At 61.7% G+C, this 57,671-nt stretch carries 42 protein-coding genes, 2 tRNA genes and 3 rRNA genes (1 of these 47 running past the window's edge); 17 read left to right on the forward strand and 30 right to left on the reverse strand.

The features are described 5' to 3' along the window. Positions 1-363 precede the first annotated feature (363 nt). Positions 364-1,848, forward strand: coding sequence for a cryptochrome/photolyase family protein (locus GXH28_RS09005; RefSeq protein WP_169238699.1), 1,485 nt, complete (start codon positions 364-366; stop codon positions 1,846-1,848). 100 nt (positions 1,849-1,948) lie between these two features. Here GXH28_RS09005 and pckA read toward each other — a convergent pair whose 3' ends face one another. The 3 genes from pckA to gyrB are packed head-to-tail and all read right to left on the reverse strand — an operon-like array spanning position 1,949 to position 6,280. After that, on the reverse strand, positions 1,949-3,559 hold the full coding sequence (gene pckA, locus GXH28_RS09010) for a phosphoenolpyruvate carboxykinase (ATP) (protein ID WP_169238700.1): 1,611 nt from the start codon (positions 3,557-3,559) through the stop codon (positions 1,949-1,951). A gap of 19 nt (positions 3,560-3,578) precedes the next feature. After that, positions 3,579-4,250 carry a Uma2 family endonuclease gene (locus GXH28_RS09015; protein WP_169238701.1) on the reverse strand — a complete coding sequence of 224 codons (672 nt, stop codon included), beginning with the start codon at positions 4,248-4,250 and terminating at the stop codon, positions 3,579-3,581. Between the two features lie 53 nt (positions 4,251-4,303). Next, positions 4,304-6,280 carry a DNA topoisomerase (ATP-hydrolyzing) subunit B gene (gyrB, locus tag GXH28_RS09020; protein WP_169238702.1) on the reverse strand — a complete coding sequence of 659 codons (1,977 nt, stop codon included), beginning with the start codon at positions 6,278-6,280 and terminating at the stop codon, positions 4,304-4,306. A 446-nt stretch (positions 6,281-6,726) separates the two neighbouring features. Between gyrB and GXH28_RS09025 the strand changes: the two genes are divergently transcribed. Together GXH28_RS09025 and GXH28_RS09030 are read left to right on the forward strand one after the other, a co-directional pair. Then, the gene (locus tag GXH28_RS09025; RefSeq protein WP_169238703.1) at positions 6,727-9,375 is read left to right on the forward strand and encodes a GH116 family glycosyl-hydrolase; all 2,649 of its coding nucleotides are present in this window, start codon (positions 6,727-6,729) and stop codon (positions 9,373-9,375) included. Positions 9,376-9,404: 29 nt separating this feature from the next. After that, positions 9,405-9,776 carry a DUF2237 family protein gene (locus GXH28_RS09030; RefSeq protein ID WP_169238704.1) on the forward strand — a complete coding sequence of 124 codons (372 nt, stop codon included), beginning with the start codon at positions 9,405-9,407 and terminating at the stop codon, positions 9,774-9,776. 9 nt (positions 9,777-9,785) lie between these two features. Here GXH28_RS09030 and GXH28_RS09035 read toward each other — a convergent pair whose 3' ends face one another. Then, positions 9,786-10,691, reverse strand: a complete 906-nt coding sequence (locus tag GXH28_RS09035; protein ID WP_240550299.1) for a sulfurtransferase — start codon at positions 10,689-10,691, stop codon at positions 9,786-9,788. On the opposite strand from GXH28_RS09035, the gene npdG reads away from it, so the two are divergent. Genes npdG through GXH28_RS09055 form a run of 4 tightly spaced genes read left to right on the forward strand, consistent with a single transcriptional unit; the run spans position 10,690 to position 13,337 of the window. Beyond that, the gene (gene npdG, locus GXH28_RS09040; RefSeq protein ID WP_169238705.1) at positions 10,690-11,337 is read left to right on the forward strand and encodes an NADPH-dependent F420 reductase; all 648 of its coding nucleotides are present in this window, start codon (positions 10,690-10,692) and stop codon (positions 11,335-11,337) included. The genes GXH28_RS09035 and npdG overlap by 2 nt on opposite strands. Positions 11,338-11,370: 33 nt before the next feature. After that, the gene (cofE, locus tag GXH28_RS09045; RefSeq protein WP_169238706.1) at positions 11,371-12,129 is read left to right on the forward strand and encodes a coenzyme F420-0:L-glutamate ligase; all 759 of its coding nucleotides are present in this window, start codon (positions 11,371-11,373) and stop codon (positions 12,127-12,129) included. Positions 12,130-12,136: 7 nt separating this feature from the next. Then, positions 12,137-12,730 (forward strand): nitroreductase family protein, encoded by a 594-nt coding sequence (locus tag GXH28_RS09050; protein WP_169238707.1) that lies wholly within the window; start codon positions 12,137-12,139, stop codon positions 12,728-12,730. A gap of 16 nt (positions 12,731-12,746) precedes the next feature. Then, on the forward strand, positions 12,747-13,337 hold the full coding sequence (locus GXH28_RS09055; protein ID WP_169238708.1) for a thioredoxin family protein: 591 nt from the start codon (positions 12,747-12,749) through the stop codon (positions 13,335-13,337). Positions 13,338-13,424: 87 nt separating this feature from the next. On the opposite strand, the gene GXH28_RS09060 is transcribed toward GXH28_RS09055, so the two are convergent. Further along, on the reverse strand, positions 13,425-14,588 hold the full coding sequence (locus GXH28_RS09060; protein WP_169238709.1) for a glycosyltransferase family 2 protein: 1,164 nt from the start codon (positions 14,586-14,588) through the stop codon (positions 13,425-13,427). A gap of 110 nt (positions 14,589-14,698) precedes the next feature. Between GXH28_RS09060 and GXH28_RS09065 the strand changes: the two genes are divergently transcribed. After that, positions 14,699-15,280, forward strand: coding sequence for an ANTAR domain-containing response regulator (locus GXH28_RS09065; protein WP_169238710.1), 582 nt, complete (start codon positions 14,699-14,701; stop codon positions 15,278-15,280). Here the strand turns inward: GXH28_RS09065 and GXH28_RS09070 are convergent. From GXH28_RS09070 to GXH28_RS09090, 5 genes are all read right to left on the reverse strand, one after another. Further along, positions 15,252-16,205, reverse strand: coding sequence for an RluA family pseudouridine synthase (locus GXH28_RS09070; protein ID WP_169238711.1), 954 nt, complete (start codon positions 16,203-16,205; stop codon positions 15,252-15,254). The genes GXH28_RS09065 and GXH28_RS09070 overlap by 29 nt on opposite strands. A gap of 171 nt (positions 16,206-16,376) precedes the next feature. Further along, positions 16,377-16,724, reverse strand: coding sequence for a 50S ribosomal protein L20 (rplT, locus tag GXH28_RS09075; protein WP_169238712.1), 348 nt, complete (start codon positions 16,722-16,724; stop codon positions 16,377-16,379). 39 nt (positions 16,725-16,763) lie between these two features. Continuing rightward, on the reverse strand, positions 16,764-16,973 hold the full coding sequence (locus GXH28_RS09080) for a large ribosomal subunit protein bL35 (protein WP_169238713.1): 210 nt from the start codon (positions 16,971-16,973) through the stop codon (positions 16,764-16,766). Between the two features lie 101 nt (positions 16,974-17,074). Continuing rightward, entirely contained in the window at positions 17,075-17,875 is an 801-nt protein-coding gene (gene infC / locus GXH28_RS09085; protein ID WP_169238714.1) for a translation initiation factor IF-3, read from the reverse strand. A 153-nt stretch (positions 17,876-18,028) separates the two neighbouring features. After that, entirely contained in the window at positions 18,029-19,366 is a 1,338-nt protein-coding gene (locus GXH28_RS09090) for a Glu/Leu/Phe/Val family dehydrogenase (protein WP_169238715.1), read from the reverse strand. 176 nt (positions 19,367-19,542) lie between these two features. Between GXH28_RS09090 and GXH28_RS09095 the strand changes: the two genes are divergently transcribed. Then, positions 19,543-20,775, forward strand: coding sequence for a cytochrome P450 (locus tag GXH28_RS09095; protein ID WP_169238745.1), 1,233 nt, complete (start codon positions 19,543-19,545; stop codon positions 20,773-20,775). Between the two features lie 56 nt (positions 20,776-20,831). On the opposite strand, the gene essC is transcribed toward GXH28_RS09095, so the two are convergent. The 15 genes from essC to GXH28_RS09170 form a co-directional block, all read right to left on the reverse strand. Next, complete coding sequence (gene essC / locus GXH28_RS09100) at positions 20,832-24,917, reverse strand: type VII secretion protein EssC (protein WP_169238716.1); 4,086 nt, start codon at positions 24,915-24,917, stop codon at positions 20,832-20,834. Further along, positions 24,914-26,041, reverse strand: coding sequence for a hypothetical protein (locus GXH28_RS09105; protein WP_169238717.1), 1,128 nt, complete (start codon positions 26,039-26,041; stop codon positions 24,914-24,916). The genes essC and GXH28_RS09105 overlap by 4 nt, the downstream gene beginning before the upstream one ends. Positions 26,042-26,119: 78 nt before the next feature. Next, positions 26,120-27,532, reverse strand: coding sequence for a serine/threonine-protein kinase (locus tag GXH28_RS09110; RefSeq protein WP_169238718.1), 1,413 nt, complete (start codon positions 27,530-27,532; stop codon positions 26,120-26,122). 14 nt (positions 27,533-27,546) lie between these two features. Beyond that, the gene (locus GXH28_RS09115; protein WP_169238719.1) at positions 27,547-29,124 is read right to left on the reverse strand and encodes a serine/threonine protein kinase; all 1,578 of its coding nucleotides are present in this window, start codon (positions 29,122-29,124) and stop codon (positions 27,547-27,549) included. A 36-nt stretch (positions 29,125-29,160) separates the two neighbouring features. Beyond that, positions 29,161-30,549: a PP2C family protein-serine/threonine phosphatase gene (locus GXH28_RS09120; RefSeq protein ID WP_255464558.1), complete on the reverse strand. Its 1,389-nt coding sequence runs from the start codon at positions 30,547-30,549 to the stop codon at positions 29,161-29,163. 44 nt (positions 30,550-30,593) lie between these two features. Further along, a complete protein-coding gene (locus tag GXH28_RS09125; RefSeq protein ID WP_169238721.1) occupies positions 30,594-31,919 on the reverse strand; it encodes a PP2C family protein-serine/threonine phosphatase in 1,326 nt (441 codons plus the stop codon). 47 nt (positions 31,920-31,966) lie between these two features. Then, on the reverse strand, positions 31,967-33,886 hold the full coding sequence (locus GXH28_RS09130) for an FHA domain-containing protein (RefSeq protein ID WP_169238722.1): 1,920 nt from the start codon (positions 33,884-33,886) through the stop codon (positions 31,967-31,969). A gap of 10 nt (positions 33,887-33,896) precedes the next feature. Further along, complete coding sequence (locus GXH28_RS09135; RefSeq protein ID WP_169238723.1) at positions 33,897-35,531, reverse strand: protein kinase domain-containing protein; 1,635 nt, start codon at positions 35,529-35,531, stop codon at positions 33,897-33,899. Between the two features lie 77 nt (positions 35,532-35,608). Beyond that, positions 35,609-35,920 carry a WXG100 family type VII secretion target gene (locus GXH28_RS09140; protein ID WP_169238724.1) on the reverse strand — a complete coding sequence of 104 codons (312 nt, stop codon included), beginning with the start codon at positions 35,918-35,920 and terminating at the stop codon, positions 35,609-35,611. 46 nt (positions 35,921-35,966) lie between these two features. Further along, positions 35,967-36,278 carry a WXG100 family type VII secretion target gene (locus tag GXH28_RS09145; RefSeq protein ID WP_206156779.1) on the reverse strand — a complete coding sequence of 104 codons (312 nt, stop codon included), beginning with the start codon at positions 36,276-36,278 and terminating at the stop codon, positions 35,967-35,969. A gap of 48 nt (positions 36,279-36,326) precedes the next feature. Then, positions 36,327-37,208 carry a hypothetical protein gene (locus tag GXH28_RS09150; RefSeq protein ID WP_169238726.1) on the reverse strand — a complete coding sequence of 294 codons (882 nt, stop codon included), beginning with the start codon at positions 37,206-37,208 and terminating at the stop codon, positions 36,327-36,329. Beyond that, a complete protein-coding gene (locus GXH28_RS09155) occupies positions 37,205-38,371 on the reverse strand; it encodes a WXG100 family type VII secretion target (protein ID WP_169238727.1) in 1,167 nt (388 codons plus the stop codon). Before GXH28_RS09155 ends, GXH28_RS09150 begins: the two co-directional genes overlap by 4 nt. A gap of 134 nt (positions 38,372-38,505) precedes the next feature. Then, positions 38,506-39,237 (reverse strand): FHA domain-containing protein, encoded by a 732-nt coding sequence (locus GXH28_RS09160; protein WP_169238728.1) that lies wholly within the window; start codon positions 39,235-39,237, stop codon positions 38,506-38,508. 192 nt (positions 39,238-39,429) lie between these two features. After that, positions 39,430-39,729: a hypothetical protein gene (locus GXH28_RS09165; protein ID WP_169238729.1), complete on the reverse strand. Its 300-nt coding sequence runs from the start codon at positions 39,727-39,729 to the stop codon at positions 39,430-39,432. 123 nt (positions 39,730-39,852) lie between these two features. Continuing rightward, a complete protein-coding gene (locus GXH28_RS09170) occupies positions 39,853-41,334 on the reverse strand; it encodes an SH3 domain-containing protein (RefSeq protein WP_169238730.1) in 1,482 nt (493 codons plus the stop codon). Positions 41,335-41,381: 47 nt separating this feature from the next. Here GXH28_RS09170 and GXH28_RS09175 point away from each other — a divergent pair, with 47 nt between their 5' ends. Continuing rightward, positions 41,382-41,780 carry a hypothetical protein gene (locus GXH28_RS09175; RefSeq protein ID WP_169238731.1) on the forward strand — a complete coding sequence of 133 codons (399 nt, stop codon included), beginning with the start codon at positions 41,382-41,384 and terminating at the stop codon, positions 41,778-41,780. On the opposite strand, the gene GXH28_RS16665 is transcribed toward GXH28_RS09175, so the two are convergent. Further along, a complete protein-coding gene (locus GXH28_RS16665; RefSeq protein WP_169238732.1) occupies positions 41,773-42,720 on the reverse strand; it encodes a GDSL-type esterase/lipase family protein in 948 nt (315 codons plus the stop codon). The two genes, GXH28_RS09175 and GXH28_RS16665, sit on opposite strands and share 8 nt — an antisense overlap. 45 nt (positions 42,721-42,765) lie before the next feature. Here GXH28_RS16665 and GXH28_RS09185 point away from each other — a divergent pair, with 45 nt between their 5' ends. Beyond that, positions 42,766-43,830, forward strand: a complete 1,065-nt coding sequence (locus tag GXH28_RS09185; protein ID WP_169238733.1) for a M42 family metallopeptidase — start codon at positions 42,766-42,768, stop codon at positions 43,828-43,830. A 13-nt stretch (positions 43,831-43,843) separates the two neighbouring features. Here GXH28_RS09185 and GXH28_RS09190 read toward each other — a convergent pair whose 3' ends face one another. Next, entirely contained in the window at positions 43,844-45,880 is a 2,037-nt protein-coding gene (locus GXH28_RS09190) for an LCP family glycopolymer transferase (RefSeq protein WP_169238734.1), read from the reverse strand. Positions 45,881-46,524: 644 nt separating this feature from the next. On the opposite strand from GXH28_RS09190, the gene GXH28_RS09195 reads away from it, so the two are divergent. From GXH28_RS09195 to GXH28_RS09220, 6 genes are all read left to right on the forward strand, one after another. Continuing rightward, positions 46,525-48,006, forward strand: a 16S ribosomal RNA gene (locus GXH28_RS09195). A 121-nt stretch (positions 48,007-48,127) separates the two neighbouring features. Further along, positions 48,128-48,201: transfer RNA gene (locus GXH28_RS09200), tRNA-Ile, on the forward strand. Between the two features lie 40 nt (positions 48,202-48,241). After that, positions 48,242-48,314 (forward strand) — tRNA-Ala (locus tag GXH28_RS09205). 188 nt (positions 48,315-48,502) lie between these two features. Beyond that, positions 48,503-52,036 (forward strand): 23S ribosomal RNA (locus tag GXH28_RS09210). Positions 52,037-52,141: 105 nt separating this feature from the next. Continuing rightward, positions 52,142-52,258: ribosomal RNA gene (rrf, locus tag GXH28_RS09215) — 5S ribosomal RNA — on the forward strand. Together the 16S, 23S and 5S rRNA genes with 2 tRNA genes alongside form the textbook arrangement of a ribosomal RNA operon. Before the next feature lie 76 nt (positions 52,259-52,334). Continuing rightward, on the forward strand, positions 52,335-53,027 hold the full coding sequence (locus GXH28_RS09220) for a queuosine precursor transporter (protein WP_169238746.1): 693 nt from the start codon (positions 52,335-52,337) through the stop codon (positions 53,025-53,027). A gap of 5 nt (positions 53,028-53,032) precedes the next feature. On the opposite strand, the gene GXH28_RS16360 is transcribed toward GXH28_RS09220, so the two are convergent. The 3 genes from GXH28_RS16360 to GXH28_RS09235 form a co-directional block, all read right to left on the reverse strand. After that, positions 53,033-54,916, reverse strand: a complete 1,884-nt coding sequence (locus GXH28_RS16360; protein ID WP_169238735.1) for a S8 family serine peptidase — start codon at positions 54,914-54,916, stop codon at positions 53,033-53,035. Positions 54,917-55,029: 113 nt separating this feature from the next. Continuing rightward, on the reverse strand, positions 55,030-56,436 hold the full coding sequence (locus GXH28_RS09230) for a DNRLRE domain-containing protein (RefSeq protein ID WP_169238736.1): 1,407 nt from the start codon (positions 56,434-56,436) through the stop codon (positions 55,030-55,032). A 10-nt stretch (positions 56,437-56,446) separates the two neighbouring features. Beyond that, a protein-coding gene (locus tag GXH28_RS09235) for an outer membrane protein assembly factor BamB family protein (RefSeq protein ID WP_206156780.1) crosses the window boundary here: on the reverse strand, positions 56,447-57,671 show its 3' portion. The gene runs 821 nt beyond the window's last position; only the last 1,225 of its 2,046 coding nucleotides appear in the window; the start codon falls outside the window, past its right edge; the stop codon is at positions 56,447-56,449.

Genomic DNA, 57,671 nt, shown 5'->3' on the forward strand with positions numbered 1-57,671 from the left:
CCTTCTCCTGGCGATACAGGGCATACAACTGCTCGACGCTCTCAGCGATCTCAATCGGTTGTCGCGGTCGTCCTGTTCTCATACGCCAAGTTTATTTAGCACACCTTGACTCCGCAAGCGGTATTAGGTGGGCGCGCCGGCGCGCTTGGCGCGGTTGCGCCGGCGCACAATCGAGCCGCTGCGATGCACGCACAAGAGACAACGTGGCTGCCCCCCACATCCCCTGTTTGTCCGCCTCGCGCCCGAACCGGACAACGTGTTGGTGCTGCCGCCGCTCAGCATCGCGCGCCTGACGATGGCCTCAGGCGCTCCGGAAGGCCTGTGAGGGCTTAAGACGGCCAAAGTTGCGGTATCCTCATTCTCATGCCGATTATTCACTGGTTCCGCCGCGATCTGCGGCTGGCCGACAACACCGCGCTGAACGCGGCCGCGCGCGACAGTGAGGGCGCGGTCATCCCCACTTTTGTGCTGGATGACAACCTGTTGAAGGGGCGCGACGTAGCGCCGGTGCGCGTGCAGTTCATGCTGGAGAGTCTGCGCGCGCTGGATGACGGGCTGCGCCAGCGCGGCGCGCGACTGGTTGTGTTGCGCGGCGATCCGGCCACCGAGCTGGTTCGGCTGGCCCAGGTCACCGGTGCCTCGGCCTTGTATTTCAACCGCGATTACACGCCGGCCGCCCGCCGACGCGACAAACGGGTGGTTGCCGCGCTGCAATCGGCCGGCGTGCGCGTCGAATCCTTCAAGGACTTGGTGATCTTCGAGGAGGACGAGCTGCTGACCGCCTCTGGCCAGCCCTACACCGTGTTCACCCCCTACAAGAAAGCCTGGCTCTCGCGCATCACGCCGATCCAGCCGGAGCGCGCAGAATGGCGATTAGCGCCGCTTCCTGACCTTCCCGCCGCTATCTTTCACATTCCCGCCGCTGCCGAACTCGGCTTCACCAACACACAAGATGGCCCCCAAGGGGGCGAGCCGGAAGCCATGCGTCTGCTGATGCAGTTCAAAGACAGCGGCGCGTTGCAGGCGTATTCGACTCGGCGTGACTTCCCTGGCGTAGAGGGCACATCGCGGTTGTCGCCGCATCTGCGCTTCGGGACGATCTCGCCGCGCCAGTGCTATGCCGTCGCCCTCTCGACGCTCAGCTATGCCTTTCCGGCCAAACGCAGCTTCTCGCCGGCGGCCAGCGACGTGAAGAAAGAAGGGGCAGACGCATGGATCAGCGAGTTGATCTGGCGCGAGTTCTACATGCAAATCCTGTATCACTTCCCTCACGCCGAACGCGCTAACTTCAACCGCGCCTACGACGTCGTGCGCTGGGGCAGCGGCGACGCCGCGCTGGATGAGGCGCGCTTCGCGGCATGGTGCGAAGGGCGCACCGGATATCCGATCGTGGACGCAGCGATGCGCCAGCTCAACCGGACCGGCTGGATGCACAACCGCACCCGGATGATCGTCGCGTCTTTCCTGACCAAGGACCTGCTGCTGGACTGGCGCCTGGGTGAGCGCTACTTCATGCGCAAGCTGGTGGATGGCGACCCGGCATCCAACAACGGCGGCTGGCAGTGGGCGGCCAGCACCGGCACCGACGCCCAACCATATTTCCGCATTTTCAATCCTAAACTGCAAAGCGAGCGCTTCGACCCCGACGGCGCTTACATCAAGCGCTGGTTGCCGGAGCTGGCGCGCGTGCCGCTGGAATACATCCACGCGCCGGCGTCCATGCCGCCATTGGTGCAGGCGCAGGCCGGCTGTGTCATCGGCCGGGACTACCCCGCGCCGATCGTAGATCACGCCACGCAGAAGGAAGAGATCCTGCGCCGCTTCAAGGCGGTCAAATCTGGCTCATGATGGGTGCTGTCCCAGCCCGCGCTGCCGCATCCGTCCGATCATCCGCTTAGCACGACGATTCGTCTCCAGGGGCGGCGCCGGGGCAGCGCAGCACTTTACATCATGCGCCCCCTCTCACGCGCGGACCGGCTTCGGCGACAGTGGGGCTGACCTGAGCCTCGAATTGTGCGAAATTCTCGACGAACTTCGCAGCCAGCTCGCGCGCCTTGACATCGTAGGCCGCCTTGTCCGTCCAGGTGTTGCGCGGTTGCAACACGTCGCTGGGCACGCCGGGACAATGCTCCGGGACGTGGATACCGAACACCGGGTCGGGGCGGGTCGGCACTGCGGCCAGCGTGCCGTCCAGCGCGGCGGTCACCATCGCGCGTGTGTAGGCGATTTTTATGCGGTGGCCCACGCCATACGGCCCGCCGCTCCAGCCGGTGTTCACCAGCCACACCGTGCACTTGTGCCGATTGAGCCGTTCGGCCAACATCTCGGCGTAGAGGGTCGGGAAGTGAACCATGAACGGCGCGCCGAAGCAAGTGCTGAACGTGGCCTGCGGCTCGGTCACGCCGCGCTCGGTGCCGGCCAGTTTGGCGGTGTAACCGGAGAGGAAGAAATACACTGCCTGTTCGAGTGTCAACTTGCTGATGGGCGGCAGCACGCCGAACGCATCGGCAGTTAGGAACAGGATGTTGCGCGGATGGCCGGCTGTGCCGGTCGCCACAAAATTGGGGATGAAGTGGATCGGATACGCCGCGCGCGTGTTCTCGGTGATCTCCTCACTGTCTAAGTCAAGCTGGTGCGTGTCCGGATCCATGACCACGTTCTCCAGCACCGTGCCGAACTGACTGAGCGTAGCGTAGATCTCCGGCTCGGCCTCCTTGGACAAGCGAATCACTTTCGCATAACAACCGCCCTCGAAGTTGAACACGCCGGCGTCGCTCCAGCCGTGCTCATCGTCGCCGATGAGGGAACGATTGTGGTCGGCGGAAAGGGTCGTCTTGCCCGTGCCGCTCAGCCCGAAGAACAGCGCCGTATCGCCGGCCGGGCCGACGTTCGCCGCACAGTGCATCGGGAAGACGCCCTGCAACGGCAGCAGATAGTTCATCGCCGTGAAGATGCTCTTCTTGATCTCACCGGCGTAGCGCGTGCCGGCGATGATCACCAGGCGCTGCGCGAAGTTCAGGGCGATGACCGCCGTCGGGCCGCCGGCAGGTTTGCGCGTGCCGTGCCGCTGCGGATCGGGATGAAACTCCGGCGCGTGCAAGATGGTGAAACTCGGCTCGAAGTCGGCCAGGTCAGCCGGATACGGTCGGATGAACTGGTTGTATGCGAACAAGGTATGCCAGGCGCTCTCCGAGATCAAGCGCACGTTGAGTCGGTAGGCAGGATCGGCGCCGGCATACACGTCGCGGATGAACAGCTCCTTCGTGTTCAGGTAAGCCTTCACATCCTGCGCGAGCACTTCAAATTTGTCGGGATCGAGGGGTTGATTCACCTTGCCCCACCAGATCTTGTCCGCGCTGGACGGCTCGCGAACGACGAACTTGTCCTGGGGCGAACGGCCGGTGAAGGGGCTGGTGACCGCGAGGAAGGCGCCGCCGGCCGTCAACTGTCCTTCCCCGCGACAGATTGCGATTTCGATCGTGCGCGCCGGCGAGGGATTCCATGTCTGCCGGATGCCGGTCAGGCCGATCGCATGGATGCCGTTTTTGCTGTGGATCATGGCTGCAAGTTCTGCACATTCAGGAGAGGATGCTCCTGAGCGCCTTGAGATTCTCTGCTTTGTCGAAGATCGCCCGCACGGGGATCTCGAAGCCGGGGATCGCGATGCTGGCCAGCGTCCCCGTGCGCGATTTCATCGCCAGTTCATAGCGGCCCTGCGAAAGCACATACTGCTCCACCGTCTCGGTCTCCGGCTCGACCAGCCAGTATTCGGTCACGCCGTGCGCGGCGTAGTCCTCGAACTTGATCGTCCGGTCTATTTGCTCGGTGCTGGGCGACAGCACCTCGACGATCAGATCAGGCGCCGGGAAGCGCGTTTGGTCGCCGGTGAACAGTCGCGCCTTGGCCTCGGCAAAGTAGCAGATGTCGGGTTCGTAGTCGTTGCGCGAGAGCGAGATCATCATCTTCTCTGTGCCAGTTATGCCCATCCCACGCGCCTCGACAAACGCTGATAGCAGACGAATCAGATGCGTCACTGTTCGCGTATGGTGAAACTGAGCTGGCGAGTGCACGATGACTTCTCCGTTGATGAACTCGGCCTTTTGATCCTCGCGCACGGTCTCGTAGAACTGCTCGCGCCGGACCTGCTCCTCCTCCAGCGTCGCGGCGATCCGGTCGCGCAACTGGACGAGGCGCGGTGAACGCAGCACCGCATACAGCAGATCATCGGATGATCGCTCGGTAGCCGTCATCGCCTTTCAAAAGCACGGGCGAGCGTATCCTCGCTCGCCCATGCGCGTTGAGTTTAGATGTCCAGGTTTTGCACCTCGCGCGCGTGACGGGTGATGAACGCGCGGCGCGGCGGCACGGCGTTGCCCATCAGCATGTCGAAGGTGCGATCCGCCTCGGCAGCATCTTCGACCGTCACCCGGAGCATGGTGCGCCGCTGCGGATCCATGGTCGTCTCCCACAATTGCTCTGGATTCATCTCGCCCAACCCCTTGTAGCGCTGGGTGACGACCTCGGTCGGCTTGCTCACGTCGAGGCCGCGTTGCCTCAGCTCAGCATAGACCTTGTCGCGCTCTTCGACGCTGTAGACGTAGCGCACTTCCTTGTTGCCCTTCTTCACCTCGATGCGGAACAGCGGCGGTTGGGCGATATAGACATGGCCATGCTCGACCAGCGGCTGCATGTAGCGGAAGAAGAAGGTCAGCAGCAACGTGCGAATGTGGCTGCCGTCCACATCCGCGTCGGTCATCAACACGATGCGGTCGTAGCGCCGGTTGTCCAGGTTGAACTGGTCGCCCACGCCGGTGCCGATGGCGCTGATCAACGCTTTGATCGCGTCCGACTGCAGGATTTTGTCCAGGCGGGCGCGCTCGGTGTTCATGATCTTGCCGAATAGCGGCAGGATTGCCTGGAAGTGCCGGTCGCGGCCTTGCTTGGCCGAACCGCCAGCGCTGTCGCCCTCAACCACGAACAGCTCGCACTTGGCCGGGTCGCGCTCGGAGCAATCGGCCAGCTTGCCGGGCAGCGTGCCGCTCTCCAGCGCGCTCTTGCGCTTGACCAGCTCGGCGGCAGCTTTGGCCGCTTCGCGCGCGCGCTGCGAGATCAGACATTTCTCAATGATGGCTTTCGCTTCGCGCGGGTTCTGCTCCAGAAACTCCGTCAGCGCCTCGCGCACGACTTGCTCGACGGCCGTCTTGGCGTCGGTGTTCATCAGTTTGACTTTGGTTTGGCTCTCGAACTGCGGTTCGGGATGCTTGATGCTGACGATGGCCGTCAGGCCCTCGAGCGTGTCGCGGCTGTCGAGGTTGGGGTCTTTCTCCTTCAGGATGTTGGCCTTGCGCGCATAGTCGTTCAGGCTGCGGGTCAACGCGCTGCGGAAGCCGGTCTGGTGCGTCCCGCCGTCTGGCGTGTTGATGGTGTTGGCGAAGTAGAACTCGCTCTGGGCTGTAGCGTCGGTATATTGCATCGCAAACTCGACGCCGATGTTGCCCACTTTCTTCTCTCCGGCGATGACCGGATGCAGCGGCTCTTTGTTGCGGTTGAGGTAACGGACGAACGCGCTGATGCCGTCCTCGAAGTAGAAGGTCATCTCGCGATCCTCACGTTCGTCGCGGAACACGATCGTCACCCCGCGAGTGATAAACGCCATCTCGCGGAAGCGCTGCGCCAGCACATCGAACTTGTAGCTGTTGTCCTCGGTGAAGATCGTGTCGTCGCGCAGAAAGGTGACTTTCGTGCCGGTGTCCTTCTCCCTCGTCTTGCCGACTACCTCAACCGGGCTAGTAGGTCGCCCTTCCTTATACGACTGGCGATAGACCTTGCCGTCGCGTTTGACCTCGGCAATCAGCCACTTCGACAGCGCGTTCACCGCCTTCACGCCGACGCCGTGCAGGCCGCCGGACACCGTGTAGGCGCCCGTGCCAAACTTGCCGCCGGCGTGCAGGTTGGTCATCACCACTTCCAGCGTGCTCACCCGCTCGCCGGCCTTGTTGCGAAAGGTGGGATGAATGTCGGTTGGGATGCCGCGGCCGTTGTCCTCCACGGTCACGCTTTCGTCTTTGTGGATGGTGATCTCGATGCGGTCGCAATAGCCGGCCAGCACTTCGTCCACGCTGTTGTCCACCACCTCGTAGACCAGGTGGTGCATGGCCTTGCTGTCGGTACCGCCGACATACATGCCGGGCCGCTTGCGGATCGCTTCGAGGCCTTCGAGGACCTGAATCTGACCGGCGCCGTATTCCTGCTTGGTTGCAACCGGAGTTGTGTCTGTCATAGAGATATGCTTCGATTCGGTGAGGTGTGCGATAGAGCGCAGCGTTTATAGAGCTTCCCCAGAACATATATTCTAGCATGTGGTTTCCTCTGTACGTGGCTGAATTTCACAATCAAGGAACGCGGACTACCCAGGCGTTTACGCCGGGGCAGGTCTGTTCCATCTGCCCCGTTGGCGAATGTCCCCTGGCTATTTCGCGGCGGCGTCTAGCCCCGGCGGCAGCCCTGTTCACATCATCAGCCGCCGTGGAATGTCTATGACGCCGGCTTGAAGGCGCAACGGCAGCGCTCATTGCGCCAGACCCACCTCATCGCGAATGATCGTTTATCGCTTCGCGAAAGGACGGGCACGAAGCGCGCTCGCGCCGTCTTCCTACGCCCCATCGGTCGGAGGCACACAACGCCCAACTTGCGCCCAGGGCAGACCGTGCCAACATCCAGAGCACTATGCAGCAGTTGAACTGGCCCGTCCTCACCCGCTACGATCAGGATCATCTCACCCGCATCGCCCTGCCCATCGGCGGCATCGGCACCGGCACGGTCGCCCTGGGCGGTCGCGGCGACCTACGCGACTGGGAAGTGGTCAACCGCCCCGCCAAGGGCTTCAACCCCAAGCACACTTTCTTCGCGCTCTACGCGCGCGCCACAGGCAAACCGGGCGTCGCGCGCTGCCTGGAGGGCGCGATTGACCCGCGCGACTATGAAGGCGCGTTCGGCTGCCCGATCCCTAACCACGGCCTGCCGCGCTTCCGACGCTGCGCGTTCGAGGCCGCATACCCGCTCGGTCAGGTCGTGTTGTCCGACCCTGATGTGCCGGTGAAGGTGCGCCTGCAAGCGTTCAACCCGTTCATCCCGTGTGACGCCGAGCGCAGCGGCATCCCTGTTGCCATCCTCCGTTTTGTGCTGACGAATCGCACCGACCGGCGCGTCGTGGCAGCGGTGTGCGGCAACCTGGAGAATTTCATCGGCCAGGATGGCAGCGTCGTCGCCGATCACCGCATCAACGCAGGCGACCGAGGCGGCGCGCGCAACGTCAACGAAATGCGCACGCTTAAGCGCGCCACCGGCTGCGGACTGTTTATGCACTCGCAGGGGGTTGAACCCTCGGCCGAGCAATGGGGCACGCTGGCGCTGGTCGCGCTGACGATGCGTGGCATTACCCATCGTACGACGTGGGCCGATCTGAGCTGGGGCGATTCCCTGCTCGATTACTGGGAGGATTTCTCTGCTGATGGCGCGCTGGAGGAATGCCAAGCGGAGGTCAACCATCCTATCGGTTCGCTGTGTGTTACGCTGAGCCTCAAGCCGGGCGAGACGCGTGCGATCACGTTCCTGCTGGCATGGCACTTTCCTCACCGGCGTGGCTGGGGCTTGCGCAACGAGCCGTCGCTGACCTATGGCGCCGGCACGCGCGATCAACCCGACCGCGTGGGCAACTACTACGCCACACGATACGCCGATGCGTGGGACGTGGTCGAGCGCACGGCCGCCCAGCTCGCCGAGCTCGAAAATGACACGTTGACCTTCGTCAACGCCTTCGTCCAAAGCGACCTGCCGGCGCCGATCAAGGAAGCCGCGCTCTACAACCTCAGCACACTTCGCTCGCAGACCGCGTTCCGCATCGAGAGCGGCCACTTGATGGGCTGGGAAGGCTGCGGCGACAAAGCCGGCTGCTGCTTCGGCAGTTGTACGCACGTATGGAATTACGAGCAGGCAACCGCTTTCCTCTTCGGCGATCTGGCCAAGACGATGCGCGAGGTGGAGTTCAAGCGTGCCACGCGCAGCGATGGGCTGATGTGCTTCCGCGCCGATCTGCCGCTCGACCGCGCGACGACGTGGATTCATGCCGCTGCCGATGGGCAAATGGGTTGCCTGATGAAGCTGTACCGCGAATGGCAACTGAGCGGCGATGACGACTTCTTACGCGCGCTGTGGCCGCAAGCGCGACGCGCGCTGGAGTTCTGCTGGCGGCCGGGCGGCTGGGACGCCGACGAAGACGGCGTGATGGAAGGCTGCCAACACAACACGATGGACGTGGAGTACTACGGCCCGAATCCGCAGATGGGCACGTGGTATCTCGGCGCGTTGCGGGCGATGGAAGCGATGGCGCGCTATCTGGCCGAACATCCAACTCACGATTCACCACTTCCCTCTGGCGAAGTGAGTCGCGAGCCGGAAGTCGGGAGCGATGCGATGCGCGACACGCCCGAAGGCCTGATCGCCTTCGCCGACAAATGCCGCCGGCTGTTCGAGCAGGGCCGGGCATGGATGGACGCACATTTGTTTAACGGTGAGTACTACGAGCATGAGATCCGGCCGCCGCAGCCGGGCGACCTGATCCTCGAGGGACTGCGCGCCGGTATGGGCGCGGCAACGCCGCAGGAGCCAGAACTCCAACTCGGCGCCGGCTGCTTGGTGGATCAACTGGTCGGCCAATACTTCGCCCACGTCTGCGGCCTCGGTTATTTGCTCGATCCCCGCCACGTGCGCAAGGCGCTGCGCGCGATCATGAAGTACAACTTCCGACGTAGCTTCCACGATCACTTCAATCACCTGCGCAGCTTCGTGCTGGGCGACGAATCGGCGCTGCTGATGGCGACTTATCCGAAGGGACGCCGGCCGAAACGCCCCTTCCCCTACTTCAACGAAGTGATGACCGGCTTCGAGTACACGGCGGCCGTCGGCATGCTCTACGAAAGGCAGATCGAGAACGGCCTGAAAGTGATCGCCGCCATCCGCGCCCGCTATGACGGCGCGAAGCGCAACCCCTTCGACGAAGCCGAATGCGGGCATCACTACGCGCGGGCGATGGCGAGCTGGGCCGCCGTCCTGGCCTGGACCGGCTTCCACTACTCCGCCGTTGACGGCGTGATGACGTTCGACCCGATCGAGGGCACGCACTTCTGGTCCACCGGCCACGCCTGGGGCACATGCACCATCCGGCTGGCGAAGCACCGCGCCGAGGCCAACGTGACCCTGGAGATCCTCGGCGGCAACGTCAAACTTCATCGGTTCGTGCTGCGCGGCTTCGGCGAAGCCGCGTTCGACCATCATGAAGCAACACCCATCGCCGTCTCATCAACCACCAACCTGTAACTTGTAACCTACAGCCCGACGAGGTGAACATGATCCGAGCAAGAAACGTGCTAGGAGGCGAACTGAAGCCATGTAGCACCGCGCCGATGACCGGCTGGTATCGCGATGGTTGCTGCAACACCGGCCCGGGCGATGTCGGCCTGCACCTGGTATGCGCGCAAATGACGCGCGAGTTCTTGGAGTTCTCGCGCGCCATGGGCAACGACCTGATCACGCCGCGGCCCGAGTTCGCATTCCCCGGCCTGAAACCGGGCGACCGCTGGTGCGTGTGCGTATCGCGCTGGATCGAGGCCTATGAAGCCGGCTGCGCGCCGCTGGTGGACCTGGAAGCCACCCACATTTCCGCGCTGGAGTTTGTGGACCTGGACGTGCTGAAGGAGTACGCCCTGGACCGCGCGTGAGCGACGGGCTTACGCGATCGGCCGGCGATCATCGTTGCCCCAATCCTTCCAAGAACCATCATAGACGGCGCTATTGGCGAAGCCGGCGACGCGCAGCGCTAGCAAGCCCAGCGACGCGCTCACGCCGGCGTTGCAATATGTCACGATCTCTGGCGTGCGCCCATCTATGCCAACCTGCGCGAACTTCTCGCGCAGCAACTCCGGCGGCAACAGCGTGCCGTCCGGTGCCACGAGCGAAGCCCTGGGCACATTCACTGCGCCGGGGATATGGCCAAACCGCTTAGCGCGCGACTGCTCGCCACTGAACTCCTGTGAAGAGCGCACGTCCACCAGTTTGACCGGCGCACCGAGCGCCGCCATCACCTGATCGCCGGTGCGAATCCAAGCCGGCTGCGGGCGCGGTGTAAAGTCGGCTGGCGCGACCTCCGGGATCATCGCCGAGATCGGGCGTCCCTCTGCGATCCATTTGTTCCAACCGCCATCCAGCACGGCCACGTTCGCGTGACCGTAATAGTTCAACGCCCACCACAGCCGCGCGGCGAACATGCCGGCGGCATCATCGTATGCCACCACAAACGTGTCGTCGCCGATGCCGCATCGGCGCATCACTGCGGCGAAGCGCTCCGGCGGCGCGATGCGCGCGTGGCGCGGGTCATCCGGGTCGGTAATCTCATGCACCCAGTCCACAAAGACGGCGCCGGGGATGTGCCCCTTGAGGTAGTCGCCATAGTGGTTGAAGTAATGCGGCGGCGGCTCGTTGGGCGGCAGGACGTGGCCGCGAATGTCCACGATGCGGAGATGATCGTCGCGCAGGTGTGCGTGTAGCCAGTCGGTGGTGACGAGCGGATGTTCGGCCATGGCGGTATTATCTACGCCTGGATATTCGAACCCAAACGTGATAACAAGGAGGATCATGAGGATCGCAGTTTTAGGCGGCACCGGCAAGGAAGGGTCAGGGCTGGCCCTGCGTTGGGCGCACGCCGGACACGAGGTGATCATCGGCTCGCGCGATGCCGAGAAAGCGCGCCGCGTCGCCGAGGAGTTGAACCTGGCGCTCGGCGCCGGGCGCATCCGCGGCGCCGACAACGCCGGCGCCGCGCGCGATGCGGAAATCGTCGTGCTTACCGTGCCGTATGCCGCCCACAAAGACACCCTGGCGAACGTGAAAGACGCCGTTCAGGGCAAGGTGCTGGTGGACGTGACCGTGCCGATCAACCCAGACGACTTCACACGAGTCGCTGTGCCGCCGGGCGGCTCAGCCTCAAAGGAGGCGCAAGCCATCCTCGGCCAGGGCGTCAAGGTAGTGACAGCCTTCCAGAACATCTCGGCGACGCATCTGAAGAAGCTCGATGCCGTGATTGACTGCGACGTACTGGTGTGCGGCGACGATGATGCCGCCAAACGCATCGTCATGCAGTTGGTCGCCGATGCCGGCATGAAGGCCTGGGATGCCGGCCCGCTCGACAACGCCGTCGTCGTCGAGGGCCTGACCCCAATCTTGCTCGGCATCAACAAGCGCCACAAGGTCAAGGGCGCCGGCATCCGCATCACCGGCGCCTAGGCCCCGCGCAGCGCGCCGAGGAAGGCATCTCGCGTGACCCGCCCCACCTTGCAGCTCTTCCCGGTCGCCGGCTTACCGATCGTTCGGCCCGGCGACGACCTGGCCGCGCTGCTCGCAACCGCCATTGCGCCGCTCCGCCCCCAGGCCGGCGATGTGCTGGTGGTCACGTCCAAGGTGGTGGCCAAGGCCGAGGGGCGCTTCGTCAACCTGCGCGAAGTGACGCCCTCGGCGCGCGCCATTGAGCTTGCGACAATCGCTCAGAAAGACCCGCGCCTGGTTGAGGTGATCCTGCGTGAATCGTCGGAGGTGTCGCGCGTGGCGCCCAACGTGCTGGTCACGCGCCACCGGCTTGGCTTCGTCTCGGCCAACGCGGCGATTGACCATTCCAACGTGTCGCCTGACCCCGACGTGGTGCTGCTCATGCCGGATGATCCCGACGCGAGCGCCCGCCGCATCGCCGAGCGGCTTGGCGCAGCTTTTGGGTGCGCAATCCCGGTGGTGATCTGCGACAGCCACGGCCGGCCGCATCGCCTGGGCACCGTTGGCGTTGCCGTCGGTGTGGCCGGCATGCCCGGCGTAGAAGACTGGCGCGGGCGCGAAGACTTATTCGGCTACCGGCTCCAGCACACCGAGATCGGCTTAGCCGATATGGTGGCCAGCGCAGCGACGTTGGTGATGGGCCAGGCGGCCGAAGGCACACCGGCGGTGCTGGTGCGCGGTGTACGCTTTGCGCCGCGAGAGGGCAGCGCCGCCGAGATCATCCGGCCGGCGCATCTCGACCTGTATCACTGAGCACGGCATGAACGCCATCGCCAAGCGCCGCATGATCCGCAGCTACACCGACCGGCCGGTGTCGCGCGAAGCGGTGATTGCGCTGCTGGAGGCGGCCACGCGCGCGCCCTCGCCGCACAACCGCCAGCCCTGGCGATTCGCCGTGCTAGCCGGCGCCGCGCGCGTCCGGCTTGCGACTATGATGGGCGAGCGGCTGCGTGAGGACTTGGCGCGCGACGGCGTCGCGCCGGAGCTGATCGCGCGCGATGTGTCGCGCTCATATCAGCGCATCGCATCGGCGCCGGTCTGCATCCTCGCGTGCATGACGCTGCGCGATATGGATGTGTATCCCGACGACCGACGCAACGCCGCCGAGCGCTGGATGGCCGGACAGGCCGTCGCCGCAGCGCTGCAAAACATCCTGCTCACCGCAACCGATCTGGGCCTCGGGGCGTGCTGGATGTGCGCGCCGCTGTTTTGCCCTCAGGCGGTTGTTCAGACGCTAGGCTTACCAAGCGACTGGGAGCCGCAGGCGTTGATCACGCTCGGCTACCCTGCCGATGCCGGCAAACCGCGCGACCGACGTCGGGTGGAGGAAGTGACAATCTGGTTGGATAATTGATGTTTGGAGGCAAGGCATGGCATTCACACTTCAGTTGGGCGAAAAGGCCCCGGACTTCGAACTCCCCGCGACCGATGGGAAGACTTACCGCCTGTCCGATTTCGACGATGCGCCGGCGCTCGTCATCTTTTTCACCTGCAACCATTGTCCCTACGTCAAAGGCTCGGACGAGGTGACGCGCCAGACGGCGCTGCGCTTCATGCCGCAGGGCGTGCGCTTCGTCGCCATCAATTCGAACAGCGAGAACACCTATGCCGAGGACAGCTTCGAGCACATGGTGAAGCGGATGGAGGAACACAAGTTTCCCTGGGTGTATCTGCGCGACAAATCACAACAGGTGGCGCTGGCCTATGGGGCGCTTCGCACACCGCACTTCTACGTGTTCGACAAAGCGCGCCGACTCATCTACACGGGCCGCGGCGTAGACAACCCGCGTGAGGCCGAAAAGAGCACGGTGAACGACCTGGCCAATGCGCTCGAAGACCATTTAGCTGGCCGTCCCGTGCGCGTGCCCATCACCAACCCAATCGGCTGCAACATCAAGTGGGAAGGCCGCGAGGCGCACTGGATGCCGCCCGAAGCTTGCGACCTCGTGCCCCGTGCATGAGGTCAACCGCACGCCGGAGGCGTCACCGTCGGCCGGTTTCGCTGCGTGGCTGCAATTTGGGGGGCGCCGGCGCCGGGCCCACCGACGCTACGAGTAGACGCGCTCCTTCCAGGTCACCCCGCGCTTGAAGAACACCTGCAACGTCCCGCGCACGACGATCGCTAAGTAGATGAGCCAGCCAACCGGCGCCAGCAACGCCGTCCAAGCCGGCAGCGCATACCAGCGACGATAGCGAACGGCCCAGAAGCCGAGCACGGTCAACCCAGCCCAGGCGGCGACGGCCAGCGCGAGCCAGGCGTACGGCGTCGCTGGTTGCGCGATTGCCTGCGCGAGGCAAACGGCCAACAGCGGCCAAGGGGTCAGCAACGTCAGCGACATGCGCAACACCGCCCAGAACGCGCGCCAACCACTGGCGCGACGGCCTGCGGCGGCATGTTTGCCCAGACCTTGAACCACCTCACCCAGGCCACGATACATGCGCACGCGCAACTGGCCGAACGCCGTCGCCAGCCCAACGCGATAACCGGCTCGCCGCAGCGCTTGCGCAAGTTCGATGTCTTCGAGCACTTTGTCCTTCACCGCCGCGTGCCCACCCACCGACCAATACGCCGACGACCGCACAATCAGGCACTGACCATTGGCGATGACGGCGCCGGCCGGCGCTTCCACCGAAAGGTTCTTCTGCAACGGGAAGGCGGTGAGCGCGAATTGATAGAAGATCGGCAATACTAGTCGTTCGGACCAGGTGACCAACTCGTTGAAGGGGAAGACGCTGGCCACATCGAGCTGGTTGTGTTCGACGAACGCCATCAGCGCGCCGAGCAGCGTGGGTTGCGGCGCAGTGTCGGCATCCAGGAAGAGCAACCACTCGCCGTCCGCGTGCTGCGCCCCGTGCAGACAGGCGTTGCACTTGCCCACCCAGCCCGGCGGCAAAGGGCGCCCGCGAATCACGCGCAGCCGGCCGGCGAAGCGCGCCTCGTACTCGCGCAGGATGCGCGGCGTCGCGTCCGTTGAGCCATCATCCACGACGATCACCTCGCGCGGAGGATAGCGCTGGTCAAGCGCGCCATCCAGACAACGCGCGATGTTGCGCTCCTCGTTGCGCGCCGGGATGATCACGGAGATGCGCGTCGTGACTGGGGACACCACATCGCTGTCCAAGGCCGGCAACCGGCGGATGCGCCAGACATCGCGGGCGATGAGCAGGATGACACAGCCGCCGAGGCAGGCGGCCAGGATGAACGGCCACATTCGGACGCGACGAAAGTATAATCCCCGTCGTCCTCCAGGATGAGAGCCTAGAACAAACTTGGTCATTGCCGCCGCGCGTCCGCCGGTCGTCCGATCTGGAGTTTTCATCAATGAGCAATAATCACCTTCGCGTACTGATTGCAGACGACGAATCCATCATCCGCATGGGGCTGCGCGCCATACTGACGGAGCTGGGTCACACGGTCTACAGCGCCGCCGATGGTGTGGAAGCCGTCACCCTGGCGCACCGCGAACAGCCGGACATCGCGTTGCTCGACGTGCGCATGCCGTTCCGTGACGGCCTGGAGGTGGCTGCAGAGATCCTCAAGCAACGGCCGATCCCCATCATTATCCTCACCGCCTATAACGAAAAGGCACTGCTCGACCGGGCGACGGAACTGCCCGTCCAGGGCTATCTGATCAAGCCGGTCAAGCGCGACGACCTGCTCAGCACTATGCGCGTTGCCATCGCCACCTTCAACGAGCGCCGCAACCTGAGCGCGAAGGTAGATGAGCTGGAAGAGAAACTCACGGCGCGCAAGCTGATCGAACGCGCCAAGGGCATCTTGATGAAGGGCGGCATGGGCGAAGAAGAAGCCTATCACCACATCCAAATGACCGCGCGCTCGCGCCGCACGACGATGAGCAAGGTCGCTCAAGAAATCATTGATCGCGCGATGAAAGAGGGCTGAGTTCCTCCAACACGCGCTGCATGTCCGACGGCAGCGGCGCGCGCAGCCTCACCTCGCGTCCTGAAGCCGGTGAGACGAAAGTGAGTTCGCTCGCGTGCAGCATGTGGCGTGGCTTCAGCCGGCGCGTGAGTGCATCCTTGCGCAGCCCATACAGCGCGTCTCCCACAATGGGATGGCCGATCGAGGCGAAATGCACGCGCAACTGGTGCGTGCGCCCGGTCAGCGGATGCGCGCGCACCAGCGCGTAGCGCAGATCGGTCGTCTCATCCGGCGCGAATACCTCGACCACGCTGTACTCCGTCACGGCTTCGCGACCGCCGGGAACGATCGCCATGCGTCGGCGATGGGCGGGGTCACGCGCAATCGGACGGTGAATCACACCGTGCTCGGGGCGGACGTGACCCACACACAAGGCTAAATACGTCTTCTGGATGGCGCGCGCTTTGAACTGCGACTGCAACGCGTGTAGCGCAGCCTCATGGCGAGCGATCAACAACACGCCGCTGGTTTCTTTGTCGAGCCGATGAACGATGCCGGGGCGACGCGCGTCGCCCACCCGCTGCACTTCGGGCGCGTAGAACAGCACGGCGTTCACCACCGTCCCGCTGAGGTTGCCGGGCGCAGGATGCGCTGCGATGCCGGCCGGCTTGTTGATCGCGATCACGCTTGCGTCCTCGTAGAGAACGTCGAGGGGGATAGGCTCGGCCTGGGGCGCTTCCGGCGGCGGCGCCGGCAAATCCACCGTTATCGTCTGCCCCGGCTGAACCCGATAGTCGGCATCGTGGGCGACGCCGTCCACCTGAACACGCCCCTGCGCGATCAGGCGCTGCGCTGCGCTCCGGCTGAGCTCCGGCAGGAGTGCAGCGATGGCTTTGTCCAGGCGATCCGCTTGCGTCGCAGTCAGCGTGATGAGGCCCACGGTCACATCGCCTATCATACGCGCCGCCGGTCAAACTTTCTGCGCGAACGCGTTCAGGTCATCGGCGACGAGGCCACCGCGCGCCACGGTGAAGGAAGAATGCGCAAAAGCGAAACGCCCGCCGCTCCGCGATGGAAGCGGCGGGCGTTTCGCCCGCGTCGTGGTCTCGGCGCAACCTCAAGCCTGCACCGCTTTGACGACGGCAGCGAACGCATCGGCATCGCGCACCGCCAAATCGGCCAGGATCTTGCGATCGAGCTGCACATCGGCAGCTTTCAAAGCCTGAATAAGCTTGCTGTAGGTCGTGCCGTTTAGGCGAGCGGCTGCGTTAATGCGCGTGATCCACAGGCGGCGCAGCTCGCGACGGCGATTGCGTCGGTCGCGCGTGGCATAGGCCATCGCATGCAGGCGCGCCTCGTTGGCTTTGCGGAAGTGCTTGTGTCGCGCACCGAACTGGCCTTTGGTCGCGGCAAGCACGCGGTTGTGGCGTCGGCGTGTCTTCACGCCGCCCTTTACTCGAGCCATTTCCCTACTCCTCCTTTAAGTCGGCTGTGCTTTGCTGCTTTACTTGTTCTTCAAATATGGGGCGAGCTTGCGAATGCGCTTCTGGATGCCCTTGCCCTCTACTTCGGTCATCTCGACGAAAAGCGCCTTCACCCGCGCCGGCTTCTTGCGCCGAAAGTGGCTCTTGCCTTGGCGGGTGCGCATGAGCTTGCCGCTCCCCGTCACTTTGAAGCGCTTAGACGTGGACTTGTGCGTCTTGATCTTGCCCATGATCTCTCCCTAGCTTACCTTCACGATTTCGCCGCAGCCGAGAGACTGCGGCGAACCATCGCATTGACCTGCCGATGCTGCAACGATTGTGTAGCGTGAACCTATGGTAACTCAAATTGCTCGTTGGCGCGTTTCTGCGCCAGCTTCTCACGATTCTGACGTCGGCGCAGCTCCGCCGCTTGCGTTTTGCTCGGCAACTTGGCATCCTCAATCGCAACCCACTCGGTCGCGCGTTCGTTCAACGCCGCTTCTTCGGACTCGCTGCCCTCGGCGTCCTCGACTTCCTCGACTTCCTCCTCTTCTTCGTTATAACCCGCGGCTCGGTCGGCAGCGCGCTCGGCCTCGATGCGCTGTTGTGTTGACTTCAGATGCGCCGCCGCCAATGTCGCCGGCGTCGGCGCAATGACGGCGACCAGCGCCTTGCCTTCGAGATTCGGCGCGACTTCCACGAATCCGATGTCCGATAGCTCCTGCACAAATCGGTCGATCAGTTTGAGCGCCACATGCTGATGCGCGACCTCACGACCGCGGAAGCGCAGATTGAGCTTGACCTTGTTGCCCGCTTGGAGGAAGCGCCGCGCTGCACGAATTTTGAACGCCAGATGATGTTCGGTCGTCTTGGGGCGCAGTTGCACCCCTTTCACCTCAATCGTCTTTTGGCTTTTTCTTGCTGCGCGCTCCTTCTTCTCCCTTTCGTAGATGAAGCGCCCGTAGTCTATGATTCGACATACCGGTGGGTCGGCGTTCGGCGCAACCTCGATAAGATCCATGCACATGTTTCGCGCTAGTTCTAGCGCGTCGCGCGTGTCCACGATGCCCTTGTTTGTGCCATCCGGCATAATCACGCGCACCTGCGGCGCACGGATTTGGTTGTTGATTCGAAAGGTTTGCTGCGGCGACACTCGATTCGATCTTTGCTGCGCGATATTCTCATTCCTCCCCCGCCAAGCGGGACTTACATCGGTTGGACGCGCATTATAGCCAAGCGCCGGAGTAGTTCAAGACGGTAACCTTTCTAGGCGTCAGACGCATGTCCGCGCCCTGCCGCCAACCCCTTACGGATACAACCCGCGCGTCTGGGTTGCCTCGGCCACTCGGCCGATGCCGAGCACCAGCGCGCTGGTGCGCAGGTCCAGGTTCATGCGGATGGACTGCTCGTACACGTCGTGGAAGCTGCGCACCATGATGCGCTCCAGGCGATGGGTGACATCGTCTTCTTCCCAGAACAGTTGCTGCAGGCTTTGCACCCACTCGAAGTAACTCACGATGACGCCGCCGGCGTTGCACAAGATGTCGGGGATGACGAGCACGTTGTTCGCCATCAGGATTTCGTCGGCTTCGGGCGTGGTCGGGCCGTTTGCGCCTTCGGCCACGACGCGGGCTTTGATCCTGTCCGCGTTTGCGCGCGTGATTTGGTTTTCCGTGGCAGCCGGCACCAGCACATCACAGGGCAGCTCGAGCAATTCGGCGTTGGTGATTCTATCGCCGCCGTCGAACCCCTGCACGGTTGAATGCTCGCGCACATAGCGGCGCAGGCGCGGGATGTCCAGGCCCTTGGGGTTGTAAATGCCTCCCTCGACGTCGCTCACCGCGATCACCCTGCACCCCATTTCGTGCGCCGTCTGCGCCGTGATCGAGCCAACGTTGCCGAAGCCCTGCACGACTACGCTGATGCCGTCGAAGTCCCAACCGAAGGTGCGGTACGCTTCGCGCACGGTGAACATGATGCCCCGGCCGGTCGCCTCAAAACGCCCGGCCGAGCCGCCGATGTTAATCGGCTTGCCGGTGACGATGGCCGGCACGGAGTAGCCACGGTGCATGGAATAGGTGTCCATGATCCAGGCCATGATCTGCGGGTTCGTGCCCATGTCCGGCGCGGGGATATCGCCTTCCGGGCTAATGAACGAGGAGATTTCGGTCGTGTAACGGCGCGTCAACCCTTCCAGCTCGCGCAGCGAAAGCTCTTTGGGGTTGCACACCACGCCGCCTTTCGCGCCGCCATACGGGATGTTCACCACGGCGCATTTCCACGTCATCCACATCGCCAGCGCGCGCACCTCGTCCAGGTCAACGGTCGGCGCGTAGCGGATGCCGCCTTTCGTCGGTCCGCGCGCCGTGTTGTGGTGGACGCGATAGCCCGTAAAGCGGCGGACCTCGCCGTTGTCCATCTTCACAGGAAAGTTGACGGTGAGTTCGCGCTTGCAGGAACGCAGCGTATCGGCCAGCCCGGGATCCAGGTTGAGGATTTGGGCAGCGCGATCGAACTGGGCGAGCGCTGTCGCATACGCCCCCTCTCGCTTTTCGGTTGCCCGGCGCTGCGACGGCGGGGGGAACTCGACGCCGTTGATCTGCAGCAACGCTGAAGACGGGCGCAGCGGGTCTATGATCGTCATGGATCATCCTCCGAATGGCTTAGCATTGCATCTCAATCGCGCAGCGTTTTCTGCGGCGCGTTCGCCCATGCATCTCGGCACGGCACTTTAAGATTGTATTACATCCCGCATCATCGAAGCATCCGTGCGGCCCATCCATTGTCACGGCGCGCTGATCCCGTATACTAATGGGCGTGATGCACCTGGCTGTGCGCGACGGAAGCATCCGGCTCAATCCGCGCGATCCGCACTTCTATAACAATCCCTACCCCTACTACGACACCATGCGGCAACTGCCGCAGCCGTTCCACTGGGAAGACTTCGACCTATGGTGCTTTGCGCGCTGGGAGGATGTGAACGCCCTGCTGCGCGATCGGCGCTTCGGTCGGCAGATCACGCACCTGCGCACGCGCGAGGAGCTGGGCTGGCCGCCCATCCCAGAGGCACTGCGACCGTTCTACGACGTGGACAACGCGACGATGATCCAAATGGAGCCGCCCGAGCACACCCGGTTGCGCGGATTGGTGCAGAAAGCCTTCATGGCGCGACAAATCGAGAGCTTGCGCCCTCGCATTCAGGCGCTGTGCGATCAGCTCGTTGACGCGATGCTTGCTCAGGGAGAGGTGGACCTGCTGCCGGCCTATGCCACGCCGATCCCCGTCGTCACCATCGCCAACATGCTCGGCGTGCCGGTCGAGATGAGCGACCATCTGCTGAACTGGTCGCATGCGATGGTCGCCATGTATGAGCTGGGCCGAACCGCCGAACAGGAACGTCGAGCGGTGCAAGCCACGCAGGAGTTCTATGCCTATCTGAGTGAGCTGGTGCAGGCGCGCCGCCGCAAACCGACCGACGACCTGATCACCCGGCTGATCGAAGCCGAGGATCAGGGGAATCGGCTGACCGAACACGAGCTGATCTCCGGTTGTATGCAACTGCTGAACGCCGGCCACGAAGCCACCGTGAATGTGATCGGCAACGGCGTGTTCGCCCTGCTGACGCATCGCGACCAGTGGGAGAAGCTGGTCGCTGATCCGTCGCTGAGTCGGCTCGCCGCCGAGGAGCTGATGCGCTTCGACACGCCGTTGCATCTGTTCACCCGGTGGGTGCTGGACGACTTGAGCTGGAACGGGCACAGCTTCAAATTCGGCGACACAATCGCGCTTTTGCTCGGCGCCGCCAACCGAGACCCGCGCCGCTTTGCAAACCCCGACACGTTGGACATCACGCGCGCCGACAACCCTCACGTCTCGTTCGGCGGCGGCATCCACTTCTGCGTGGGCGCGCCGCTGGCGCGGCTGGAGCTGGATGTTGCGCTGGGCACGCTGGCGAGGCGCGTCCCGCGCCTGGAACTGCTGGAGCAGCCGGAGTATCGCAACGCCTACCACTTCCACGGGCTAAAGTCGTTGCGCGTGCGGGTGGGGGGCTAATCGAGCGGCGCAGTGCCCAGCCCCTTCATCAAAACAGGAGTAACCCCCAAAGCCGGCTACTGCGCGGGTTTGCAGTTATTTGCGTAACGTTGAGCGATCACCTCTACCCACTGAGGAAGCGCCAGAGAGCCGACGAAGGGATTGGCGAACTTGACCCGGGTCGCCAGGGGAAGATTGGGGGCGCTAAAGTAGCCGAAGCCGGCCGGGGTGGCGCGCTGCGCCTCACCTGGCGGCACGCGCAGGCTCATGGCGCTGCTCTGAGCAGCGCCTACCAAAAATCGGCCTCTCAGCGTGCCAAGCCATGTTTGGTTGTATAGCACGCGCGTAAGCGCATCTTCGCCGATGGAGGCCAAGATGTGAAACTTACAGTCTTTGGATTGCCGCACCAGCGTGGACATCTGTGTGGCGAGCCACGGTGGAGGCGTCGTGTCCTTCAGCTTGGAGAGATTGTCCAACGCCAAAATAATCGTTGGGGCATCTTGCAATTGCCCTTTATGCTCTTGACGTTGTGAGATTTCTTGATCGAGCTCAGTTAGCATCGGCTCGAGGTCCGCGATGCCCTGCGCAAACAATTTGCGGTGGGGCAGCGCGCTGATCATACTCAGCCCCTCTTCTGCGAAGTCGTCTAAATCACACATGAACAAGCGCAGGGCGTCCGGCGGATGCCATTCCGCCATCGCCACCAGCCAACTCAGTAGCAGAGTCGTCTTCCCGCCTCCGGGTGGCCCATAGATCAGGAAATGCAGCCCATCTTTCATCGGCACACGAAGCAGGCTAAGCGTGTCCGTCGTCAGCGCGATGGGAGGCTCACCTTCGCCAGGCGTTTGGCGCCCCTGCTCCAGCAGCTCACACAGGGGCAGCACCTCGGGCAAAGTGCGTATAGGGCCCGGCGTGGCGCCACGCCAGGCCGCCCGCATTCGTCCGCCTAACGCGCGGAGCAGCTCAGTCTGCTCCGCTTCAGACTCCGTGCGCACAGGCAGCGCGGTCTGGAACTCTAAGGGTGGACTGCGGCGCACAAGACCACGACCGGGTAGCGCCGCCGGACGAATCGCCGCGCGTCCAACGATGGAGGCGTAGTCGCCGGGGTCAGTTTGTTGGAAGGTGACCGTCAGCGCCGCATTGCTGCTGATGCGCGGCTTAATGGACGTCGCGCTGCCGCCGACGATCACGAAGTGAATTCCCTGCCCGGCGCACTCACGCATCAACTGCTCGAGTTGCGTCTCCTGCTCAGGATGTGCTTCCGCAAAGGTTGGGTAGCCGTCTATCAGAACTACAACGGCTGGCAGAGCGGGATGCGACGGATCACGCTGGCGAAGCTCTAGATAAGCGCGGAAGTTGGATACGCCGACCTGGTTAAAATGCTGCCGACGGCGCTCTGCCTCTGCCTGCAACCATCTGAAGAGACGAACGACTTTCTCCGTCTCACCGCGAGCGATGACATCTGCGGTATGCGGGAATTCGCGGAGCACACTCAGCGCGCGCGCGCCAAAGTCGAGCGCGTATAGATGAATTTCCTCCGGCGTGTGATCCATGGCTAGGCTAAGCGCCAGGGTCAGCAGGAAAGTGGTTTTGCCGCTGCTCGGCATACCATAGACCAGCAGATGAGTCGGTGGATCGTCGAGAGGAATGTATAAGCGCTCTTGCCGGCGTTCGCGCGGATCATCCATGAGGCCAACCAGCGGGCTGAGCCAGCGCCGAGCAGGCCGCCACTCTTGCTTAGACTCATCCCAGCCCGAGTCCGCGGGATAGAACAGCGGCTTGACCCGTAGCTGATCGTGCGCTTTGTCCAGCAACGCAAGCGGCTCTTCTCTCGGATCTGGCAACGGCGGAATCCAGATCGAGTCCACCTTCCTTAGTTTGAGTTGCTGAGCGGTGTCACAGATGTGACTCACCAACGCGACCAGTTGCGTCTGCTCGGGCGCCTTTGAGCGCACGGCGTCGGGCATATTCAGCCGCCTACGCCGGCCATTGAGCTCAACTTCAAAGACTGGTTCCGGCAAGCCGGCGCCGCCCTCGATGTATGGCGCATTGGCATATGCAGCTTGGAAGCGAAGGAAAAGCTCGCCACTACCCACCTGCAGATAGGCCTGTCCTGAGCGCGTCAGCCGGGCGGCATCAGGACGCTTGAGCATTTCGTTGCTGTCGGATGGGCTTTCGACGCGCAGACAGATGCGAAAGCGCGAGTTGCTCCAGATTTGCTCGTTGACGACGCCGCTCGGCTTCTGGGTGGCAAGAATCAGGTGCACGCCCAGGCTGCGCCCGACCCGAGCCGTGCGTACGAGCTGACGGATGAACTCGGGTTGATTCTGCGCTAGCTCGGCGAACTCATCCACGATGATCACCAGGCGAGGCAACGGCGGCAGGTTCCGATCCTGCGCGCAGTGGCGCTGATAATCGTCTATGTAATTCACCCCGATCGTCTGAAAGCGCTCTTGTCGGCGCTGGATTTCGCTCTGCAGCGCGAGCAGCGCGCGCTGAGACAAGCTCTCGTCGGCGAGATTAGTGATGATCCCCGCGACGTGTGGCATGTCTCTAAAGACATCGGCCGTGCCGCCGCCCTTGTAGTCCACTAGTAAGAACGAGAGCACCTGAGGACTAAAGTGAGCGGCCAGCGACGCGATCAACGACTGGAGTAGCTCGCTCTTGCCCGAGCCGGTTGCGCCGGCAACCAAGCCGTGCGGCCCATGGCTGGGTTGTCCACGAGGATCATCGCGATCGTGCAGATTCAGGTGCACAAGATTGCCGCTCTCATCGCGCCCGATCGGCACTGCTAGCGTCTGCGAGTTGCGCTCGAACGGCCGATTGCGTTGCCAGGCTCTAGCGACGTCAATGTCCCGCACACTATAGATGCGCTGCGACTGACTCTCCCAGAGCTGGAAGAGAGTCACCGTTTCGCCTGGGGATTCAGCGCCTCCTTCCTCCGACTGCTGCTCCCAGAAGCGCATCAGCAACTCGGCAAAAACTTCCATAGGGCCTGGCTCAGGGGCCGAATCTGGACGCAGATCGGTTGCCGCCATAGGCTGAACGCGGCGTAGGATCGCTTTTTGGGGGCTACATTCGACGATCCAATTGCACTCTCGCGGCAGTGAGTCGGATGAGCTGGCCATGGCTATCAAATGGACGTTGGGCCGGCTGGCAACCAGCCGGCGCAGTATTTCATTAGCGCTAGGAACTGCGTCCAGATCAACCAAGATCACGACATGCGGTTGCAAACCGGCTTCTTGCTCGGACGCGCTAGGAGTCGCGAATGCGCGACACAGTTCATCTACGCGCTCCGCTATGTCGCGCGCAGTTGCTGCGAGCAGACAGTGTGAGCGTCCCGGTGTCCAGACGTGGGGCAACCAACGCAACCATCGCCAGTGCCAACCTTGAGTATCGTTGAGAGGCAACGCGCCGGCAACATACACGCTACCCGGCCCGTGCAAGGCAGCGATTTGGGCAATCCAACCAGCAGCCATGGGCTGCACATCGCGCGGCGCTCCGATGAGGCCAACGATGTTGAGCGTAGACACCGGCAGCACCACCGGCGCATTGCTGACAGACCGAGCCTGCGCTTTGACCCTCTGGGCCTCGTTGAAGAGATCATCCTGCGGCTGGTTCGGATCCGGCTCCTGAAGCTTGACCTCGACCGGCGCATGCAACGTGCCCAATCCACAGCGCAAGACCAGGAAATCCCCATGGCGCGTATCCCGCTGCCACAGAGCCGCTTCGCGGCGCATCACAATTTGATAGCACTCGATCGGCGATGGAAATCGCGCAAGGCGCTGCCTGACGTGCGCATCCAGCAGATCTTTCAGCTCGGCCTCGCAGCGGTTGAGGTAGCCTAAATAGCGCTCACGTCGTTCGGTCGCGGTCTGCTCATATTGTTGCTGCTGAAAACGATAGTTCAGCCAGCTTGTGAGCACCGACATGAGCATGAAGCCCACCATAGCGAAGTTCATCAGTAGCTGGGCAGGAGCCACCGCGCTGGTCAGCGCAACTAGCAACATGGCGATCGCAGACAACCCCATGAACACGCCGGGTAACAGCAACAGCATGAGGTTGATCGCCGGCGGCGCAGGCGGCGGCGAAGGTGGCCGAATCTCGAACTCGGTCTTCAGAGTGGACTCGGCAAACGGGGAGTGTTGTGGCGTGGAACTCATGGGCTGTGAAGACTAACTTGGTTGTCCTGATCTACAACGATGAGATACCGATGGTCATGACTGAGCAGCACACTGCGCAGGCCGGATACTGGCTTGCGGCTGTCGCACAACTCAAGCGACCGTCCAACGTCATTCACCTGCCAGGTCTGCACACTGCCATCGGCCAAACCCACCCACGCCTTGTGTGACTTGGCATCGTAGGCCATCGAGACCGGCCGGCTCGCGGGCTGTTCTACCCTCAGGATTGTTGGCTCACGCTTGTTGAGGGCCACCCAGACCCACGTCATCGGTTCGGCAAACAGGATCAGCGCCCCGCTTGTATCTGCTTCCTCGACGGTCGCAGCACCGACGATGTGAGCCGCTGTGTCCAGCTTAGTCTCGAAGACCGGCTTTGTATCGTCGAGATGCCGGATTTCTAACGCCGCGTTGGCATATAGCTGCAAGCAATATTGGTCGTCGAGCCAGTGCAACAAACGTACCGGCTTGCCGATGGACGGTAGCTCTTGCGCTGGCTCAAGGTCGGGCACGCGAAACCAATACACATTGCCCTCTTCTGTGCCCGCTGCGGCTGTCGTCCGATTGAGCGCTAAGCTTGTGATGGCGGACCGCAGGCGACGATTTGCCTGACCATACCAACCCGTATCGTTAAACTCCCAAAGGGCAATTTGCGCATTTTTTAGAGCACAAAGGATGAACGAATCACATGTCGCCAGCTTGAGGATAGGGAGTGTTACAACAGGCGACTCCTGCCAGCTCTGCTTTTCAGCATCCCATAGACGCACCCCCCACTCGCCCGAAACGGCGAGCGCGCGCCCCCCTAGAACCCACGCGGCACCACTGGGCACGCCGATTGGAGCGGCCGGTGCCGGCTGAGGCGACGCCGGTTCACGCTCAAGCTTCAAGTACAACTCCAAGGGCCGACCGGGCTGGATCGAGGCGCATACCTTACCCACGCGTTCGTTCTCCGCTAACAGGATTCCGTCGCAACGCAGCTCGTATCTTGCGCTCGCTTCGGGTGACTCGACAGGGGCAAAAACGTGTCCAACAGCTTCGGCGAGTCGTCCGATGGATAGATCGGCAGGCGCTTCGACCAGCCGCTCTTTGCCTGCATATACCACGCGCACCAGAATACGTCGAGCCATGCTTACAGCGCCTAAGAGGAATTATGGCCTCTAAACTCAAAGTTAAGAGGAGATTGCGCGTTATGCCAGAACGTAGATCATTTCGCCGTCAGGTGTGATCGCGATACTGCGCAATCGTCGTCCAAGCCTCTGCCACGAGACGAGCACGCCGCGATTGACTGCGTCTTCGATAGCATCGCTGATCACAGGCAGGTCTGACGCGCCAATGCTGACAACGATAATGCTGGGAATACCATCCGGCGCTGTCAACCAAACAACCATACTCACCGGCTGGCTCCAGAACACGCGCAATCCTAGCTCCACGCGGTTAGTAGTCGGGCCAAGCACCACGTCAGAGACGGTCATCAAGCCGAAGGTGACATGTTCGGCTGCCGCTCCGGCGATGCGCTGCGCCTCAGACCGAGAAAGGCGATTCTCCACACCCGCAGCAGGCAGAGACCAGGTTTGCTCCGCGCTGAGATAGCCCTCCAGGCGATCGGCGACAATCATCGCCAATATCAAGCATGCGCAGATGAGCAAAAGCGCTGCCGCACCCACAGCGGCCAGCAGCGGCAACACGAAGCGGCGCGCCGCTTGCTGCAGAGCGCGCTCGAGCTGTCGAGCAGGCAACCAGACGATTGCTCGCTCGATCGCTTCGCGCATTTCACGAGCGCTCTGAAAGCGATAGAGGGGATTCTTTGCCGTGGCCCGCGCGATCACGTTGAGCGTCTCCGCTGAAACCTGGCGGACTAAAGGCGGAAGTGATGCGGTAGCATGCAAGCGAACAAGTTCGCTTGGTGATTCGCTCTCAAAAGGGGGCGCGCCCGCTAACATCTCGTAGAGCACGATCCCTAGCCCGTAGATATCACTGCGCACATCGGCACGTCCCTGCGCCTGCTCCGGCGCCGCATACTTAGGTGTCCCAAGCACAAGCAACTGGCCGGCTGCGCCTGCGGGAATCACGGCCTCTTCGACGTTCTCGGCAACGCTAAAGTCGGCGAGCTTCGCCGCACCGCGCGTGGCCATAAACAAAATGTTGCTCGGCTTGATGTCGCGATGAATAATGCCTTCTGCATGAACATATTCCAATGCGCTGGCGACACATCGCGCGACCCTTAATGCATCCCGCTCACTCATGCGTTGGTTTCGCTTTTTGAGATCGGCAAGGCGCTGCTGCAATGTGCCGCCGGCCGCGTACGGCATAATGATGATGTAAGTGTCATCGCTCAACTGCCCCGCGTCCAGCACTTCAATGAGATTCGGGTGATGCAGGCGCTGCATCAGCTCGGCTTCACGCACAAGCGCGCGGGCCAGGTTCTGACTGGTTTGTGACACAGGGCGGAACAGTTTGATCGCTACGCGCTGCTTCCCTCGCCGACCCTCATACACCTCGCTCATCCCGCCGGTGGCGATCTGCCGAATGAGCGCGATCCCGCGCGCTTCGAGTAACTGCGCCACAACTGGTGAAGGAGAAGGAGCAGGGACCTGACTCATGCTCGTGCGCTCTTCTAGCAAGGAATGCCAGCCGTGCCTTTGAAGCACAGCCGCCACGTTTTACCTCCACTGATAACGCGGGCCTGCACGGCGGGTTCAGCGGTTAGAAAGGCGGCCACTTCAACGCTGGCCGTTTGGCCGGGGAGAATCGGACTATAGCTGCCATACAACAAACATGTGTTGAGTGGACTGCCCTGATTGAAGAGCTTCACCGACCAGTTCGTCAAGGCTGTTTTGCCGACGTTCCGAATGGTCAAGGAGACTTTATAGCGCCATACAGGCTGACGGTCATTGAACTGGCTGCAGCCATCGGCGCTGGTAGGCATCCCCCAGCGTTCTTGACCGCTTACCCCCCTCAGCTCTAAGATTGCGCCGGGCTGGGGTGTTGGTGTCTCAGGCGGCGTTTGCGCCAACTCCTCTTGCGCCGGTTGGGCATCAGGTATAGGCGTCACCGTGGAAACCGACGATGCGTATGCTGGTGTCGGAGGCCACGCGAGCGTCACAGTCGCCTGTGGATTTCGTATCCTATCCCTGTCCATGGCTATCGGTATGAGCGCCGAAGCTTCTGTTGTTTGGACCGACGCGGTGCCTGCCCGAGTCTCTCGCGGCGTTACGGTGACAAAGGGCGGTAGCCCCGTAGGGATCGCCCGCTCCATCATGGGGGCGTCCTCGCTCCCTCTGCTCAGCGCGAGCCATGCACCGCTCGCCAACGCAACAACCAGCGCTAGCGCCGCCAGCAACCCGCCTAGCGCCGCCAGCGGCCTGCCTGTCGCCGCCCGCGCCTTGCTCTGTCGCCCAGTCTGCCCATTAACCGCTTCTTCCAACCGCTGTGCGAATTCGCTGGCCGTCTTCCACCGCTTGTCCGGCGCATTCGCCATCGCTCGCATCACTACGTCCGAGACCGGACGCGGCACCGCGCGGTTCACTTTGTGAAGCGGGCGTATGGGTTGCTCCACTGTGCGATCCGCTGGCTCCAGCACATCGCGTGGCGGCCGCCCACACAGCGCAAAATATGCCACCGCGCCCAGCGCATACACGTCGGCGCTAGGCGCCGCCGGCGTTTTACCCTTCCATTGCTCCGGCGCGCAATACAACGGGGTGCCCTCTTTAGCCATCCCGCGCATCCCGATGCGCCTCGCCAGGCTAAAATCTATAAGCACTGCTTGAAGATTTGCTTGTTGGTTGTGGTTGTCCAGCATGATGATGTTCGCCGGCGTCACGTCGCGATGCACGATGCTCTTCTCGTGCAGCGCCTTCAGCGCCTCGGCTATCTGGGTGACGATCTGACAAACCTCAGCGGGGGGCAGCGCACAACGCTGCCGGTTCACACGAGCTTCGAGACTCTCGCCGTCCAACCAGGGCATCGTGTAATACAGCTCATTAGCGTCGCTATACTCTAGGACGCTAACAATGTTCGGATGCTTGACCCCCAAGAGCAGATTGAGCTCTCGACGAAAGTTTTTCGCTGTGGCTTCGTCCGAGCTGACCGGCCGTTTCAGCGCAACCCGTCTATTTTGCTGATCGTACGCAATACACACTTCGTTCAAACGGCCTTGCCAGATTATCCTATCAATGTTGTATTTATTCGGCATAGCCTCTCTAATTCGGTAGAAGCTGAACAAACAGAACTATGGCATCGGCGTCGGCGTTGCAGGATCAGCCGAAGGTGGAGGAGTAGTAGGTTCAGGCAAAGGTGTCGGTGTGTCCGGTACAGGCACCGGTGTGGTGGGCGCGGGTAACTGTGTTGGCGTCGGCGGCGAGGGTGGGGGCGGTTGCACCGACTCAGGTGGTTGAGCCGCGGGAGGCGCCGCAGGAGAAGTCGGTTGCGGGCTCGGCGAAGCTGTGAGCGTGGGAGTGCGCACAGCCGTCGGCGTCGCCGGATTTCTCGTAGGCGTGGGCACCAGCGCAGCGAGCGTCGCCGTCGTCCGTGGTGATAAGCCGCCGGCTGCCTTGTCAGTCGCGCTTGACGTGGGGGAGGTGGGCGCTTGCCCGCTATCCAAACCGCTCGGCATCAACTTGCTGCCGGGCAGGGGGCTGGCTACGCTGGTCGGCGAGCTGGGGCGAGGCAGCGGTTCAGCGCTGTCGGTAGCAGTAATTAGGCTCCACAATGCGACGCCTAAGATAATCAGCAGCGCAGTGCCTCCTACAATCCGGGTCAACCGAAACAACGGTTTGCCCGCGAAAGGGAGCGCGATCGCGGGCACGCCGTAATCGAGCACTGCGGCTGTGACGTTATCTTTAACGTCTGGGCTGCGCGCTGCCTGCGCAACAAGGAGCTCCGCCGCCTGCTGCGCAGACGCTGGCCGATTCAACACCTGCTCGATCTGTTCCTCGCTTAGCGCGGTGTATAGCCCATCCGTACACAGCAGTATGCGATCGCCGGGCCTGAGCAACTCTAGGCGATGGTCCAGTTGCCCGTTCGCAGCGGGGCCTAATGACCGCGTGATGATGTTGCGATAGCTAACACGGGCGACATCACTCATCGCGATGAGTCCCCGATTGGCGTCTTCAACAACGGTGCTGTGATCACTGGTCAGGAGGCGCAAGCGACCTCCTCGGAAGATGTATGCGCGACTATCACCCGCGTAGGCGATATAGAGACGGTCGCCTTGGACACAGGCAGCGACGATCGTCGTCGCCATCTGAGGCTGATGGCGATGCTCAGCGATCTGGAGAATTGCTTCATTCGCCTGGCCAATCGCCCACTCCAGACGTTCACGAGGCGAAGTGGGGCCGTCGCTGCGATAGAAAGCGTCTTGGCTTGCCGATGCGGCAACCTGCGCAGCTTCGCCCCCGCCGGCAGCGCCACCTACGCCATCGCAGACAACCACCAGCACACCGAATTGGCGCTTATTCTGCTCAGCGGCGTTCGGCAAGCTGTAGCTATCCTGGTTGTCGGGGCGTGGCCCACGGTTCGTATGCGCCCCCCACTGCAGAGATACATACCTCTGCGCCCTGTCCGCTTGCGAACCGGAATGACCAGCAGTCAGGACGATCGTCTTATTGGCCGAATTCATGTTTACTATCTCCTGTGCTAGCGCTCACCGAGCTGGCTGCCAGCCTAGCGCACAACTTTGAAACGAATTTCAGCAGGGCTTGCTAGACCGACGAAGTGCAATCGCACAATGTAGCTTGTGTTCGGTCGAAGTCCGCCAAAAGCGCTCGCATCAAGACGGATATAGCCTCGTGTCTGCTCCGGCAGCATCGTCCGCGGCCTGGCGGTGTAGCCTCGGCGCATCGTTTCCACGAGCCGGAGCTGAGCGCTTGGCGGATCCCAGCTCACGTAAATTGCCTGCTGTCGAGTGAACTCACTCATTGCATAAGCGCACCGCTCCTGCGAGTAATTAAAGTCTTTCTCGGAGCAAACAGTAGCAACCGGCACAACAGCAAGCGTCGCCGTCGGTTGCGGCAGTGGAGCGTTGAGGCGCAGCTCGGGTGCAGGCGGCGTTGTAGCAGCAGCGCCGTCCGGCGCGCTGCCCTGGACGAAGCCGTCAGATGAAGGCGCGAACTGCGATGCGCCGCTGTGCGCCGGTGGCAAGCCTGGGCTGCCGAGCAAATTGTTCGCCCGTGCGCCGATCAGCACAATCAATGCGATCAACAAAGCAACGACAACAGCAGCAACGCCCAGGTATCTTGTGGATAAATCTTCCTTCCGAAGGGCAATGACCAAAGCGGTGGCGTTATCGCCAGCATCACGTTCATGAGCAGCTTCCACAAGGCGTCGGGCCAGTGACTTCGGCGGAGTCCGAGCGATAAGCCACTCCATCTGCGCCGCAGGTAAGGCTGACCAGACGCCGTCAGTACAAGCGACGACAACGTCACCTGGCTCAATCGGGTGCTCACACACATCCGGCTCTACTTGAGGCTCAGGCCCAACGGCGCGTAGCAAGACATGGCGCATCGCTCCCCCCCAATCGGCTTCCTCTCCGGCTGCAACAGTCCACGAGTGATCTCGAGTCAGCGCTTGCAGGCGCCCCCGCCGCCAGAGATATACGCGCACGTCGCCGACATGCGCGATGGTCAGCGTATTTTGGTTCAGCACGCCCGCTGCGAGCGCACAACCCACCTGACCGCCCTTCAACTCATCTGGCTGGCCGGTATGTGTTGCATGCGCATGAATGTCTGCATTAGCCCGAGCAATCGCCAAACGAAGTCTTTCAGCGGCCGATTGCGTCGCTGCGGAAGCAGGCTGGGTATGCAGCGCGTCGGCGATGATGCGAGTCGCTGTTTGAGCCGCCCACCTACCATCTCGCCCGCCCCCCATACCATCGGCGACGACGAAACCAAGCTCCTCTCTGGACGAGATGGATTCACCGCACCAGTAGGCGTCCTGGTTCTCATCGCGATTGCCAATCGCAGAATAAGCGCTGCTCGACCGCTTGAGCAACTTGTGAGCGCTTGATGACGCACAACGGCGGCTTGCCATGACCTGAATCAAGGTTTGACCTCCGTTTCAATATTGGCAAATGTGATGCGGTCACCGGGGCGCACCTCGACGCGTTCGCTACTGCGCAATTTTCGGCCATTAAGAAAGGTGCCCGAGCTTGAGCCAAGATCGGTGAGGAAGACCGTGTCGTTCTCGAGGGTAAATTCGGCGTGCTTGCGTGAGATGTGCGGGCTGTTGAGCTGAATGAAGGTCTGGCTACCGTCAGGCTCTCTGCCCACGCGCACGCGCTCGGCGCCTTGGATGCCGATAGGGAACAGCCGGCCGCGCTGTTCCCCGCCAAGGATCTCTAACCGGTACTTGCCTTGCGGAAGCACAACTGTCAGGTTGCTTGCCCGCTCTGCCGACGGCGACAAGATCACCTGAGTGGGATCGGTTGAAGATACGGCGAGCGACCGCGCCGGCTCATACGATGACACCACCACGTTGTTGTTGACAGGCTCAACAACCGTCGCATCGAAGGCGCGGCGACGAGAGATCGCATAAACCGCAACCGATGCGATCACGACCAGAACCGCCAGGCTGCCGACGACCAACCAGGGTATGGTTCGGCCTGCAGGAAGGGGCTGCGTATTCCCGCCCCCCAGAAAGTTCCCAGACGTTGGGCGAGATGAGACCGTAAAAGCAAACTCCTGCTCATCACGGTTCTCGGACGTGTCAGGCACGCCGTAGGCGCGCACGATGAGCTTATGAGTTTCCTCACTCTTCAGGCGCTCCGTATCCAAGTCAACCGCGAAGGGCGGTTGCCGCGCCGTGAGCACGTTGCCGCTGTCGTCCACTTCGAACTCGACGCGCGAGATGGCGCGTGCGCGAACCTGAGCTTCTAAGCGCACGCTCGGCTTGGGTAAAGGCTGACTGACGTCTACCGGCTGCCCTGCACTATCGCTCACGGCGATGCTGATGATCTGCGGCCGCACGGGCGGACGCGCCGTGATGACGGCCACAGCGCCGGTCTGGGTCGCGTTGGGCAAGGTGAGGCGCACCCCGAGGGGATACTGCGCATTGTCGGGCGCTAACTTAGCCTGTAAGGCTAAGCGATACTGGGTCTTTAGCAGGCGGCGTATTTCTTCCAGGGCTTGCTGAAGTTGCTCGGCGTTATCAACACGCTGAAAGGTCGCCTCCGTCTCAAACACCACTCGTTTGAGGTACTCCTCCGCCTGCGATGCCCCGACGGCAATGGCGAAGAGCGGCGTGCGGTCGCTCACCGCGCGCGCGATCGTATCTTCAGCCTTAAACGTGCGGCTGCTGCCCTGGTCGCGCCCGTCACTAATAATCACCACTGCGCGGCGAGCTATGGTCGTCTGGTCGGCGATAAGGAGCGCTTTATACACAGCATCGTAGAGCGGCGTAGCCTGTCTGGCTGTCGCCCGACGAATAATGTTGCGCACCAAGTTGCGATCCGTCGTCGCCAAAGACTCGCGCGCCTCGCTGAGGGACAAGTTGCGCGGGTCGTTGCCGATCTCAACCGGGCCGCTCACGACCAGAATCCCGACCGCATCGCGCTGCGATTCGGGAATCTGCTGATCGGTGATGGCCAAGTCCCGCATAAAGGTGTCAATGCCGATGCGCACCTGCTCCGCCGCTCCCCCCAAGGCGCTGCTGAAATCCACGACTAAGATGAGTCCAACCGGGACAGCGCCTTCGATACTCTCTTGCCAGGTCAGTCCTTCAAAGGTGTCTGTGCGGTCGGCCAGCCGAACGTTCACCTGCTCCTGGCTGATGCCTCGCAGGGGCACATTCGTTTTATTGCCGAACACCGTCGCGGTGCAGGTGATGGTTGGATAGTCGTCATCGTCGCAGATCAACTGCAGCGTGTCGCGTTCACCGATTGTCTGACTGTAGGCCGCATTCGGGATGAATGTCCAAACGACACTCATCGCAGCCGCGATGCGCAAAGCAATTGCTCTCATACCCTTGCCTCTACAGAACTGTCAGCGTTGTCTTGCCGATGCGAATCCGATCGCCTTTGCCGAGCAGAGTCGGCTCATCCAGGAGTGTGTCATCAATGTAGATTAACAAGGACTTCTGGGCTGGCGGTTCGATTCTCCAGAAACCGTCCTGCTGATAAACGAAGCGTCCGTGCTCGCGACGCGAGATAGCGCTATCGTCAGGCGCGATCAGCTCGCGCGTGATATGCATCTGAGGCGGAGCGATTGTCAACACTGTGCCGTCGGACCGCTGTAACTTCAGAGGCTCGTTGAACTGTGATCCGGCAAAGGCGCGTTGAACCGATTGACTGGCGAGGCTGCCAAGATGAAACGATTCTTTGTAACCAAATGCCCGAGCCATCTCCAAGGCATCTTTGAAGCGCTCCTGAGGTCGCTTGTTCAGCGCTCGCAGGATCGCCGTCTCGATATCGTCGGGGATATCCGGCACAAGCTCCCTCGGCCTGGGCGGTGGGAGGCGGATGTGGGCCTTAACAAGGTCCTCATAATTCCCCTGCTCATACACGAACGGCGGACGACCGGTAAACAGATGAAAAGCAATGACCCCTAGCGAATACAGGTCGCTTTGTGGGCACAACTGAGTCGGGTCGCACCGGGCGTGCTCGGGCGAAAAGTAGGTCGGGGTTCCGATCAACATGCCATATTGAGTGATGGTTGGATGATGATCGTAGCGCGCCAATCCAAAATCGATCAGCTTACAGCGCTTCTTCTCGTCAAACATCACGTTGTTTGGCGACAAATCGCGGTGGATAATCCCATTTTTGTGAAGAAAATACAGCCCATGGCAGATCTCACCGATCACGCGCACGCGCGAGTCGAGATCGGTCAACTGCGACATCATGTCGCTCAACTTTTTGCCGGGGATAAACTCCTCCACCAAATATGCCGGATCGCTGTCTGCGTTTCCATCTAGCAATCGCACGCAGTGAGGATGAGATAGCGCTAGTCCTAGATGCAGCCAATCGCGTATCTTGCGGCGCATATACTGCTGTACTCGAACGTCCGTTTGGACCGTGAGCACTTTGAGCGCCACGGTTTGGTTGTTTCTGAGATCGGTGGCGCGATAGACGGTCATGAATCCGCCCCTGCCCACTTTCGGGCCGATTTCGTAGCGCCCCAGCCTAGAGAGACTGTTTTGATTGGGCACGCTTGAATGAGGGGAAGCAGGCGCAGGCGGCACAACGCCGTTGCTATTTGCCAACGCGAAGACCGTTCGCCCGATGCGAAAGCGATCGCCGGGCGCAAGCAACTTTTGGAAGATGCGCCGACCGTCATCACTGTAAACGCCATTCATACTTCGATTGTCGACTAGCATGAGCTTGGTGTCGCTGCTTTCCTCGACTGCGATATACGCATGGTGGCGGGAGACGGTTGGTTCATTCTTCAGGTGCACCGCGCATGAGTCACTGCGCCCAATGTAGAACGGTGTTCGATTGATGTGGAATGCCTTGCCCTTGTGCTCACCTTCCAGAACAACCAGCTTGTAGATGGGTCGGACGAGTCTGAAGCCGCGCCGTGCAGCAGTAATCCTGATCAGGCGCGCAATGAGGACGGCCAGCACGAGCAACAACGCGCCGATGAGCAAAAAGGGAAGCAACTCGTCCATCATGGGCATCGCAGCCGGCTAAACGCCTGCTTAGCCAACGCTCTGTGCAAGCGTCGGCTAAGCAGGTCACGTGAACGGCACTATCGTCCATCAGAGACGATGGTGCTCTGGGCAATGATTTTGGCCTTGTTCTCCGCTTCCTCAATCTCCTGGGCAGTGCGCCGCAGCGCTTCGCTAATCTCGCGCAGCATCGGTGGCGTGTCCTTCAGCTTGTTCTGGCAATTGTGCAACTCTGGCATGAACGCCGCCTCGGCAGCTCCTTCCCAGCAGGCAAGCAAATCCTCCATCTGCCTGTTGAGATTCGCGAGAATAATCTCGATGTCAGACGCCCGCATCCGGAAGTCCTCGGACGCTGCGCGCATCTCCGAATAGGTTATGCGAATCTGTGCCATAGGTCTGTCCTCCTGTCGCCCTAACTGTGATCTGGATACTCACGATTTAGTAGTTGTCGGAAGTGATGATGGTTGACATCTGAGCACGCATACGCTCCTCGGCGGCGCGAATCTCATCGGCGATGCGAGTGAGCGCCGTGGCAATCTCCTGCAGCATCCTGGGCGTATCGGCGAGCTTGCGCCGGCAAGATTCCCACTCCTGCCTGAAGGCTTGCTCGGCTATGCCGTCCCAGCTCGCATCGAGCTGGTTGATGCGCCCTTCAAGCGCGCGCAGGATATCCCCGATCTCACCTGCCTGCTGCCCAAAGGCCCCGGCGACGCGATACATTGTTTGGTAGTCAATTCGAATCCTGTCCATGCCTTTCCTCCTGTGTTTGTTGGATGTGCGGCTGCGCTCAGTTTCGCGCTACACCCCTAAGATATTTGAACTCGCCTCGTCTTGCTTGATGTCGGGCGGAGAATTTTCTCCGGCAGGTGCCTGACCGGCCTGGCTCAAAGCCTGCTTGACCTGGTCGAACCAGACCGACAACAGATTGGCGCTCTGTGCCGGCGTGAGCTGGTAGGCCGGCAGCACCTGATCGGTTTGGCCCATCGGAAACCACCACAAGACGTCTGCGCCGCGGACGAACCGCCATCCAGAAAGCTGGAGATTGACGCCGTGATCGCTCATGGCGACCAGGGCAACTTCGCCGCGGGTGCCAGCGTGGTTCAGCGCTTGCACCAGTGCGCGAGCGCCGGCAGATTCGAAGCCGGCCGCGACCAGATTGATAACAGCATCGTCCGGGCTGGCGCCGGCTTGCTCGAGGATGCGGGCGAACAAAGCTAGGGTGATCCGCGCAGCCGGCCCCGGCAACTCACCTCCCTCCGGCGCCGGCAACCCTAGCCGCTCGGCAAGCCGGAGCATCGCCTCGTCGCGCGCGTGCAGCCAGAAGTCATAAACCACCTCATGGCGCCTCTCCTGCACGACTACACTGCCGTTCGCCAAGTAAAGCGCGCCCGCAGCGGTCGAACAGGCGTATTGGAAGAACAGCGGCGCGTCTGCTATCCGGGCGAACAAGTCACGCAAAGCCGGCAGCGGCTGCACGCCATCCTTCGCCGGGGTCTCCTCGAGCAGCCCACGGGCCAACAGCGTGTGTCCTGCGGTGGTCAAACGTTGTTCAAGGAGGGGGCGCTGGTCTACCTGTTCGCCCATGTCTGTGCGCAACAGAAGATGCGCAGCGCGCGGGTTTCCCTGCAAGGCCCACAAGTAGGCCAGCTCTTCGAGGGCAAAAGTATAGAGCGGCTTCATCGCCAAACCTCCCAAGATCGTGATGGGCGAGCAGAACCCGTGTTTGGATTGAAAAGTTGATCCAAATCGCGACTGAGGGGCTCGACCAAATCATGGACATCGTTCACGATTTTCTGCGTAGTTGCCGTCAGGTTCGACTTGAATGAGTCTATGTGAGTATCAAGAAAGTTGATCGTCGTTTCATTGTCTATTGCCCGCGACACCACTTCCCCTACAACGTAGGACGTGACAAGCTTCGCCGCCCCCATGCCAACCGCGTACCAAAGTGGCGCGCCAATCGGACAGATCGCGGTCAGCACGGCAGTCACGCCGATACCTGCTAAATGGCCAGCAGCTACGCTGACGACAGGGGCTGCGGCTTTGACAATTATTGCTGCCTCACGCTTATCCGTAAAATCCGGGGCCGTTGCTGCTTGATAGACGCCTATTGGAACATCTTGTAATAAAGAGAGAACTAATCCGGAACGCCCTGTTAATGCGCGCGATCCCAGTCCCAGGCCCAGGCCGCCAAGGCTAACTAGGGCACCCGTAGTGTCGCCTTTCGACAGCGATTCCCCCACCCACATCAGATGCGGGATTGCATCGAGAAGCGCTAAAGGCCTGGCCACTTTGTAGAGATCTACTGTCGTCAACCTATGCACGAAATCGCGCTGGTTTTTGGCGACACCACCCAAAATGCCCAACGCATCAGGGCTGATCTGTCCGTATAAAATGCTAAAGGTTAGATAACCGCCGCTATTCATCTTTATTTCGCTTATGTTTAAAAGCCCGAGTGAGAACAATAATCGGCCGAGATCAAGCAAGTCACCGGCAACTTCGGCCAGCGATGGAGGGTTAGAATTACCGCCGCCAGAGCTGCTTTCCGGGCAGCGGAAAATCGCAGCCGCACGACGATCGGCATCTTCTAGTGCGTCAGCCGTGAGGCGCAGCGCCGTAGCCAGCTCGGCGCATATCTGCTGCGAACGGCTTAGCTCGGCAAACGCGCGCCGGCACAACGCCGCCACGTCTGACTCCGCAACAAAGTCATTTGCCTCAGAAAGCTCGCACCAGCGTTGGCGCAACACATCTGCGGCACGCTCAATCCGACCGCCATGCTGTTCGATTAGGCTGGCCGCTTGGCGCAGATCACCTAGACTGACAAATAACGGCGGCGCGCTAGACATAAGCTATCTTTTTGCTCCTCCTGATGCGCGAATTCAAGCCTCTTCGCGTAAGAGTCTAGAGTGGTTTGACCGTTCTTGCTAGACGTTTCGCGGAGAGTCTTCTTAGCTGGGGCGTAATAGCAGCAGAGTGCAGGTCAAGACCTGGCGCCGCGACCGAGGCGCAAACCGTCTCCTGTCGGCTGAGGCTTAGGGCGGGTGTGCAACACATAGCCCTCGTGGTAACCCTCGATGTATCGTTTGCCATCCTGACCAGTCTGATCCGTGATCTTCTTGCGCACGCGCTTGACCAGCTCCTGGACATTGCTGCTGTTACCAACGCCATTGAAGATGTGCTTAATGATCTCGTCGTTGCTACAGTGCTTCCCCCGCACTGCTTCCAGCAACCGCACCAGCCTGATCTCCTGATCGGAGAGTTCGAGTCGTTTTTGACCTATCCAGACCTCGCCCGAATTGAGCACGCGCAGTTGGTCTTCCGGATAATTGGCGACAACCGTGGTGTGGCTCTCCGTCAGGAACGTCGTCTCATCACTGCCGCGATTGACGATGACGATTGTGTGATCAAGCATCAAGCCAATACACACCCGGTCGCCATGACATAGCTTGACGCGCTTTCCCTTGACCAACTGACCGTTGACGCGCGTGCCGTTTCGGCTTTGATCTTGGAGATACCAATCTCCCCCCTCGTAGATTAACAGTGCATGCTGTCGCGAGACCGTCTGATCAGATAGTTGTATCCTTGCGGCTTTATCGCGTCCGATCAAGCAGGGTGTGTGCTCATCCTCGATCTCATAGGATAGCCCCCTGTTGCTGAGTGGAACTAAAGTTAATCTCGACCGATATGCCATACCCGCCTCCTGCTCAGCCATCTTGCCGCTGTTCTATTCAGTTAAGCGCGTCAAAGTAAAAAAATATCATTACCTACACGCGCCGTTATTTTATAGAACTTCCGCTTCAGCGGGAGTAAAAGCCTGGCGCGGCCAGTTCCGCTCGCAAAGAATCGCTCAACAAATCCTGTTTGGTTTGGTAAATTGTCTTTCTAGGTGACCTGGCTTTCATCTTCAAAGAAAGCCAGGCTTGATAGCAGCAAGCAATGTGGTTTTGTTGTGAACGCGCGTTGCAACACCGGCACTTTTCGGTTCCGGTTGGCTGCTTGAGCCTCCGATGCCGTGCTTCGACCTGCCGGCGCACGTCGCTCGCTTCTTGGGCGGCTGCGTGGTCAACGTCTCATCTGGGCAATTGGCAATCACCCGGTCAACGTCGCCATGTGTGGCCAACACCGTGAATATTCGCACGTTGAAGGGGACTTCGTTCAGCCTGACCATCACCCCATGTTCCAGACGCTCCGTCGCCCATTCCATCTCATCCCGACGGAGCCGACCGCCTTCTTTCCTCGAACTGACCATCCGGTTGCTATTCCGAGTCGTGGGGAAGTCAACCCCAGATCGCTCGCAAACGCGGTCTATCGGCTTGCAACGTCGTCCCTACGTCCCCGGCCGGATCACCTTTCGGCGCAGCACGTCCAACACCTGCAGCGCCGTCAAATTGCGCTGGTTGTAGCCGTATTGCAGATAGTCCGGTGTGAACCACGCGCTGCGGTTATCGCCGGGGTAGTTGTAGTGGAAGCCATCGCCGATAGTGCCGCCGTTGGGCAGGCGCTGCACCACCTGGCGCAGGTTCAGCAGCGGAACTTGATACTCGCTTGCCAACTGAGCGATCTTGCCGTTGATGTAGCCATAGGGCGCGCTGTTGTCGCGCGATTCCAGGTCGTCGGCTTTGGTGATCAGCACGGGGATCACACCCATCTTGATCGAAATCTCGATGATCCGGCGATAGTTGCTCTCGAAGTCCTGCCAGGTGTGCTGGTCGCCGGTGCCGAGCAGGATGAGCGCGACGCTGGGGCGAGTCCGGTTGTATTCGCATTCCAGCGGCGACTGGCCGTTGCAGTAGGCCGGCGCATACGCGGGATCGAGCACCTTGGCGGTGTTGAAGCCGCCGGCCGCTGCCGGGCTGTCGTGGGCGAATGAGCCGCGAAAAAAGTCCAGCGTGGGTTGCAAATAAGCGTAGTTACCTAAGTTGTAGTTGCCCCAATCAAACGGCTTGAGGAAGGCCGGATGCTGCGAGTTGCTATCGCCGACCACCGAGAAGGCGTTGGGACGGTTGCCGCGCGCCTGGCCGACCTGAAAGATTTGATAGACGCGCGGCGAAATGTCGGATAGGTACGGGTATTCGAGCGGGCCGGCTGCGGCTTCGGGGGGCGATGGCGCGTCCAAAGCCGGCGAGGTCGGCAGCGTCATCGCGCCGCCGATGCTCACATAGCGCGCGTCCACATAGCCCTCCGTGCCGTTGGGCGTGATCACCTTCAACCAGTTTTGTCCGGCCACCTGGCCGAGGATCTTCAGCGCGGTGTTCGGCCCCAAGCGCGTGATGACGCGGCTCTCGTAGCTTGGGCCGGCGCGCAGGCGCAACCCACCGGCATCGGGCAGCACCTGCCCCATCACGAAGTAAGCGGGCGCCGGCGCCGGCGGCTGAGCCCACGTCGCGGTCGGTCGTGGCCGCGGCGGTGGGACGAAATCCACGCCCGGGATATTGATGACTTGCCCGAGCGAGAGAAAATCGGGATTGATGCCGGGGTTCGCAGCGATGATCGGATCGAGCGTGGCGAAGCCGAAGCGGATGGCGATGTCCCACAGCGTATCGTTCGGCTGCACGACGTATTGCGTCGCGCGCGGCGTGGGCGTCGGCTCAATGGTCGGCGTCTCGGTAGGCGCGGCAATTTGCGGCATGAGCCTGGGCGTCGGAAGCGGCCGCGTTGGGTAGAGGGTCACCGCGATGGCGCCGGGCGGCGCAGGCGCAGCGCGGCGCAGCGCCTGCGCGATGAGTGCTGCGCCGGTGAACGCAAGCAGGGCAAACAGCAGGGCGACCGCCGGTGGCGGCGTGCGCGGACTGCGCGGACGCGGCTGCATCGCGCGCATTGTATCGAACCCCCGCGGCCAGTGATACGATGCGCGCCATGCGCAAGACAAACAGGACAATCGCAGTGGCCCTGGGGTTGAGCATCGCGCTGGTCGCCTGCGGTGGTGCGCCCGCCGGTGATCCAGCTCAGCGCATCGAAGCGTATCTGCAGGCGCGCGTGAAGGGCGAAGTGGAACGCATGATCGCCCTCTCGTGCGCAGCCTGGGAACCCAACGCCCGCCTAGAAGCGACCTCGATCCAGGGGCGCAGCCCATCGCTGGACGCGCTTGCCTGTCGAACCGATGCAACCGAGGGGGACACGGCGTTGATCACTTGCACCGGCAGAATTATCACCAACTACGACGGCGAGCGCCGCGAATTCAACCTGGCCGAGCGTCAGTTCAAGGCGATCCAAGAAGGCGGCGAGTGGCGGATGTGCGGGTATCGCGCTATCTGACTGCCCGTAACACCGCGTCCAGCGTCTGCAGCGTCACCAGGTTGCGCATGGTAAAGCCATAGCGCAGGTGTTCGGACGAAAAGACATCCACGCGACCATCCGGCGGCACGCTGAGGCGCGTCGCGTCCTGAGGGTCCACGCCCTGGTTGGGCAACGCGGCCAGCGCGCGATTCAGGTTGATCAGAGGCGCGCCGTAGTCCTGCGCCACCTTTACCACAATCTGGTTGAGCTGCCGAGTCTTGGCGGGGTTTTCCGGCCGCGTGGGGAAGGTGTTCAAGATGGGGATGACGCCGGCGTCGAGCGTCTGGCTGATGATCGTGCGCAGGTAGAAGTCGTAGGTCGCCAGGTCGGTCGTGTTCACGTCGTTGGTGCCGAACATGACGATGGCGAAGGCCGGCTTGGAGACGCGAAACTCGCACTGCAGCGGCGACTCGTCGGCGGCGCACCAATCGGGATTCGACCACGTTGGGTCGAGCGGGCCGGCCACGTTAAAGCCGCCGGCCGCGGCCAGGCTGGGAGTGGCGAACGAGTCCTTATCCCACGGACGGACGCCGTTGGCCCGCGCCGGAGCGCCCAGGAAATGCTCGAGCGTCGGTTTGAGCGCCGCGTAGTCGCCCAATTCGTAACGCCCGGCGCTGAACGGCGCCAGGAAATACTCGTTCTCGGTCATGCAATCGCCGAGCTTGGCGAGCACGCGCGGATGGTTGCCTCTGGCCAGGCCGGCCCGGTAGATCGCGCGCAGCGACTCCGCCATCGTCGGCGTGATCTCCGGCAGCACCGGCAGGGCATCCACGTCAATGTCGCGTGTGCTGGCCGGGTCGAACCGGCCGAAGACCGGCGGCGCAGGGCGACGCAGCGGGTCGGGGCGGGCGTCTTGTGCGGGCCCGCAGGCCACCAGCAGCGCGCCGGCCATCGCTGCCAGGGCAACTTTCGCGGTCACGGGCGCGATTTTAACGCGCCGGTGACATCGTAGATAATCGCGCGCATGAATGAGCGCTCCATCACATTCCTGAAGCGACTCCTCGGCGTGCCCGGTCCATCGGGCGACGAAGTCGGCCCGGCGCGAGTCTGGCGTGAAGAGGCCATGACCTTCGCCGACGAAGTGCGCGCCGACGTGCGCGGTAATTCATACGCCGTGTTGAACGGCGCGGAAGGCGCGCCGCGCGTGCTGTTGGCCGGCCACATAGACGAGATCGGCTTGATGATCACCCACGTGGATGACGAAGGTTACCTATGGTTCGCGCCGATCGGCGGCTGGGACCCGCAGGTGCTGGTGGGCCAGCGCGTGCGCTTGCTCGGCAAGCAAGGCGATGTGCTCGGCGTGATCGGCAAAAAGGCCATCCACCTCATCAGGCCGGACGAGCGCGACAAGGCCAGCAAGATTGAGGATTTGTGGATCGACATCGGCGCAAGGAACCGTGACGAGGCGCTGGCACACGTGCGGGTGGGCACGGCCGGCGTCATTGACGCGCCGGTCTACGACTTTCCCAACGGGCGCATCGTCTCTCGCAGCATTGACAACCGCATCGGCGCGTTCACCGTGCTGGAAGCGTTGCGCTTGCTGGCGCAAGCGCGCCCGGTGGCGACGGTCGCCGCAGTGGCGACGGTGCAGGAGGAGATTACCTTCGCCGGCGCATATACCTCGGCCTTCTCGTTCGCGCCACAGGCGGCCATCGTCGTGGATGTGACCCATGCCACCGACCATCCCGACGCAAACAAGCGGCGCTCCGGCGACGTGAAGCTGGGGGGCGGGCCGGTCCTCTCGCGCGGGTCGGCGGGCAGCCCGGTCGTGTTCGACATGCTGGTTGGCTTGGCCGAACGCGAGGGCATCCCCTACGCCGTGGAGGCCAATCCGCGCGCCACCGGCACCGACGCCGACGCGATTCACCTCTCGCGCGGCGGCGTGGCGACCGGCATCATCTCCATCCCCAACCGCTACATGCACTCGCCGAACGAGATGATCGCGCTGAGCGACGTGGAAAACGCAGCGAAGCTGATCGCTGCGTTTGTGCGAGAGATGGCGCCGCAGACCGACTTCACACCGCGCTAGCGCCCCGGGGTACTCAACGCCTCGTCGTCGGCACGCCGCCGGCGTTGCCCGTGGCGCGCACGTAGCGCGCTGAGATCCAGGCCGGTTGCCCGCCAAACTCGATCTGCCACCACAGACCATCGGCGCTGCGCCCGATGATCGGCGCCGACTGGCGCGCGAACATCCGGCCGAGGATGTCGAAGGTCAGGTCGGGGCCGCTGCGCACGTTCACCACGTTGCCGGCCGGGATGACGATGCGCGGTGAGTCGGGATTGGGCGGCGCTCGCCCTTCATCGCCTTCCGCAGCCATCGCCGAGGAGTAGCCTTTGACTTGCACCACGTCCTTGTTCACCCAAGCCAGCCGACCGGTGCGCGGCATCTGGAACTGCAGCCAGTTGCCGTCCACGCTGCGGCCGAGGATCTCGCTGCTGAACCCGCCGCGCAACTGGCCCAGTCTGCGCGAACGTAGAGTCGGCGCGCTACGGATGTTGACGATGTCGCCCGGCGGCACCAGGAAGGTGGGCGGGGCGACCGCCGGTGGCGCCGGCGGGGTCGTGGCTGCGGCCGCCGGGTCGAGCAGCGCCGTTGCGGTGATCACCACAGCGGCTTGCTGGTTGAGCGACTCAACCACTGCTTGTGCGATGTGCGCGGTGTCGGTGACGACGACCGAAGTCTGCAATAGCTGCAATGCTTCCGCCGCGGAGGCCACCTGCGGTTTGATCGGTTGGCTGCCCGTCGCCGCCAGCGACTTGGCGTAGTAGCAGGTGTTGAAATCGGGCCCCACGATGACGGTGAAGCGCGGCCCGCTCGGGTTCGGCTCGGCGACGACGTGCCGTGAGTTGATGTTAAACGTGCGCAGCAAGAGCGGCAGCGCGCTACCCTTCTTAGTCGTCGTGTGGTCAATCACCCTGGTGTGCGCGTAGCGCTGCCCAGCCGGCTGGATGGCCGTCACGACGAAGCCCAGCTCTTTCAGGCGATCCGCTGCCGCCAAGGCAAAACCTGGGTCGCCGACGCCGTCCAGCACTTCGATCGGGATGCCGTCGTTGATGCGCTGGTTGAGGGCGACGTTCAGAGCCTTCTGGATGTAGTCCAGCCGGTCGTTCCAGTTTCTTGGCGCACCCTCCAGTGCGGCGCCGTTCGCGTCATAGCCCATCAAGTAGCGGCTACGCACGACCGCATCACCCATTCGGTCAATCATCATGGCGTAGCGCAGGATGCTTTCCAGCGTCAAATCGGTTTCGACGTCGTTGCGCACGGTGTTGTAGAGCTCGGTAAGCTTGGTGAGCGAGCCGACTTGGCGGGCCCTAGCCAGCAGGGCGCGCACGATGCGTTGCTCGCGCCGGCCGCGGTCCACGTCGCCGCCGGGGATGTTGTAGCGCGCACGCACGTAGGCCAGCGCTTGCAAGCCGTTCAACCTGTACACGCCGGGCTTGGGCAGATCTAAGCGCAGCAACGGCACACGCGAGCCAGCCGGCCACACCTCGCCGGTGAACGTATCCACGTAGTCCCTCGCCACAATGCTGCCGCCCATGTAATAGGGGTCGCGCGGGAAGTCATGCCGGATGGGGCAAGTGACGATCACATCCACGCCCCCCAGCGCATCTACAGCGCGCACCAGCCCGGCGAAGTTCACCATGGCGTAGTTGGCAACGTCCAGGCCGAAGTTGTAGCGGATGGTTTCTTTGAAGAGATCCGGGCCGCCCAGGGCGTAAGCCTGGTTGACCTTTCTGACGCCAACGCCGGGGATGTACACCGACGTGTCGCGCGGGATCGAGAGCAGGGTGACGACCGGCGCATCGGGGTTGACGCTGGCAATGATGATGACGTCGGTGTTCATGAAACCGCGATCCGGCCGCTTATCCGTGCCGAGCAAGGCGATGTTGAACGCACCGGGCGGCAGCACGATCTTGCGCGCCGGCGGTGGGATAGGTATCGGCGTCGGAGTAGGGAAATTGGGCGGTTGTTGGTCCTGCGCGTGCGCCGCGCTGAGCGCCGGGGCAGTGACGCCTAACAACAAGATGATCAGGAGTACGCCGACAAGCCCGCGGGGCGCGTGAGTCCACTTCATCATCAATTGCGGCGAAGCATTGCTTAACGAGAAGCGATAAAAAGGCCCGAAGCGACAAGACAGCGATGCGGTTGAATTACAGGCCCCTCCTATCCTCTCTTCTCCTCTCTTCTGGGAATTGCCCTGCCATTCTCACCCGGACTTGTTTCTATGTCAACCGCGCACGATGGCGCGAACGCGGGTCAACTCTGTTACATGCGCTGGAGCAGATTGCTGCAATGTGCATCGTGCCGACTCGACAAGGCTTCATGAAGTTCGTTGAGAAAGATGGACGGAACGGTGATGGGACAAACTGGCGGGCGCCGGATACGGCAAGTGTGCTGGGATGCTGCGCACGGTAGGCTTCACGCATTTCTCGCAGCCGCGCTGCTTGGAGCAGATGTGCATGAGGATAGGGTTGTCGCGAAGGAAGAGCAGTCGCTGCTAAAATGGACGCTGCGAACAAATTCAGGTGAGCGGAAAGCGGAGAACGTGGAAAGACGTGGACGTGGAACGTGGAAAAGGGTATTGACAAGTCGGCGGCAAAGTAGTAATATCGGCACGCTCGAATTAAGGCAACTTAACAACTAAAGAGTGGCAAAGAGATTCGAGAACAGTCGCGAGTTTGGGTCACTCGTCAAAACCTCGTAGCCCTCAGGCTACAAATTTTTACGGAGAGTTTGATCCTGGCTCAGGATGAACGCTGGCGGCGTGCCTAACCCATGCAAGTCGAACGCTCCCGCAAGGGAGAGTGGCGGACGGGTGAGTAACACGTAGAAATCTACCTCGCCGGAGGGAATAACCCCTCGAAAGAGAGGCTAATACCCAAAAGGATCCGCAAGGATCAGAGTCCGCAAGGGCCTGGCGAGAGGAGTCTGCGGCCCATCAGCTTGTTGGTGGGGTAATGGCCTACCAAGGCTACGACGGGTAGGGGGTCTGAGAGGATGATCCCCCACACTGGAACTGAAACACGGTCCAGACGCCTACGGGTGGCAGCAGGGAGGAATATTGGACAATGGGGGAAACCCTGATCCAGCAACGCCGCGTGAGGGATGAAGACCTTCGGGTTGTAAACCTCTTTTCAGGGAGACGAGCAAGGACGGTATCCCTGGAATAAGCCACGGCTAACTACGTGCCAGCAGCCGCGGTAATACGTAGGTGGCGAGCGTTATCCGGATTTACTGGGCGTAAAGCGCTTGTAGGCGGCTCTGTAAGTTGGACGTGAAAGCTCCGGGCTTAACTCGGAGAGGCCGTTCAATACTGCAGGGCTAGAGGATGTCAGAGGAAGGTGGAATTCCTGGTGTAGCGGTGAAATGCGTAGATATCAGGAGGAACACCCGTGGCGAAGGCGGCCTTCTGGGGCATTCCTGACGCTGAGAAGCGAAAGCTAGGGGAGCAAACAGGATTAGAAACCCTGGTAGTCCTAGCCGTAAACGATGGATGCTAGGTGTTGGCGGATTGAACCCCGCCAGTGCCGAAGCTAACGCGTTAAGCATCCCGCCTGGGAAGTACGGCCGCAAGGTTGAAACTCAAAGGAATTGACGGGGACCCGCACAAGCAGCGGAGCGTGTGGTTTAATTCGATGCTACACGAAGAACCTTACCCGGGCTTGACATGCTCGTGGTAGTGAACCGAAAGGGGAACGACCCGCAAGGGAGCGAGCACAGGTGTTGCATGGCTGTCGTCAGCTCGTGTCGTGAGATGTTGGCTTAAGTGCCTTAACGAGCGCAACCCCTGCTGCCAGTTACACGTGTCTGGCGGGACTGCCGGCCACAAGCCGGAGGAAGGCGGGGATGACGTCAAGTCAGCATGGCCTTTATGTCCGGGGCTACACACACGCTACAATGGGTAGGAACAATGGGTCGCCAAGCCGTGAGGCGGAGCTAATCCTCGAAAACTACCCTCAGTTCAGATTGCAGGCTGCAACCCGCCTGCATGAAGTCGGAGTTGCTAGTAACCGCGCGTCAGCCATAGTGCGGTGAATACGTTCCCGGGTCTTGTACACACCGCCCGTCACACTATGGGAGCCGGCAACACCTGAAGCCGGTAGCCTAACCGCAAGGAGGGCGCCGTCAAAGGTGGGGCTGGTGACTGGAGTGAAGTCGTAACAAGGTAGCTGTACGGGAACGTGCGGCTGGATCACCTCCTTTTACTAGGGAAAATCCCTAATATAAACGCGGCCGTTACGGTGTGGGCCGCGACCAAACTCGGTCCCGGGTTTCTTTGCCACTTTTTAGTTGCTGAGGTGCGCGCATGCGAGCCGCAGCGAGAGGGCGATTAGCTCAGTTGGTTAGAGCATCCCTCTGATAAGGGGAAGGTCTCAAGTTCGAGTCTTGAATCGCCCACCTTACTTCGGGTGATTCGAACCGAGTCCTCGGAGTCGGCGGGGACTTAGCTCAGCTGGGAGAGCATCCGCTTTGCAAGCGGGAGGTCAGGGGTTCGAATCCCCTAGTCTCCACAGTCGGCGGTTAGAGACTGGCGATCGAGCCGGTCGCCAGTCTCCAGTCTCCGACTGGAGCGGCACCTTAAAAACTGAATAGGACGCGCAAGCGCGTGAGCGTCACGCGCGAGCGAAGCATGATGTAGCGCAGTGGAGCGATGAACAATCGCCCAATGCGGGAGATTCAATTTCTCCGCCTCATGTGAGAGCAAGCTACTAAGGGTGCATGGTGGATGCCTTGGCGCCAAATGCCGATGAAGGACGCGAATCACTGCGATAAGCCTCGGGGAGCCGTGATTAGGCGCTAGACCCGGGGGTCTCCGAATGGGGAAACCCGCCTGGTGAAGAACCAGGCACCTCACACTGAATCCATAGGTGTGATGGAGGGAACCGCCCGAACTGAAACATCTTAGTAGGGCGAGGAAAAGAGAGTATTCCGAAAGTAGTGGCGAGCGAAATCGGAACAGCCCAAACCGGCCGGCTTGCCGGCCGGGGTTGTAGGACCTCAATGTAGGACCGCGTAGCCTAGTCGAACTGTTCAGGAAAGTCAGACCATAGAGGGTGATAGTCCCGTAGACGAAAGGTGAAACGGCCGAGAGGGATCCTGAGTAGCACCGTACACGCTAACACGGTGTGAATCCGCGGAGCCCACTCCGCAAGGCTAAATACATTTGGCGACCGATAGTGAACCAGTACCGTGAGGGAAAGGTGGGAAGCACCCCGACAAGGGGAGTAGCAGAACCTGAAACCGTGCACCTACAAGCAGTCGGAGGGCTATCCCTTCCCAGGGATGCCTGACGGCGTGCCTCTTGGAGAATGAATCGGCGAGTTAATGTCTGTCGCAAGGTTAAGGCAGTGACAGCCGGAGCCGTAGGGAAACCGAGTCTGAATAGGGCGTTGAGTGGCAGGCATTAGACCCGAAACGGGATGAGCTACTCATGGCCAGGGTGAAGCGAGAGTAATATCTCGTGGAGGCCCGAACTCGTTAGGGCTGCAAAACTATGAGATGAGCTGTGAGTAGAGGTGATATGCCAATCGAATCCCGAGATAGCTGGTTCTCCCCGAAATAACTTTAGGGTTAGCCCTGATCGTTCAGTAACGGAGGTAGAGCACTGAACGGGCTAGGGGCCGTCAGGCTACCAAACCCGATCAAACTCCGAATGCCGTTACTCCACAGATCAGGAGTCGGGCTACGGGTGATGAGATTCGTGGCCGAGAGGGAAACAACCCAGACCGCCATCTAAGGCCCTCAAGTGCATGCTCAGTGGGAAACGATGTGGGACTGTTCAGACAGCCAGGAGGTTAGCTTAGAAGCAGCTATCCTTTAAAAAGTGCGTAATAGCTTACTGGTCAAACGGTCCTGCGCGGAAAATTTAGCGGGGCTAAGCATGCCGCCGAAGATACGGATCCGCAAGGATGGTAGGGGAGCGTTCTGCGAGCGTCGAAGCCGTACGGTGACGAGCGGTGGAGCGAGCAGAAGTGAGAATGCCGATATGAGTAGCGCAAATCACGTGAGAACCGTGATCGCCGTATGCCTAAGGTTTCCGATGCAAGGTCAGTCCGCATCGGGTTAGTCGGGCCTAAGCCGAGGCTGAAAAGCGTAGGTGATGGACAATCGGTCAACATTCCGATACCGGCATAGGGTGCGATGGAGTGACGCAGAATGGTAGACGAGCCAGACCGTTGGTCGTTCTGGTGCGAACGTCGTAGGGAGATGAGGCGGCCAGGCAAATCCGGTCGCTGATCCTGAAAGCGAAGCGGGTCCCCAAGCCTAAGTCGTCGAGCCAAGCTGCCAAGAAAACCTTCTAAGCATAACCCTATGTCGCCCGTACCGCAAACCGACACTGGTAGGCGAGGAGAGGATCCTAAGGCGAACGAGAGAACCCTCGTTAAGGAACTAGGCAAAATGTACCCGTAACTTCGGGAGAAGGGTAGCCTGCGGAGACGATGTCATTCGATGTCCTCTCCGTGGGCCGCAGATGAGAGGCTCTAGCGACTGGTTAACTAAACCACAGGTCTCTGCGAAGTCGTAAGACGACGTATAGGGGCTGACACCTGCCCAGTGCCGGAAGGTTAAAGGGAGCGGTCAGCGCAAGCGAAGCTGCGAACTGAAGCCCCGGTGAACGGCGGCGGTAACTATAACCGTCCTAAGGTTCAAGCGCGAGCCTTAGTAAAACCGAACTATATGCGGGAAACTCCTCAACAGCCGCTCAGTACTCACGAGCACATGCTCGACAGTCAAAAGCTGACGGACATGGGGACGATCCGCAGGAAAGGCTTCCAAGGAGAATCTATGGAAGAATCCTCAGAGACTTTACGTTCGGTCTCGCGAACGAAGCTGGAGTCGCAATGGGTCGTGGGATTCGTTGACGGCGAAGGGTGTTTCGATGTGGGCATCACCCCACATCTGGAGATGCCGACGGGCTTTCAGGTGTTACCTGAATTCACCGTCGTGCAGCATGAGCGTGACATACAGATTCTGTATTCCCTCAAGGCTTTCTTCGGATGTGGTGTGGTGCGCCGAAACCACGATCGGCGGATGGCGTTTCGTGTAAGCGGACTCAAACCGTTGAAAGCGCGTGTGATCCCCTTCTTCGAGCGCCACCCCCTGAAGACCAAGAAGCGCATTGACTTCATGCGATTCCGCAAAGTCGTGCTGCTCATGGAACGTGGAGAACACCTGACGCCTGAAGGTCTCGAACGGATCCGCGCCATCGCGGCTCAGATGAACACACGGCGAGAAAGATAAAGTCCGGCTCCTCTGGAAACAGAGTGAGGTGAACCGAGCGAAATTCCTTGTCAGGTAAGTTCTGACCCGCACGAATGGTGTAACGACTGGAGCACTGTCTCAACGAGGGACTCGGCGAAATTGAACTAGTGGTGAAGATGCCATTTACCCGCACCTGGACAAAAAGACCCCGTGGAGCTTTACTGTACCCTGGCATTGCGCTAGGACTTCGTCTGTGTAGGATAGGTGGGAGGCTTTGAAGCTGGGGCGCTAGCCTCGGTGGAGCCGACGGTGAAATACCACCCTGACGGAGTTTTGGCCCTAACCGCGCGCCATGCATCTGGCCGCGAGACAGTGCCAGGCGGGCAGTTTGACTGGGGTGGTCGCCTCCTAAAAGGTAACGGAGGCGCCCAAAGGTTCCCTCAGGCTGAATGGAAACCAGCCGTTGAGTGCAAAGGCATAAGGGAGCTTGACTGCAAGACAAACACGTCGAGCAGGGACGAAAGTCGGGCTTAGTGATCCCACGATGCTGAGTGGAAAGGTCGTGGCAATCGGATAAAAGCTACCCCGGGGATAACAGGCTAGTGAGGCCCAAGCGTCCACAGCGACGGCCTCGCTCGGCACCTCGATGTCGGCTCGGCGCATCCTGGGGCTGGATAAGGTCCCAAGGGTCGGCCTGTTCGGCCGTTAAAGCGTTACGTGAGCTGGGTTCAAACCGTCGTGAGACAGGTTGGTCTCTATCCGGTGTGGGCGTAGGGGATTTGAGAGGAGCTGTCCCTAGTACGAGAGGACCGGGATGGACGCACCGCTGGTGTGCCAGTTGTTCCGCCAGGAGCATCGCTGGGTAGCCATGTGCGGCAGGGATAACCGCTGAAAGCATCTAAGTGGGAAACCCGCCTCAAGATGAGATCCCCCTGAAGGCCGCGAGAAGACGACTCGCTTGATAGGTGAGCGGTGTAAGCGCCGCAAGGCGTTTAGCCAACTCATACTAATGGCCGTCTGGCTTGTTTCTCACATGACGCAGAGAAATCGAACTTCTCGCATGAGCTCCCATCGTGCTCGCCCCCAACATCGCGTCCTATTCAGTTTTTAGGGTGTCGCTCGCAACGAAGAGTCTTCTGGTGATTGGAGCGACGAGGTCACACCCGGTCCCATCCCGAACCCGGAAGTTAAGCTCGTCAGCGCCGATGGTAGTACGTGGGCGACTGCGTGCAAGAGTAGGTCATTGCCAGAAGACTCTTCGACTCTTTTTCTGGCCTCCCGTCGGGTCGCCCTCGTAGTCGAGCTGTCGGGTTGATCTCGTTGCAATGATGCGCCCGTATAAGTATCTCGACGTCGTGGTCGGCACGTTCGTCGCTGTGCTCATCATCAGTAACCTGGCCTCGTCGGCCAAGATCGTCACGCTCGGCCCGTTCACCTTCGACGGCGGCACGTTGCTCTTCCCACTGAGCTACATCTTCGGCGACGTGCTGACCGAGGTGTATGGCTACTCGGCTTCGCGGCGGGTCATTTGGATCGGCTTCATCGCTGCTGCACTCTTCAGCCTGACGGTTTGGCTTGTCGGCTTGTTGCCGGGCGAAGCAGAATGGTCGAGCCGCGTCGGCATGGGAGCGTATAACGCTGTGCTTGGCAGCACACCGCGCATTGTGCTTGCTTCGCTCATCGCCTACTGGGCCGGCGCATTCTCCAACGCCTTCGTGTTGGCCCGTATGAAAGTCATGACGCAGGGGCGCTGGCTATGGACGCGCACCATCGGCTCAACGATTGTCGGTCAAGCCGTAGATACCTTGCTCTTTGTGATGGTTGCGTTCGCCGGCGCGATGAGCGCGGAGGTGTTGTGGGATATCGTTGCGTCGAACTACGTCTTCAAGGTCGGCATCGAGGTGCTGTTCACACCGGTGACCTATGTGTTCGTCGGCCGGCTCAAGCGCGCCGAGGGTGTGGATGCCTACGACGCACAGACCGACTTCAACCCCTTTCGCATTGCGATAGATCGCGCATAGCCGCCTTAATCCGAATCGCGTCGGATCAGGGGGAAGATCAACCGGCGATTCAGGAGGATCGTCGTAGCGGTTTTGCCGAGAATGGGCGACGGCAGCCCGTTGAAGCGAAGATAGGCCTGGTGCGTGATCGGGCCGGGCAGCGCCGCACTGACGGTCAGTGACACGGTGAGCGTGGCCGACGGCGCGAGGCTGGGGAAAGTCCAGGAAATGACGTTGCCGCTCACTATCCCCGGCGGCTCGGACGAGATGAGCGTCAAGGTCGTCGGCAGGCTGCTCGAGATGACAACGCCGGTGCGCGTGATCGGCGTGATGTTGGTCGCGCTGATGACGACTGTGAAAGGCTGGTTCACAGGCACAAAAGCAGGCGCTGTCACGACGGGCGCGCTCAACGCAACGTTCACGGCAGCGAGTGCATCCACCAGGCCGTAGCCGTAAGTGTTGTTGGGCCAGGCCGAGCCCGGCACGCCCCCGCACGTTTCACTGCTGGTAAGTGGTCGTGCTGTGGAGCGCAAGAGCATTTCGGTCGTCTCGACTTCGCCGCGCAGGTCGGGGACGGCTGACCACAGCAGCGCCACGACGCCGGCGACATGGGGGGCAGCCATGCTGGTGCCGCTGGAGAAGCCGTAGCTGTTCGTCGAAGACGACCACGCCGAACGCACGCCGACGCCAGGCGCGACGATATCCGGTTTGATGCGCCCGGTGAGCCACGAGGGGCCGCGGCTGCTGAAGCCGGCGATGGCGTCGCTGCCGTTTGTCGCGCCGATCGTAAACGCCTGATCCAGCGTGGCCGGCGCGAGCCTCACCGTTTCGCAGCTCGGGCCGCTGTTGCCCGCCGATGCGATCACCATGATGCCTGCATTGCGCAGCGCCTGGGTTGCGGTGACGAGCGCAGTGGGCACGTCGCAACCGATCTCGCCGTAAGCTGGATCGCAAGCCCAGGAATTGCTGGTGATGTCGGCGCTGCGGTCAGGGTCGGGGAAATTGCCGTTCACATCGGTTGGCGCGAGCGCGAACTGAAAGCAAGCGATGTAGCGCGCCACGCTGCCGATGCCGCTTGGGCCGGCCATGTTGCGACAGGCGATCCATTGGGCGCCGGGAGCGACGCCGATCTGGTTGCCCATCCCGTCATCGCCGACCGCGGTGCCGGTGGTGTGCGTGCCATGTCCGTTCAGATCCACCGGCGTAAGCGAGGGTGGATTGCCGTCTTCGGGTGCAGCGTCAAACCAGTGATAGTCGTGGGTGACGGTGACGCCGTTCCAGCCGCGGTAGTGGAGTTTGAGCGCATCGTGATCCCAGCGCACCCCGGTGTCTAGGTTGGCGACGACGATACCCTGGCCGGTGTACCCCATGGCCCAGACTTGTGGCGCGTTTACCCGCTGGACACCCCATTCGATTGTAGTTGGAGAATAAGGAAAGGTCAGCGTAGCGTAAGATTTCGGGCGCCAGTGCTGGGTCTGATTATTGACAAGACCGCGCGTTCGCTCGTCCAGGTCAACGTGGATGACGTCGCTCCGCGTTCCCAGCCAACGCAGCGTCGGTCGGTCTACGCGCCGGACGACGATTTGGTTGGTGATCCATAGGGAGAAGAAGTCGAGGCCGCGCGCGGCGAGGTCGGCACGCAGTCGCGCCTGAGCGCGCTCGGCGTGCGTTTGCAGCGCTCGGACGACGAAGCGGGTCTTCTCGCGCTTTGTGCGCAATGCGCGAGAGGGTGAAAGGTCGGGGTAGCCGGGCAGTGTGACGATTACATCGGCAACGGCACCTCGAACCGCAGTCGCTGCCCAGGCTCGGGCTGAGACGCTGGGCGGCGGTTCGGGTAACGCGGGCAACCGCCAGGCCGTGAGCATGGCCAGGCAGAGCGCCGAGGTGATGAAGAGACGGAAGCGCTTCACCGATAAGGAATTCTATACCTGGCCGGTTGCCTTTGCCAGGCAAAAGGGCGCGCTGCCGGAAAGGCAAGCGCAGGTTGTGACGCCCACGCGACTCCGCGCCACCGCCGCGTGGTTCAGTCGCGCCACCACACCTCCAAGCGCGGCCGGCCAGCAGTGTTCCAATCCCCAGTATCCGACGAGACAAAGTATTTGCCGGTGTGGTAATCGGAGTCGGCGCTGTAGAGCGCCAGGCGCAGCGGCTCGCCGCGCGCGTAGGCCGTGGCGACGGCATAGGATACATTCCACACCCGCGGCACACCCGGCCAGCCGGGGAAGTTGATAATGGGCGGCACCCACGCACCGCCAACGTTCTCCTCGAAGGGCGGGGCGTTGTTCCAGGTGAGGGTGTGCTCTTGCCAAGCGCCGTTTACCAGCAATACTTGAATCCACGAGGATGGCGCTGATGCTCCGCCTGAATTACCGAACTGGTACAAGGTGAGCGTAGCCGAGAGGATCGTCTTGCCGGGCGGGATGGCCGTCAACGGAAAAGTGATGAAGTACTTGGAAAAGCATGGCCAATCGGCCACATCCGATTGGTTCTGAATGTTGAAATCGGGCGCGCTGCCGTAATTGGCGTTGGCCCATTGCGGCCAGATGTAGGCATCATTGCCCGGGCATTGGTTGCTGCTTGTACCGCCCACGTCGGCATCGGGCACCAACGGGCTGGTCTGTGTAGGGCGGCGGATGAGGGCATAGCCGCTCGGCGTGCCGATTGTGGCATATGCGGGCAGCCCAAAGCGTAACCACCCCCAACACTGCGGCGTGTCCGGCGCCATGGCCGAAGGCCAGCGCTGATCGGCCAGCGGCGGGCCGACCTGGGCGTCGCGGTCGTGCAAGATGGCGGCAATGCGCCATTGCGTTCCCAATGCCGGCGGGCCGCTTAAGCCGAGGCTGCTAAATGGAATGGTGAACCCCATCGCCCAGCCGCGGTCGGTATCGCTGTTGTCGTTGAGCGCATTGCCGCGCCAGCCGGGTACAGCCTGAAAGGATGCGCTCACCGCCTGCCAGCCCGACCCGTTGCCGCGGTAGGCGGCACGATAGGCCGGATCAGGATCGCCGGAGAGCTGCGCCACAAAGCGCCACGAGGAAGCAGAGAGCACACTGCCGCCGGCGGTGTCAATCAGCAGCGTCACGGCATCCCACTGGGTCAAAGTGCCCGGCGCGGGTGCGGTGTCGTGCCACAGATGGCGGTCGAACACGGCAAAGTACACGTAGAGCTGTGCGTTGTTGTAGCCCGCGCGGATGTCGGCGTAGTTGCTATCGGGCGAGAGCTGGCCGAACCAGGCAATCGCCGTTTGCGCAAAAGGAATCGCGGCGTTGCCGAAGCCGGGGATGTTGATGCGCGGCGAGCGCGCCCCGCCGCAGCTCGGCCCCTGCACAATCGGGAGAAAGAGCGTGGTGCCCTGGCCGCGCACCGATTGTGCGCCGGCGAGCATCAGCAGCGCTGCCAAGAATGCGCCGTAATGGCGTAGGCGAGACATCTGTGACACACTATCGAATCTGTTGAACCTGTTGGGGCTTGGCGACGCGAATCGCCGGGTCGCCCTGATACCAGCCGATCGTCCCCACAATCGCCACCCACTGGCCGACGCGATACATCTGCTCCGGCGGAGCGGGGAAGTTGCGCCAGTGCTCGCGGGCGATGATCGCCTTGAAGCTGCCCTGATGCGGGTTGCTGAAGCCGAGCAACACTTGCTTGCCGTTGTTGAACACGTAGCGCAGCGCGCCGGTCACCGTCACCGTCTGGCCGGCCCAAGCGCGCGCTTCGGCATAGTCTATTGTGGATTTCGGATTTGAGATTTGGGATTGCAGATATGGCGATGGGGTGTTGACGGTGCGATGGACATCGCGCACGTGATCTGCAGATTGCGCCATGGGCATCTGCGGGTTGCCGCTGGTGAGCGCCACGATCGCGCCATCGGCGCTGCGGAAGTAGAGGGCATCGTTGCTCACCACCCAGGTGGCGTACTCGCTCCAGTACTGGTCGTACACCGAACCCTGACCGTAGTAGATGTAGAAGCCGAAGTCGTAGGGGCGCGTGTTGTACAGGCCAGCGGCGCAGTAGTGCGTGGCGGCATTGAAGGTGCATCCGCCGACATCCTGCGACGTGGCTACGGTCGAGAGGCGCTGCGAGGTGATCTTGTTGCTGAAGCTGCCGCGCACGTCGGAGCGGTCGAGGATGCGCAACGCGAAGCCGGCCTCCCAGTGGCCGCCAAACAGGTAGTCGCCGGCCACGCTGACGTTGGGCTGCTCGTCGGTGAGCAGGTAAGGGTTGCTATCACCGGGCGGCCAGTCGAAGGCGATGAAACGCACGTCGCCGGCCTGCAAACCGCTCACCGTGCTGCTGTCCAGCACCATCTCGCCAAAGTGCGAATCCCAGCGCTCGTCGTACGCATGTTTGGCGCGAATGATGATGTACACCACGTCTTTGCCGCTGGGCAGGCGCTTAACCACCGGCTGCGGCCCCATCGGCAGGTAATCGTTGTCGCCGTAGCCGCCATGCCCCACGTTGGCGATGAAGGGGACGCCGCCATCGTCCAGGTCCAGCGCAAACAGCGCGCGGTGGCAAGGGTTATCCTGCAACAACTGGCGCATGCCGGCATTGGTCTGTGGCCAGTCTATCCACAACCGTTGCCAGGGCAGGCGCACCTTGACCAGCACATAGCCGGCGTTCTCGGCCACCACCGGCCAGCCGTAACGGAACTGGGTTGGGTCG

The sequence above is a fragment of the Candidatus Roseilinea sp. NK_OTU-006 genome (assembly GCF_012931985.1).
In the GTDB taxonomy this organism is placed as follows: Bacteria; Chloroflexota; Anaerolineae; order J036; family Brachytrichaceae; genus JAAFGM01.

What these genes read in the sequence shown, in the direction of transcription:
- GXH28_RS09005 (WP_169238699.1), top strand. Translation starts at nt 364, where the DNA reads ATGCCGATTATTCACTGGTTCCGCCGCGATCTGCGGCTGGCCGACAAC.
- pckA (WP_169238700.1), bottom strand. Translation starts at nt 3,559, where the DNA reads ATGATCCACAGCAAAAACGGCATCCATGCGATCGGCCTGACCGGCATC.
- GXH28_RS09015 (WP_169238701.1), bottom strand. Translation starts at nt 4,250, where the DNA reads ATGACGGCTACCGAGCGATCATCCGATGATCTGCTGTATGCGGTGCTG.
- gyrB (WP_169238702.1), bottom strand. Translation starts at nt 6,280, where the DNA reads ATGACAGACACAACTCCGGTTGCAACCAAGCAGGAATACGGCGCCGGT.
- GXH28_RS09025 (WP_169238703.1), top strand. Translation starts at nt 6,727, where the DNA reads ATGCAGCAGTTGAACTGGCCCGTCCTCACCCGCTACGATCAGGATCAT.
- GXH28_RS09030 (WP_169238704.1), top strand. Translation starts at nt 9,405, where the DNA reads ATGATCCGAGCAAGAAACGTGCTAGGAGGCGAACTGAAGCCATGTAGC.
- npdG (WP_169238705.1), top strand. Translation starts at nt 10,690, where the DNA reads ATGAGGATCGCAGTTTTAGGCGGCACCGGCAAGGAAGGGTCAGGGCTG.
- GXH28_RS09035 (WP_240550299.1), bottom strand. Translation starts at nt 10,691, where the DNA reads ATGATCCTCCTTGTTATCACGTTTGGGTTCGAATATCCAGGCGTAGAT.
- GXH28_RS09050 (WP_169238707.1), top strand. Translation starts at nt 12,137, where the DNA reads ATGAACGCCATCGCCAAGCGCCGCATGATCCGCAGCTACACCGACCGG.
- GXH28_RS09055 (WP_169238708.1), top strand. Translation starts at nt 12,747, where the DNA reads ATGGCATTCACACTTCAGTTGGGCGAAAAGGCCCCGGACTTCGAACTC.
- GXH28_RS09060 (WP_169238709.1), bottom strand. Translation starts at nt 14,588, where the DNA reads ATGTGGCCGTTCATCCTGGCCGCCTGCCTCGGCGGCTGTGTCATCCTG.
- GXH28_RS09065 (WP_169238710.1), top strand. Translation starts at nt 14,699, where the DNA reads ATGAGCAATAATCACCTTCGCGTACTGATTGCAGACGACGAATCCATC.
- rplT (WP_169238712.1), bottom strand. Translation starts at nt 16,724, where the DNA reads ATGGCTCGAGTAAAGGGCGGCGTGAAGACACGCCGACGCCACAACCGC.
- GXH28_RS09080 (WP_169238713.1), bottom strand. Translation starts at nt 16,973, where the DNA reads ATGGGCAAGATCAAGACGCACAAGTCCACGTCTAAGCGCTTCAAAGTG.
- GXH28_RS09090 (WP_169238715.1), bottom strand. Translation starts at nt 19,366, where the DNA reads ATGACGATCATAGACCCGCTGCGCCCGTCTTCAGCGTTGCTGCAGATC.
- GXH28_RS09095 (WP_169238745.1), top strand. Translation starts at nt 19,543, where the DNA reads ATGCACCTGGCTGTGCGCGACGGAAGCATCCGGCTCAATCCGCGCGAT.
- essC (WP_169238716.1), bottom strand. Translation starts at nt 24,917, where the DNA reads ATGAGTTCCACGCCACAACACTCCCCGTTTGCCGAGTCCACTCTGAAG.
- GXH28_RS09110 (WP_169238718.1), bottom strand. Translation starts at nt 27,532, where the DNA reads ATGAGTCAGGTCCCTGCTCCTTCTCCTTCACCAGTTGTGGCGCAGTTA.
- GXH28_RS09115 (WP_169238719.1), bottom strand. Translation starts at nt 29,124, where the DNA reads ATGCCGAATAAATACAACATTGATAGGATAATCTGGCAAGGCCGTTTG.
- GXH28_RS09120 (WP_255464558.1), bottom strand. Translation starts at nt 30,549, where the DNA reads ATGAATTCGGCCAATAAGACGATCGTCCTGACTGCTGGTCATTCCGGT.
- GXH28_RS09130 (WP_169238722.1), bottom strand. Translation starts at nt 33,886, where the DNA reads ATGAGAGCAATTGCTTTGCGCATCGCGGCTGCGATGAGTGTCGTTTGG.
- GXH28_RS09135 (WP_169238723.1), bottom strand. Translation starts at nt 35,531, where the DNA reads ATGATGGACGAGTTGCTTCCCTTTTTGCTCATCGGCGCGTTGTTGCTC.
- GXH28_RS09140 (WP_169238724.1), bottom strand. Translation starts at nt 35,920, where the DNA reads ATGGCACAGATTCGCATAACCTATTCGGAGATGCGCGCAGCGTCCGAG.
- GXH28_RS09145 (WP_206156779.1), bottom strand. Translation starts at nt 36,278, where the DNA reads ATGGACAGGATTCGAATTGACTACCAAACAATGTATCGCGTCGCCGGG.
- GXH28_RS09150 (WP_169238726.1), bottom strand. Translation starts at nt 37,208, where the DNA reads ATGAAGCCGCTCTATACTTTTGCCCTCGAAGAGCTGGCCTACTTGTGG.
- GXH28_RS09155 (WP_169238727.1), bottom strand. Translation starts at nt 38,371, where the DNA reads ATGTCTAGCGCGCCGCCGTTATTTGTCAGTCTAGGTGATCTGCGCCAA.
- GXH28_RS09160 (WP_169238728.1), bottom strand. Translation starts at nt 39,237, where the DNA reads ATGGCTGAGCAGGAGGCGGGTATGGCATATCGGTCGAGATTAACTTTA.
- GXH28_RS09165 (WP_169238729.1), bottom strand. Translation starts at nt 39,729, where the DNA reads ATGGAATGGGCGACGGAGCGTCTGGAACATGGGGTGATGGTCAGGCTG.
- GXH28_RS09170 (WP_169238730.1), bottom strand. Translation starts at nt 41,334, where the DNA reads ATGCAGCCGCGTCCGCGCAGTCCGCGCACGCCGCCACCGGCGGTCGCC.
- GXH28_RS09175 (WP_169238731.1), top strand. Translation starts at nt 41,382, where the DNA reads ATGCGCAAGACAAACAGGACAATCGCAGTGGCCCTGGGGTTGAGCATC.
- GXH28_RS09185 (WP_169238733.1), top strand. Translation starts at nt 42,766, where the DNA reads ATGAATGAGCGCTCCATCACATTCCTGAAGCGACTCCTCGGCGTGCCC.
- GXH28_RS09190 (WP_169238734.1), bottom strand. Translation starts at nt 45,880, where the DNA reads ATGATGAAGTGGACTCACGCGCCCCGCGGGCTTGTCGGCGTACTCCTG.
- GXH28_RS09220 (WP_169238746.1), top strand. Translation starts at nt 52,335, where the DNA reads ATGCGCCCGTATAAGTATCTCGACGTCGTGGTCGGCACGTTCGTCGCT.
- GXH28_RS09230 (WP_169238736.1), bottom strand. Translation starts at nt 56,436, where the DNA reads ATGTCTCGCCTACGCCATTACGGCGCATTCTTGGCAGCGCTGCTGATG.